The sequence below is a fragment of the Campylobacter concisus genome (assembly GCF_902460575.1).
In the GTDB taxonomy this organism is placed as follows: Bacteria; Campylobacterota; Campylobacteria; order Campylobacterales; family Campylobacteraceae; genus Campylobacter_A; species Campylobacter_A concisus_AW.
Genome location: NZ_CABPUY010000003.1, coordinates 550,767 through 606,070, shown reverse-complemented (window position 1 = coordinate 606,070; position 55,304 = coordinate 550,767). Strand labels below are relative to the sequence as shown.

Sequence of the window (55,304 nt, the reverse complement as noted above, 5' to 3'; positions counted from 1 at the left end):
ACTTCCTTGCAAGCTTTCTCATTATCTTTGATAGTATCTACACACTCTTTTAGTGTGCTCTTGTCATCTTTAAAGCCAAACATATTTTTTATCTTGTTAAAGATAGAGCTTGCTATCTTTCCTACAAAGCCATTTGGATCAAGTAGTCTTGCTATCCACCTTACACCTTTTAGTATTGCCTTAGCTATAAAACTGACAAATCTTAAAGATATAGTGACTAAACTAGCAAATGCACCACCAAAGCCAGGGGCGTTGAAAGTATATAGCTCTTTTACATCTTTGGTATATAAAAAGGCAAATGACTGCGCTAGATGGCCGCCTAGTGAGTGACCTGATAATACAAGGTTAGAAACTTCACTCTTATCGCCTGAATTTGCCTTATGCTCTTTTATAGCACCATACATATCGCTCTTTAGTATAGCCATTGAGGCTATCTGATTTAGTCCTGCACCCAAAAGGGCTATCATACCATCGGTAAATACTAGGTCTTTAAATCCTAGCTCAGTTCCTCTAAAGCCTATGATGTAGTTTTTAAATTTACTATCATAAAAAACAGTCGAGCTAAAGCCAGTGATAGATGTATTTTTGATGTGATGGACTAGTTCATAGCGATTGACAAAGGCTTTTGTGCGGAGGGAAATTTGGTGAAAATTTTCTTTATTTACAAAGATATATGGTGGTTTGTCGTCGGGCGTAGCGATAAAACTTTGAACTTCGTTATCTATGGATTTTACTTTTGGCTCACTTTGCTCATTTACTTTTGGTTTGGTTATTACCATATCTTGATTAAAACGAGCTTCTATGGTTAAGGCGTAGGCGGTTGGCTCGCCAGCTTCTTTAATAATATTGTCGTTTTCATCTTTCTGATCTGATTTTAAAACATCACCCTTAACAACACCATCTGCATATCTCCAAACAGGCTTTTCTATCTCTTGTTTTTTATATGAATTTACAATGTTTTCAGGGGCGTTTTCTTTGCCACGCTTACTATAAAGATCATCTAGCCCGTTTTTCTCATTCTCGCTTACCCAATGAAGCATTGCGTAGCTTGCATCTGCTATATCTGCATAGTCTTTAAATTTGATTATTTGTTCTTTTGTTGAAATTTGGCTCATTCTCTACTCTTTGTTTATTTTTCTAAATCTTCTATATAAAATTTATTTCCACCTTTTACATATCTAGTCTCTTTTCTCGATAAAGAAAAACCCCTACCTTCATCACCATAAAGACCGTATTTGGTTACTTCGAAATCATAACCAACCGATATGCTTATATATTTAGGTTGTTCATTGTCATCTATATATAGGTATAGTGGCAACACAGTGGCATATTCATATCCTTTTTGTCCGACTACCTCTTTTATCTTATTTTCATAAAATTTATCTATGTTTGGTAGTGTTTTTTTAGTTTGTCTTTCATAGTCTATCCAACTAACATAATATTGTTTGCCATTAGAGAGGGTTCGTGGAAATTTTTCATTAATAGGCTTTGGATCAACAGCATAAAGACCATCACCCAAATCTCTACCTTTCATTTTTTTACTTAGCTCTTTTCTTTCAGCTTCTCTTTTTTTTATCTCATCATAGAATTTCTTATTAAATATATAAACCCCGCCATATTTACTAGCTAAATTTTCTAGTTCAGAGTTGCTTATCTTATTGCTTGCTTGATTTGCAGAGCAGGCTATTAAAAATATGCTTGTTAGTAGTAGAAGTATAATGCCTATAAATTTCATTCTATATCCTTTTTGTTTGGTTTATCATTTAGATCATCTAATCCATTTCTTTCATTCTCACTTACCCAGTGGAGCATTGCATAGCTTGCGTCAGCTATATCTGCATAGTCTTTAAATTTGATTATTTGTTCTTTGGTTGAAATTTGGCTCATTTTTATTTCACTTTTTCAAATTTGTTGTTATTAAGGATAAATTTATTTCCACCCTTTGCAGTATGTATTTCGCCTTTTGATAAAGAAAAGCCTCTACCCTCATCACCAAATAAGCCATACTTTTTGACTTTGTAGTTATATGTTACCGTCATTTCAATGGGTACTATACTATTGTTATCATCTATATAAAAAGACCAAACATTAATATCTGGTGTAAATTTATAATAATTCTCTTGTCCTATATAGTCTATTATCTTATTGATATATGAATTTGATAAATTTACAGCCTTTTGATAAGTGTTAATTGTATGGTATGGTTTGCCGTTTGAAAGAATTTGCGGTAATTTTTTATCCATTATAGCAAGGTCATCTCTTTTAAAATTTCTTTTATTATTCTTAAAAAAATTATCCATATATAAACTTCTTTCTTTTTCTCTTTTCTCTATCTCTTCAACAAATTTTTGATTAAACACATAAACCCCACCATATTTACTAGCTAAATTTTCTAGTTCAGAGTTGTTTATCTTGTTGTTTGCTTGATTTGCAGAGCAAGCTATTAAAAATATGCTTGTTAGTAGTAGAAGTATAATGCCTATAAATTTCATCCTATATCCTTTTTGTTTAGTTTATCATTTAGATCATCAAGTCCATTTTTCTCATTCTCACTTACCCAGTGAAGCATTGCGTAACTTGCATCTGCTATATCAGCGTAGTCTTTAAATTTAAGTATTTGTTCTTTGGTTGAGATTTCACTCATTATTTTTCCCTAACAAAAGTATTTTTATGGCTATCAAAATAAAATTCACTATTTCCGCCTATATCTTTTATATCTTTTCTAGATAAAGAAAAGCCTCTACCTTCATCTCCAAATAAGCCATATTTAGTATAGCTTTGGTAAAAGTTTACATCTAGTGAGATAACTTTAAGTTTTTCATCATCTATATAAAAATCACTAATCATGATAGATGAACGATTATAAGCAGCTTCACCCATAAAATTTTTTAGCTTAGCAATCACGTCATCAGGTATTACTACCTTTTTGGTATATTCGCTTCTTAGATAGTATCGTTTGCCGTTTGAGAGTGTTTGTGGTAGTTTTTCATCAATGACTTTTGTATTAACAGTATAAAGACCGCCGCCTAAATCTTTACCTTTTGTATTTTTTCTTAACTTTTTTCTTTCGGCTTCTCTCTTTTCTATCTCGTCATAGAATTTCTTATTAAATATATAAACGCCCCCATATTTCTCGCCAAGCTCTTTTATTTCAGAGTTACTTGCGTTGTTGCTTGCTTGATTTGCAGAGCAAGCTATTAAAAATATGCTTGTTAGTAGTAGAAGTATAATGCCTATAAATTTCATCCTATATCCTTTTAGAAAATTTATTTTGCTTATTTTATTGTCTTTGAAATTATAATATTATTAATTTATTATGTTTTATTTGTAGATTGTTAAATTTTTTATTAATTGAGGTTATTTTTATCTATATTGTTAACTAGCTCATTTTTTTCATTCTCACTTACCCAGTGAAGCATTGTATAGCTTGCGTCGGCTATATCTGCATAATCTTTAAATTTAAGTATCTGCTCTTTTGTTGAAATTTGGCTCATTTTTATTTCACTTTTTCAAATTTATTGTTATTAAGGATAAATTTATTGTTACCACTAATATTTTCTAAAGTAGTTTGACTTAAAGAAAATCCTCTACCTTCATCTCCATATAAACCATAATTTTTCTTTTTTACATAGTAATCAACTGTCATTACGATAGGCATTATACTTCCGTCGCTTTCTATGTAAAATTTAATTAAATCTATATATGGTTTATGTTTGTTGTAGTCTTGCATACCAATAAATTCTTTTATTTTATTAATATAAATTTCAGGGACTACTGATTTTTTGCCAGTCTTATTTTCATAATCTGTCCAGCGCGTATAGTATGGCTTGCCATTAGAAAGAACTTGCTGCATTTTAGGATTATTGTAAAACTCAAGCTTTAAAATTTCTCTCATTTTCTTATTTCTCTCATTTTTGTTAGGTATTGTCTTTATTCTTTCTAAAATTTCCTTTCTCTTACTATCTCTTATTTGCTCTTGTTTCTCTATCTCATCAACAAATTTTTGATTAAATATATAAACTCCACCATATTTACTAGCTAAATTCTCTAGTTCAGAGTTACTTATCTTATTGCTTGCTTGATTTGCAGAGCAAGCTATTAAAAATATGCTTGTTAGTAGTAGAAGTATAATGCCTATAAATTTCATCCTATATCCTTTTAGAAATTTTATTTTGCTTATTTTATTGTCGCTATATTTACAATCCCATTAATTATCTCGTGTTTAAATTTTTAATCCTTAAGAAAAAGAATTAATATTAAGAGTAAAATAGGCTCTTTTAGGCGAAATTTCGCAAATGGCGTATCTGACAAATATTGATAAAGAATTTCAATATTTTTACTATCAAAATGAGCCAAATATTGAAAAAACTAAAGCATTTTTTTAAACTTGCTTTTAACTTTTTTGTTATAATATCCCATCAAAAATAAAAGGGATATTTTTTATCCGAATTAAGGTTTTAAATTTGAGAGTATATTTAGACAATAACGCCACAACGATGGTTGATCCAGAAGCTTTTGAACTTATGAAGCCGTTTTTTTGCGAAAAGTACGGCAATCCAAACTCACTTCACAAATTTGGCTCAGAAACCCACCCAGCGCTAAGAACAGCACTAGATCAGCTCTACGCCGGACTAAATGCAAAAGATAGCGATGACATCGTCGTTACCTCATGTGCGACCGAGAGCAACAACTGGGTTGTAAAAGGCATCTACTTCGACAAGATCGCAACTGGCGAGAAAAAACGCATCGTTACAACCGCGGTCGAGCATCCAGCCATTTTGGCAACTTGTAAATTTCTAGAAAAATATGGCGTGGATCTTACGGTTTTAGACGTAAATAGCGACGGCATCGTCACTCCAGACCAGCTAAGAGCCGTCATGGATGAAAACGTCGCGCTTGTCGCCATAATGAGTGCAAACAACGAAACTGGCATGATCTTTCCTATAAAAGAGCTTGCCAAAGTTGCCCACGAATACGGCGCTTTATTTCACACTGACGCGGTTCAGGCAGTCGGCAAGATAAAGATAGATGTTCAAGAGCTTGATGTTGATTTTCTAAGCTTTTCAGCGCATAAATTTCACGGACCAAAGGGCGTTGGAGCGTTATTTATAAAAAATAGCATGCCACTAAGCAGCTTGCTTCACGGTGGCGAGCACATGGGCGGACGCAGAAGCGGCACGCTTGACGTACCAGGCATCGTTGGCATGGGCAAAGCGCTTGAGCTAGCAAATAAATTTATGGATTACGAGCACTCACACGTTCGCCGTTTGCGTGACAAGCTAGAAGATGCGCTACTACAAATTCCTGACGTTAGCGTCGTTGGCAAAAAAGAGCAGCGCGTGCCAAACACCATCCTAGCTTCTATCAAAGGTGTCGAGGGTGAGGCTATGCTTTGGGACCTAAATAGAGCTGGCATAGCAGCATCTACTGGCTCTGCTTGTGCGAGCGAGACGCTAGAGAGCAACCCTATCATGGAAGCTATCGGCGCTGACAAAGAGTTAGCCCACACCGCACTTAGACTCTCACTTTCTAGGTTTAACACCGAAGAGGAGATCGACTATGCGATAGAGCAGATAACAAAGGCCGTAAATAGACTAAGAGGCATATCAAGCACATTTGCATACGCCCCAGAGTGGCATAAGAGTGGATTATAAAATTTAAAGGAAAAACATGGCAAAAAATAACTTAATCGGCGGCTCTATCTGGGATGAATACTCAAAGGTAGTGCAAGATAGGATGAATAATCCTAAATTCATGGGCGAACTCACCGAAGAGGACGCCAAAAAAGCAAACGCAAAACTCATCATCGCTGACTTTGGCGCAGAGAGCTGCGGCGACGCGGTCAGGCTTTACTGGCTCGTTGATGAGAAAACTGACAAGATAATAGACGCTAAATTTAAAAGCTTTGGCTGTGGCACGGCGATAGCTAGCTCTGATACGATGGCTGAGCTTTGCATCGGCAAAACAGTCGATGAAGCGGTTAAGATAACAAATTTAGATGTCGAAAGAGCTATGCGTGACAACCCAGACACCCCAGCTGTGCCACCTCAAAAGATGCACTGCTCGGTTATGGCGTATGACGTTATCAAGGCAGCTGCTGCAAGCTACAAGGGCATAGACCCAGAGCACTTTGAAGATGAGATCATCGTTTGCGAGTGCGCTAGGGTGAGCCTTGGCACGATCAAAGAGGTGATAAGACTAAACGACCTTCACACGGTTGAGGAAATCACGCAATACACCAAAGCAGGCGCATTTTGCAAATCATGCGTTAGACCTGGCGGACACGAGAAAAAAGACTACTATTTGGTTGATATCTTGCGCGATACTAGGGCTGAGATGGAGCAAGAGAGGCTAGAAGCTCAGGCCAACGCTCAAGCAAACAACACCCTAAGCGACGTTAGCTTTGAGAGCATGACGATGGTTGGCCAGCTAAAAGCGATCGAGTCGATCATCGATAAAGAGATCCGCCCGATGCTTATGATGGATGGCGGAAATTTAGAGATCATAGACATCAGAAACGATAACGGAGAAAATATCGACGTTTATATCCGCTATCTTGGTGCTTGCTCAGGCTGTTCAAGCGGCTCGACTGGCACGCTTTATGCGATAGAAAATGTCTTACAAGAGAGCCTAAGTCCAAAAATCAGGGTTATGCCTATTTAAATTTATCGAACGGCTTCTTTTGGAGCTGTTCGCCCCCCCCCATGCTAAAATAAATTTACCACCCAGACAATCTGAATTTAACCTTTTAAAAATTTCAAAATTTCACTTCTAGTCTGCGTCAAGTCACCCACAAATTTCTTCTCAAACTGCGAGCGGTTAAAGGTTCTCTGACGCTTAGCAAGCTGGGCTGTGTGCGTGGCGATAAGCGCTTCTAGCTCACTTTTTGAAATTTCACCCTCCAAAAACTGCTTGCACTCTTTTAGACCTATTGATTTTAGGGGTTTTGGCTCGCTTTTATACTTGTCAAATAAAAATTTCGCCTCATCCATCAAGCCCTCATCTAACATATTTTTCGTCCGCTTTGCGATGCGAGCTCTAAGCTCCTCTTTGTCCCACAAAATTTCAAATATCGCAAGCTCTTTTATGACGCTCTCTTTGGTATTTTGCTTTAGCCAGATGCTTGGGGTTTGGCCGCTAAATTTATAAATTTGATACCATTTTTCGAGGCGATAAGAGTCGTTTTGGCTAAATTTACTTGCAAACTCGGGGTCATTTTGTAAAGCTAGCTCGTAAATTTCTTCGTTGCTTAAATTTAGCTCGCATTTTGGCACGTCTGGCGCAAGGCCGCTAAGCATCGCCTTTAGATAAAAGCCGCTGCCTCCTGTGATGATGAGCAAGCACTCTTGCGAGCGCGCAAATTCCTTTGCATTTTTATAAATTTCAAAAAATGCCCCAACGCTAAAATCCTCATCAGGATAAATTTCATCCACCCCAAAGTGCCTCACAGCTGCTAGCTGCCAGGGCTTTGGCTTTGCGCTGGCGATATCTATCTCTTTATAAAGCGCAAGCGAGTCAAGGCTTAAAATGACGCCGCCAAATTCCTTTGCTAGCTCAAAGGCTAGGTCGCTCTTGCCGCTTGCTGTGGTACCAATTAGTGCTAGCTCGCCAAACAAACTTAGCCCTCATAAAGTGAGCTAAATAGCAAAATTTCATCACTTTGCTCGTTACTTTTGCCCTCTTTTAAAAGATCAGCCAAAACGCCTGCAAAGTGCGGTGCAAAGCTTAGTTCGTTTAGCCCGTACGCTTGGTTATAGAGTAAATTCTCATATGTCTCGTCGCGTCCGATCGCTGGTTTGTCGTTTGAGCTAAGAAGCACGAAATTTGCTCTAAAACTAGGCTCTTTTAGCTCGCTTATGCCAAGGTGTCTTTTTAGCTCGTTTAAAAATGCGTTGATCTTCTCTGTTTTAACGAGCGTATCGATCGCGCCCACTTGTAAATTTGTGATGATAGTGACGCCATTTTTGGTTGGATAAATTTTGGCAAACATATCATTTAAAATTATCGGTTTTTTAGGGATCTGACCCTCACTTAGCACAAGATCGATCGTGTAAAATTTAGCCAAAATGGCACTTAAATTTGTCCCAAACTTGCTTGAAAGCTCCAAGCTTCTACTAGCCACGACAAAGCTATCAGCCTCGTACTCGCCAGTCCTGCCAACAGCCTTTTGTACGGTTTGCCCCTGTGTTTTTAGCTCATAAATTTCATCGTTTATAAACTGCGCTCCAAGCTCGTTTAGCTCGCTAACAAGCGCCTTTTTTAGCTCTCCAGCATCGATGCTAGCGTTTTTAGCTAAATTTAGCGCCCCTTTTATGTTTTTATTGATCAGACCAAAATTTGCAAGCTCACTATCCACGCTTAAAATTTCTTGTTCGCTATCAGCGACCCTTGTCTCATCAAGCCTCTTTTTAAAGCTCTCATCCTCGCTAAAGATGAGATAAACGCCGCTCTCATCAAAATTTATCTGCGGATATTTTTCATTTAGCTCTCTTAAAATTTCAAAGCTCTTTTGTCCAAATTTCTTAAACAAAATTCTCATCTTTTTATCGTGAGCCTTTGTTGATTTAAGCGTGAAATTTGCCATCCAGGCTCTAAAGTTTTCATTTAAGCAAAGCGCTATATCAAGCTCGCTTTTTTTGCTAACTAGTCCCAAAAATGAGCTAGATATCGCTCCATCTCTTGCGAGCGCTGGGGTGTTAAATGGGGTTAAAATTCCGCTTTCAAACTCATCTTTTTGGCTACTAATAACTAAAATTTCTTCGCCCTTTTTAGCTAGCTCAAGCGCCGTAAATAACGCACTAAAACCATCTCCGATAATCGCTATTTTACTCATCATAACCCTTCATTTTAAATTACTCTCGCAATGATAATATAAATTTAGATTTAAAGCAAAATGGTGTAAAATCAGACACTTTTTAAAAAGATGGAAATTTATATGATCAAAAAGCTAAAAGATATCGCAGAACTCATCGTTTTTAAGCACTCGGTCTTTGCCCTGCCATTTATCTTTGTGGCGATGATAGTTGCGAGCAAGATAGAAAATGGCTCGGCTTGGTTTGGCTTTAAACTGCTTATCTTAGGCACTATTTGCGCAGTCAGCGCTAGAAATTTCGCCATGGCATTTAACAGATATCAAGACGAGGACATCGACAAGCTAAACCCACGCACCGCAAGCCGTCCAAGCGTGGATGGACGCATAGGCAAGGGCAATATGCAGCTTTTCATCGCAGCAAACGCGATTATCTTTATCATCTGCGCTTATTTTGTAAATTCGCTCGCATTTTGGCTAAGCTTCCCCATACTTGCCGTGCTTGGCGGATACTCGCTGTTTAAGCGATTTAGCGAGCTAGCGCACTTGGTGCTAGGCCTTAGTCTTGGACTTGCCCCCATCGCTGGAGTGGTCGCAGTGAGCGCTGATATACCGCTTTGGAGCGTACTACTTTGCCTTGGTGTGACATTTTGGGTGGCTGGATTTGACCTGCTTTACTCGCTTCAGGATATGAAATTTGACCAAGAAAACAAGCTCTTTAGCATACCAGCCATTTATGGCGACAAGGCGACACTATTTTTATCAGCCATTTTTCACGCTCTAGCTTTTATACTTTGGCTACTTTTTGCTTGGGCGGCTGGGCTTGGAGCGATGGCATTTTTTGGCATTGTGGTAAGCGGCGTGATATTATTTTTCGAGCATAGGATCGTAAGGCGCGACTTTAGCAAGATAGATCGGGCATTTTTCACGCTAAATGGCTACCTGGGAATTTTATTTTTCATCTTTGTTTGGATAAGTGTATTATGAGCGAAGTAAGGCTTTTTAAAGCGCCTCTTAGCATGGTTTATGAGTGCGACAGAAGTGGAGATGAGAAATTTTTAAGAGAATTTAACTCTATCTTGCCAGGCGATGAAGATGCGCTTGGAGCGTGGCTAAAGCGAGCTAAATCACGCGGCGAGACCAAAGAAAGCGACCAAGTATTGCTAACGCTTGTCATCGAGCTTCATAGAAAGATCGATGCGCTTAGTGATTATATAAAAAATGAGCACAAGCAATACTTGCCACTAAAAGAGAGCGCAGATATCGACGAGATCGGCTTTACACACATAAAAATAAGCGAAGATAAATTTACAAAAGATGAAATTTACTACGCAAGGATCACGATGCCTATCTTTCCAAAGAGAAATTTGAGCCTTTATCTAAGGGCGCAGGATGAGAGGCTAGCAAAAATAGAGAACATGCACGAAGAGGACGAGGCCGACTGGAACGCTTACGTGACGGCTAGAGAACGTGTGATGATAAGAGAGCTTAGAGCGAATTCGTAAAGGAAAAATATGGAAATTTACATTTTTTTAGGTTTTGGCATTGTTTTAGCGATAATAATAGCTTTGATATTTATAAAAGATAGCGAGACAAATAAGAAATTTACAAGATATGAGCGTGCCATAGAGAGCGCCATACAAGAAAACTATAATCTCAAAAAACAGCTGGCCGCACTAGCAAGCTTTAAGCCTGATGACGACGAGCAGCTAAAAGATGTAAAAGATGAGCTAAAAGAGCAGATAAACGAGCAGATAAATGAAAAAATCGTGCCGATAATCCGCGCTATAAAGAGCATCGAGCGAGTGATCGATGACTTTGCAAACGAACAAAAAGATAGGATGTTTAACCTTGAGGAGCGAACAAGAGATATCAATAAAATCGCCCCGAGTGTTATAAACGAAGAAGAGCAGATCCTAAAGATGTTTAAAGATGGCAAAAGTGCAGCCATGATCGCTAAAGATCTTCACGTGGGTATGGGGCGAGTTGAATTTGTGCTTAAATTTCATAAATTAGCCTAAATTTGGGCTAATTTTAAAAGACAAAACTACTCTTAAACTACAAAAATTAGCTTAAATTTTTATTTAAATTTAAATCTTTTAACATATAATTGAAAATTAAAAAAGCTCTAACCAAGCTTAAAAAAGGTGCTTTATGCTAATAGATAAATATGGTCGGGTTGTTGATTATTTGAGAATTTCTGTGACGCAGCGTTGCAATTTTAGATGTAGATATTGCATGCCTACGACGCCATTTAGTTGGACGCCAAAAGAAAATTTACTGACATTTGAAGAGCTATTTTTATTTGTTAAAGTAGCTATTGATGAGGGTGTGAAAAAGATTAGGATCACAGGCGGCGAGCCACTCGTGCGCAAGGATCTGGACGTCTTTATAAAGATGATAAGCGATTACAAGCCAGACATCGATCTAGCGCTTACGACAAATGGCTTTATGCTGCCACACTTTGCCAAAAGGCTAAAAGACGCTGGTCTAAAGCGCATAAATATGTCACTTGATACGCTAAATGAGCAAAAGGCTAAATTTATCGCTCAAAAGAGCGTCTTACACGAGGTTTTAGCTGGCTTTGAAGCAGCACTTGATGCTGGACTAAAGGTTAAGATAAACACAGTCGCACTAAAAGGCTTTAACGACGATGAGCTAGTAAATTTGCTTGAGTTTGCTAAATTTAGAAACTCTCAGATCAGATTTATCGAGTATATGGAAAATTCACACGCCAAAGAGGATCTAAAAGGGCTAAAAAGCGATGAAATTTTAAAGATCATCTCGCAAAAATATAACATCACAAAAGATGAAAAGTTGCCAAACGCGCCTGCGTCTATTTATAGGCTTGATGACGGCTATAAATTTGGCATCATCGACCCTCACAAACACGACTTTTGCGAGAGTTGCAACCGCATTAGGCTAAGTGCTGAGGGGCTTTTGATACCTTGCCTTTACTTTGAAGATGCGCTAAGTATCAAAAAAGCAGTTGCAAATGGCGACATCGTCGCAGCAAGCGAAATTTTAAGACAAGTGCTTGCCAACAAGCCAAAAGAGAACAAATGGGCGCTAGGAGCTGAAAACGAAACCTCTTCAAGAGCCTTTTACCAAACTGGTGGTTGATGAGCAAAGAGCTAGAATTAGTTGAGGCATTTTTAAGTATCCAAGGCGAGGGCGCTTATCAGGGCAGGCTCGCTGTCTTTTTACGCTTTTTGGGCTGCAACCTAAACTGCTCTGGCTTTGGCGTAAAGACAATATCTTTAAAGACAGGTGAAGAGCTTTTGGGCTGTGATAGCATAAGAGCCGTTTTTAAGGGACATTTTCACCACAGAAGATATAGCGCAGATGAAATTTTAAGCATAGTTGATAGCTTTAGCAAAGGCTTAGAACAAAAGCCGATCATCGTTTTAACAGGCGGCGAGCCACTCATCTGGCATCAAAATGAAAATTTCATAAATTTGGTAAGAAATTTGCTTATAAATTACGAGGTGCATTTTGAGACAAATGGCACGATCTTGGTTGATTTTAATAAATTTGAAATTTATAAAAACTGCCATTTTGCACTTGGTGTAAAGCTAGCAAATAGCGGAGTTAGCGAGCAAAAACGCATAAATTTAGATGCTATTTTAGCTATAAAAAATAACGCAAAAAGTAGCTTTTTAAAATTTGTCCTCTCGCGCTTTGACAAAAGCGAGCTGGAGGAAATTTTAGATATAAAAAATAGAGCAAATTTACCAGTTTGGTGCATGGCGATGGGCGCAAATGAGAACGAGCTAGGTAAAAATGCTCTAAAAACAGCGCAATTTGCCATAAAGTATGGATTTAACTACTCAGAGCGTATCCACATCAGGCTTTGGGGCGACAAAGAGGGTGTTTGATGATTATTAGAAAACTTTTTAGATTTGAAAATGCGCATATCGTGAGATTTTGTAGCTCAAAGCGCTGCAGGACGAGCATCCACGGACACAGCTACGTAGCAGAAATTTTACTTAGCTCAAATTTTCTTGATAACGCTGGCATGGTCTATGACTTTGGGCTGATGAAGCAAAACATAAAAACGATCATCGATAGCTTTGACCACGCTACGACCATATATTCAGGCGATAGTGATGAATACAAAAACGACCTTAAAAAGCACTCTGCAAGGTGGATCGAGATCCCGCTAAATCCCAGCGCAGAGCAGTTTTGCCGCATATTTTTTGTAATGATCGAGAGACTGCTTGAGCTTAGCGTGATGAGTAATGGCGAGCGCGATGTGAAGCTTCATAGCGTCATCGTCCATGAGACCGACACTGGTTATGCGCAGTGCTTTAAAGAGGACGCGATAAACCCGCAAATGGGCGAGATAAGGCTTAGTGATATCAAATTTTCAGAGGCTGTTATGGACGAATGGGAAGATAAAAATTTGCTTGAAAAGATGATAAATAAGATAAAAATAGAAAATCCAAAGGACGTTTAATGAAAAAATTTATAACCTCTTTTTTGCTTATAGCTGGCGTATTTTTGGGATGTGGAGATAAAGAAGAGGCCAAAAGTGACGTTAGTGAGCCAGTCCCTAGTGATGTTACGATAGCTCAGCCTGATGCAAATGTAACTATCGACGAGCAGCTGCCACCTGAGCCAGTCGTCGAAGAAAACGAGCCTCCTAAAGAGAAGAAATGAACGAACACTTAGGCTCACTCTACGCTTATACTTTGCCATTTCACGTGATATTTTTTTATGCGCTACTTGCTTTAGCGGCGCTTTATCTAGCGCTTACTCAGTTTGGAGTGAGGAGTAAAAACTACGTGCTTCGCATAAGGTATTTTTTGCCTATTTATCATATGCTGCTTAGCTTTTTGGTGCTAACTGGGCTTATTTTGTGGGCATATTATAGTTACGAGCCAAAATTTAACGCCATAAAAATGCTTCTTATTTTAATAGCCTTAATCGCACTTAGCGCCGTTGGATACAAAAGGCTAAAGAGATACGCCGTTGCTGGCGAGCTAGAGAAATTTAAAAAATTTGCCCTTATTAAAGGCATTTGCGACATTATTTTGATCATCATAGCAGGGATTTAGATGAAATTTTTATATGATAAAAACGCTGGCGAAGAGCGCCTAAAAATAGTAAATGAGGCATTTTTGCACCTAAAAGCTAGAAGGGTTGAAGCAGGTGAGCGCATAAGTGTTAGAAATTTATGCGATGGCAAAGAGTATATCTACGAGATAGATGAGATAGAGCGCAGAAGTGCAAATTTAAGCCTTGTCTTTGCTAGCCTAAACTGCGAGCATAAATTTGACTTTACCATCGCTTGGGCGGTCGTTGATCCAAAGACTATCGAAAAGGCGCTGCCATTTTTAAATGAGCTTGGCGTTGGCAAGATCGCCTTTGTCTATACTAAATTTTCTCAGGCAAATTTCAAGATCGACCTTGAAAAACTAAACTACATAAACGCACTTTCATGTGAGCAGTGCGGGAGAACGTCGCTAATGGAGTTTGAAATTTACAAAAATTTAGACGAGCTAATGAACGTTTATAAAAATGTCTCGGCTATAAATTTTGGCGGTAAAAATTTAAATGAAAAAAGAGATGATGAGATATTAATAATTGGCCCAGAGGGCGGATTTAGCGAGGATGAGACGGCTAAATTTAAAAATATCTACGGCCTAAATACAAAAAATATCTTAAGATCACAGACCGCAGTCATATCTGTGGCGGCAAAATTTCTTGCCTGATTTATTTGATTTTTAGATTAGTTTTTATATAATCAGCAACTTTTAAGGTAACAAATAGCCCAAAATAATAAAGGAAAGATGATGAAAAAAGAGATCCATCCAGAGTATGTAGATTGCACCGTAACTTGCGCGTGTGGCAACACTTTTAAGACAAAGTCAAACAAAAGCGAGATCAGAATTGACATTTGCGACAAGTGCCACCCATTTTTCACAGGTAGCGAAAAGATAGTTGATAGCGCTGGCCGTGTTGAGAAATTTAAGAAAAAATACGCTCAAAAATAAGCCTTGCTCTACTTTGTTCCTACTCCAATAGGAAATTTAGAAGATATCTCGCTTCGCGCGATCAAAATTTTGCGTGAATGCGAGATAGCTATCTGCGAAGATACAAGAGTTTGCAAAAGCCTTGTAAATCTGCTAAACGAACGCTTTGACGCAAATATAAATATCTCAAATTTTATCCCGCTTCACACCCACAACGAAGATGAATTTTTTGCAAATTTAAGTGATGAAATTTGGAGCAAAAATATAGCTTATATGAGCGATGCTGGCATGCCAGGCATAAGCGATCCAGGCGTTAGCCTAGTAAGATACGCTCAAAAAAATGATATCAAATACGAAATTTTAAGCGGAGCAAACGCTGCACTTTTAAGCGTAGTCGCGAGCGGACTTTGCGATAAAGAGTTTGTTTTTTTAGGCTTTTTACCAAATACTGGCAGAGATAGGGCCTTAGCTATTCAAAATGCTCTAAGCTTAGCCTATCCAGCCGTCATCTACGAAAGCCCAAAACGCATCTTAAATTTGATAGAAAACATCGCAAATCTAGAGCCAGAGAGAGAAATTTTTGCCATAAAAGAGGCCACTAAAAAATTTGAGACTAAATTTAAAGGTACAGCCAAAAATTTAGCCCAAATTTTAGAAAAAGCAAATTTAAACGGCGAGTGGGCAGTAGTCATCTCAAAAAGTGCAAATGCGTCCACTCAAAATATCACAAAAGATGAGATCACCTCGCTTGATATAGCCCCAAAAGCAAAGGCAAAACTGCTTAGCAAAATAACTGGTGAAGACGTCAAAAAGATCTACGACGAGCTCATAAAAGCATAAATTTAAAAGCTCAAATTTTGCTAAAAAGTTTCAAAAATTCACTCAAATTTAGAAGCAAAATAAGTTAAATTTTACTTGACTTTAGCTACCATAAGCAACCATGATAATATACGGAAAACAGCTATTTTTACATATTTTGAACAAGCGCCCACAGATCCTAGAAGAGATCTATCTCTCAAAAGAGTGTGATAAAAAACTCTTCTCTAAAATTTGTGGCACTGGCAAGAAGATCATCCGCGTGGATAATCAAAAAGCTCAGTCGATGGCACATGGCGGCAACCATCAAGGCTTTTTAGCAAGCGTTAGCGAGTTTGAGTTTTCAGACATTAGCGAGCTAAAAAAGCTAAATTTCATCGCCGTGCTTTATGGCATAAGTGACGTCGGAAATATCGGCGCCATCGCTAGAAGTGCCTATGCTCTAGGCTGCGAAGGACTTGTCATCGTTACAAAAAGTGTAAATATGCAAGGCGTTTTAAGGTCAAGTAGCGGTGCTGCTTACGAGATACCAATAGCGATCTTTGAAGACGGACTTAGCCTGCTAAACGAGCTAAAACAGTGTGGTTTTAAGCTCTACGCGACGGCAAGCAACGGCAAAAATATAAAAGAGATGAAATTTGCTGGCAAAAGGGCTTTGGTGATGGGCTCAGAGGGCGAAGGCATACCGCAAAAAGCTCTAGCAAAGTGCGATGAGTGCGTCGGTATCAAGCTAAAAGACGGCTGGGACTCCCTAAATGTAAGTGCAGCTTTTGCGATAATTTGTGATAGGATGATAGATGAATGAACTAGAAAATTTAAAAGAGATAGGCATAAAGGAAATTTCGCGTAAAACGCACATTGAACCCACTTTTTTACAATATATTTTTGACAAAAATTTTGAAAAATTATCACGCTTAAACATGAGAGGCTACGCCAAAATTTTACAGCGTGAGTATGGAGTCGATCTTAGCGAACTTCTCGCTGAATACGACGCTTTCATGCAAGAAAATATGCCTGATGAGAGCAAAAAAACAAAAGTAAGCCCAAAAATTTCTTCTTACACGCCTGAAGATGTCTCTATCCAAAGGCAAAGTAGCGGTGGTGGGGCTGGATTTTTCTTCTGGATCATCATTTTAGCTATCATCGCTGGCGGCGCTTACTACTTTGACGCTTACAAATACGTCCAAAATTTCATAGCAAGCTTAAATGAAGACAACACAAGCGTGAGCTACTCGCAATCTAGTATCGTAAATGAAGTGAAGAAAAATATAATCGACACAAACGTAACGATCTCTCAAAACACTCCAAAGATCGATGCAAACGCTTCAAGCGTGAAAATTTCAGCTCCAGCTGAGCAAAACGTGACTGTAAGTCCTGCTAGCGTTGATCAAAATACCCTAAAACCTAGCATGGCAGCCCAGCCAGCTCCAAAAGTAGAGCAAAACGTGACAAAGCCGCTAAATGAAGCGATCATTACGCCAAAACAACGCGTTTGGATAGGCATCATCAACCTTGAAAATGGCCAAAAAACATCGAGCGACACAAGCAAAAGTGTAAATATAAATTTAGACCAAAGACAGCTAGTCGTTTGCGGAAATGGCAACATCGAGCTTAAGATCGGCGACAAAGTAACAAAGTATAACCCAAGCCGTCCAGCTAGATTTTTAGTAGAAAATGGCGATATGAAATTTTTAACTTATGACGAGTTTGTCGAGATGAATAAGGGCAAATCTTGGTAAAAAAACTAGCCATATTTCTTCTTTTTAGCGTTTTTTCATACGCTTTTGATCTAAATAGCAGTGCAAATGCACTAAGCAGTGGAAAAGATCTGCAAATTTCTTTAGAAAATTTAGACACTAACGGCTCGCTAAACGTCGGAGAGCTAGTCTCAAGACTAAAGCAAAGCTCGAACTACGATGCTCTCTCATTTAGCTCAAATAGCTTAAATTTAAAATTTATAAGCACGCAAAAAGTCCCCTCAGCACTATTTGTAAAATCGATAAATTTAGCTCTTGAAGATGCAAATATAAGCGTGGCAAGGGTAAATTCTCTAAAAAATGGCAATGAAATTTCTTATGGGATTTTAGCCCTAAAAAGTGGCGGTATAGATCCAAATTTACTAAATTTCACGCTCAGTAAAAGCGGCTTTAAGATCATGGGATTTGATAGAGTTGATGGAAATTTAGCGCTTTATTTGGATGCTAAAAATATGAGCCTTGATGCGTCAAAAGTAAATTTTAATGAAGAGACCCCACTTGTAAAGAGTGGTGGCGTCTATATCGTCGACGTGGCAGGCGCAAGTAGCCTAAATATCATCTCAAACGAGCCAAACAAATGGGTGCCACTTGTTAGAATTTATGATAAAAACTTAAACCAAATCGATCTAAAAAGAGAAAACGAGATAAAAACTAACTACACTATAAATTTAGCTAACGACGCAAAATATGCGCTAATTAGCGACAATAGCGACATAACTAACATTAAAAACGAGATAATTATCAAGCTTATAAAATAGGAGCAAACAGTGTTTGATGAGATAAGATTTAATACAATTGAGCGTTTGCCAAACTACGTTTTTGCCGAAGTAAATGCTATAAAAATGGCAGCACGCAGAGCTGGCGAGGACATCATCGACTTTTCTATGGGCAACCCAGAGGGCAGAACACCGCAACATATCGTCGATAAACTATGCGAAAGCGCGCAAAAAGACAAGACTCACGGCTACTCAGCCAGCGCTGGAATTTATAAGCTCCGCCTTGCCATTTGCAACTGGTATAAGAGAAAATATGGCGTAAATTTAGACCCAGAAACTGAAGCAGTTGCCACCATGGGTAGCAAAGAGGGCTTTGTGCATCTTGCTCAAGCCATAATAAACCCAGGAGATGTGGCTATCGTGCCTGATCCTGTATATCCGATACACACGCAAGCGTTTTTATTTGCTGGCGGAAGTGTCGCAAAGATGCCACTTCACTACAACGATAAATTTGAGCTTGATGAGAATAAATTTTTTGAAAATTTGATCCAGACGATACACGCAAGCTCACCAAAACCAAAATATGTAGTCGTAAATTTCCCTCACAATCCAACAACCGTGACCGTGCAAAAGAGCTTTTACGAGCGCCTTGTAAGCGTTGCAAAGCAAGAGAGATTTTACATCATCTCAGATATCGCCTACGCAGATCTTACATTTGATGGCTACAAAACGCCAAGCATCTTTGAAGTAGAAGGCGCAAAAGACGTCGCAGTCGAGTGCTACACCCTTTCAAAAAGCTACAACATGGCAGGCTGGAGAGTTGGCTTTATGTGCGGAAACAAGAGACTTTGCGCGGCACTTAAAAAGATAAAATCATGGGTTGATTACGGCATGTTTACACCTATCCAGGTCTCAGCCACGGTCGCGCTTGATGGCGATCAAAGCTGCGTTGAAGAGATATGCCAAATTTATGAAAAAAGAAGAGATGTGATGATAGAGGCCTTCACTCAGGCTGGTTGGGAGCTTAAAAAGCCAAGCTCTAGCATGTTTATCTGGGCGAAACTGCCGCCAAAAGTTAGCCACTTAGGCAGCCTTGAGTTTTCAAAACAACTTCTTACAAAGGCATCAGTTGCCGTTAGTCCAGGCATTGGTTTTGGCGAGGGCGGAAACGACTATGTGCGCCTAGCTCTTATCGAAAATGAAAACAGGATAAGGCAAGCAGCAAGAAATATAAAAAAATATTTGAAAGAATTTGAATGAATGTAGCGATATTGGGCGTTGGAACCGTTGGTGAGTCGGTCGCAAAAATTTTACTAAAAAACAAAAAGCTAATCGCAGCAAGATGTGGCGAGGAGATAATGCCAGTCATCGGTGTGGTTAGAAATTTAAACAAAAAAAGAGACGCTGGCATCCCTTTGACTGATGATATAAATAGCGTCATAAACCGCGATGATATCGATGTTTTTGTCGAGCTTATGGGTGGTGTTGAAGAGCCTTTTAGAGTGGTGAGTGAAATTTTAAAACGCAAAAAAGCGGTCGTCACTGCAAACAAAGCGCTTCTTGCCTATCATAGATATGCTTTGCAAAATTTAGCCAAAAACACGCCATTTGGCTTTGAAGCAAGCGTGGCTGGTGGCATACCGATCATTAGAGCCTTAAGAGAAGGGCTTAGTGCCAACCACATCTTAAGTATAAATGGCATACTAAATGGCACGAGCAACTACATTTTAACCTCGATGATGAATAAGGGATCAAATTTCAAAGACGCACTTAAAAAGGCGCAGGAGCTTGGATACGCTGAGGCTGATCCTACTTTTGACGTGGGTGGCTTTGACACAGCTCACAAGCTTCTCATCCTTGCTAGCATCGCTTATGGCGTGCACGGCGATCCAGAAGATATCTTGATAGAAGGGATACAAGGCATCACGCCAGAAGATATATTTTTCGCAAAAGACTTTGAATACTCGATCAAGCTTCTAGCTATCGCCAAAAAGAGCGAGGGCAAGGTCGAGCTACGCGTACATCCAGCGCTTGTGCCACAAAACAAAATGATAGCAAAGGCAAGTGGCGTAACAAATGCGATCAGCGTTGTTGGCGAAGTCGTTGGCGAGACGATGTACTATGGCCCAGGAGCTGGTGGCGACGCAACAGCAAGCGCAGTAATTAGCGATCTTATCGACATCGCAAGAGATAGCAAGTCGCCTATGCTTGGATACAAAGCGCCATTTGAGCTAAACACCTTAGAGCTGCTTGATCGCGACAGGATAAAGACAAAATACTACTTTAGGCTAAAAGTCGAAGACAAAATGGGCGTGCTAGCAAAGATAACAAATTTAATGAGCGAAAACAATCTCTCGATAGATAGCTTACTACAAAAGCCAAAAGATGAGAGCGAGTATGCCGTGCTATTTTTCACGACGCACACGAGCTTAGAGGCTGATGCGAAGCGAACGATAGAGCTTTTAAAAGAGCAAGAGTATATAAAAGAAGAGCCATTTATGATGAGAATCGAGGAGTAGTTTGGGGCTAAAAGAGTATCTCTTTGGCAAGAGCTCTGAAGACAGGGCTTGCGAGTTTTTGCGTAAGCTTGGTTTTGTCATTTTAGAGAGAAATTTTCACTCTAAATTTGGCGAGATCGACATCATCGCACTAAGTAGCGATAAAATTTTGCATTTCATTGAAGTAAAAGCAACTAGCGGAGGATACGAAGCGGAGTATAGGCTAAACAAGGAAAAATATATGAAAATTTTAAAAACAATAAATTTTTATATGATGAAAAATGAGCCAAACAGGGACTATCAGCTTGATCTGCTTGTTGTGAAAAACGAAAGCTTTGAGTTGATAGAAAATATTAGTTTATAATAAAATTTATTATTTAGCTAAAATTTAAATTTGATTTTGTATAATTGCCACATCTTGAAAATAAGGAGAACAAATGGGAAAATACATCGAACTCACAAAAGAAAATTTTGATGTAACAAAAGAAGGCGTTGCTCTAGTAGATTTCTGGGCTCCATGGTGCGGACCTTGCCGTATGCTAGCTCCAGTTATCGAAGAGCTTGCTGAAGACTTCGAGGGCAAAGCGAAAATTTGCAAGGTAAATACTGATGAAGTACAAGATCTTGCAGTTGAGTTCGGCATCAGATCGATCCCAACATTGCTATTTTTCAAAAATGGCGAGCTAGTTGAGCAAATGGTCGGTGCGCAGTCAAAACAAGCCCTAACTGACAAACTAAATTCGCTTCTTTAATGAGCGAAAAAAGAAGAGGAAGTCTGCTTCCTCTTACCTATATATTTGGTTCATTTTTTGGTGCAGCTATGATAGCAGCTGCATTTGCGTATAGCAACTATCGTTTTTCACAATATAAATTTGTTGATTTTGCGAAGCTAGTTTTTTACGAAAAAAGCGAAATTTTCACTCCAAAAGAGCCAAAATACACGCTTTTAATCTTCAGTTCAAATCAATCAAAATTAGACGAAATTTTACCAACCAAAAATGAAACAGTTGTGGCGATCGATATCTTTCAAAAAAGATATGAGTCAAACTCAACACTAAAATATATAAGCTCAGATATAAATACAGTCCTAGAGCTGATGCGAAATTTAAGCATCACGAAGTTACCTAGCAGTGTTGAGATAGTTCATCAAAGGGGCGAAATTTACAAACAAAATTCGTCCATAAATGTTTTAGAATAAAGGAAATTTATGCTTGATTTAGCGATCATCGGAGGCGGTCCAGCAGGACTAAGCGCCGGACTTTACGCCACTAGAGGCGGACTAAAAAATGTTGTAATGTTTGAAAAAGGCGAGCCTGGCGGTCAGATCACCTCTAGCTCAGAGATAGAAAACTACCCAGGCCAAAAAGCCCCTGGCGAGAGCGGCTTTGACTTCATGAGCACTTGGTGGAAGCAGTGTAGCGCATTTGGACTAGTTCATAAGTGGGCAAACGTCGTTGGTGTTAGAAGAAATAACGACGGCAGCTTTGAAATTTTGCTTGAAGGCGGCAAGAGCGAGCAGGCAAAGGCTGTCATCGTAGCGACTGGCTCAACCCCAAGACGTGCTGGCTTTAAAGGCGAGGACGAGTTCTTTGGCAAAGGCGTTAGCACATGCGCGACATGCGATGGCTTCTTTTACAAAAACAAAGAGGTAGCCGTTCTTGGCGGTGGCGACACAGCCGTAGAAGAGGCACTTTATCTAGCAAATATCTGCTCAAAAGTTTACCTTGTGCATAGACGCGACGAGTTTAGAGCAGCGCCAACAACCGTCGAAAAAGCTAGAAAAAATGAGAAGATCGAGTTTATAACAAGTGCGACTGTAAAAGAGGCGCTTGGCGATAAAATGGGCCTAACAAAGATCGTGCTTGATACTAAAAATGGCGAGCGCGTGCTTGATGTGCCGGGCATTTTCACATTTGTCGGACTAAATGTAAATAACGAAATTTTAAAAGATGAAAACGGTAAATTTATCTGCGAAATGGCTGATGGCGGACAGGTCAAGACAAACCTTAAGATGCAAACTAGCCTAAAAGGGCTCTTTGTAGCAGGTGATATCAGAGAGGACGCTCCAAAACAAGTGGTCGTAGCAGCAGGTGATGGCGCAGTGGCTGCACTTAGCGCTATGAGCTACATAGAAAGCTTGCATTAATACTCAAATTTAGCCAAATTTTTGGCTAAATTTCTCTTTTAAAATAAACCATTTTTAGCAAAATTTATATTTTTAAAATGCTTGATTTTTAGGCTAATCAGAACACCTCTTTTAAAAGAAAATAACTCTAAGACAGAGCTTAGCCGCCTTTTTGCACAAAATAGGCAAAAGTGGGTGCGTCTAATACTTATCACAATGATAATTTTTAATTAAATTTTTGCCTCAAATAGCTATTTTCAAAAGCCATTTCGTAATCTCTCTATAATAAATTTTATGTTAAATTTCAACCAAAAATCAAAGGATAAATTTTGGTAAAAATAGGACTTTACGGCGCTAGCGGTAAGATGACTCAAAGCATCATCTCTTGTTTAAAAGATGAGAAAAATGCCATTTTAAGCGTCGCTTTTAGCCAAAAAAATGAGGTTGAAAATTTAAGCAATGAGCTTTTAACAAATGACTTTGCTAAATTTTTTGAAGCGTGCGACGTCATCATCGACTTTAGCCAAAAAGAGGCGACCGTAGCACTGCTAAACTACGCTAGGACCAACCCAAAACCACTAGTTATCGGCACGACTGGGCTAAATGACGACGAGAAAAACTTACTTCATCTAGCATCAGGCACTATGCCAATACTTTATGCAACAAACATGAGTCTAGGCGTAGCAGTGTTAAACCGTATAGCAAGGATAGCTTCAAAAGTTTTAAGAGAATTTGATATCGAGATCGTCGAGCAGCACCACAGACACAAAAAGGACGCTCCAAGCGGTACTGCGATGACCTTGGCTGGCTGCGTGGCAGAGGCAAGGGATCTAAATTTAAAAGATGTTTTAGTAACTGGACGAGCTGGCATGGTGGGCGCAAGAAGCAAAGATGAGATCGCGGTTATGGCGCTTCGTGGAGGCGACGTGGTCGGTCGTCACACGGTTGGCTTTTACAATGACGGCGAATTTATCGAGTTAAACCACACCGCAACTAGCAGAGTGACCTTTTCAAAAGGTGCGATCAAGGCTGCCATCTGGCTAAAAGATCAAAGCAGCGGTCTTTACTCAATAGATGATAGTTTGGGGCTTGATGATTAAATTTAGCCTTGATGACGCGCAGAGCTACAAGCTAGAATTTGGCGATAAATTCTACCTGCCAAAGCGCGAAAAGCGCCAAAATTTAAGAGCTGACGAGTTTGATTTGAGATGATGAAATTTAGTTTTAGCGTATTTGGATTGTTATAAATGGTGCAAATAACGAAGAATGTGCCAAATTTTGGATAACACGCCACTTACAAAAAGTGTTTAGGCGTTAAAAGTGAGATCAAATTTAACTGTAAAGATGAAATTTAAAAAGATGAAAAGAGGATAAAAGATGTGTGCGATAGTTGGTATCATAAATTCTAAAGATGCGGCGAAAACGGCGTATTATGCGCTATTTTCTATGCAACACCGCGGCCAAGAGGCAAGTGGCATCAGCGTCTGTAACGACGGAGAAATTTCCACTCACAAGGGCAACGGCCTAGTCACTGATGTCTTTAACGAGGAGATCTTGAGCTCACTAAAGGGCGACATGGCGATCGGTCACAACCGCTACGCGACAGCTGGCAAAAACTCAGGCCGCGACGCCCAGCCAATAGCCGCCAACTACGCCCTAGGTCAAATCTCGATCGTTCACAACGGAAATTTGGTCAATAAAGACGAGGTTAGAGACGAGCTCATCAAAGATGGCGCGATATTTCAGACAAATATGGACACCGAAAACATCATCCACCTCATCGCAAGAAACCACGACGAACACTTGCAAGATCGCATCATCGCAGCACTTGACAAGATAAAAGGTGCTTACTGCTTGCTCGTGCAGTCACGCCACAAGACTTTTGCCATCAGAGACCGCTGGGGTGTTAGGCCGCTAAGCCTTGGCAGGCTAAAGGACGGCGGATATATCGTAGCTAGCGAGACTTGCGCGTTTGACCTTGTGGGAGCAACATTTATAAGAGATGTTAGACCTGGCGAGATGATAGTTTTTGAGCACGGCAAGAGCGAGTTTCAAAGCTTGCAAATTTTCGAGCCAGAGCCTAGAGTTTGCGCCTTTGAGTACATCTACTTTGCGCGCCCAGATAGCGTTATAGAGGGCAAAAGCGTCTATGAAGTGAGAAAAAAGATGGGCGAGGTGCTTGCTAGAAAGAGCAAGATAAAGGCTGACTTTGTAGTGCCAGTGCCAGATAGTGGCGTGCCAGCAGCGCTTGGATACGCAAACGAGAGCAAAATTCCATTTGAGCTAGCGATAACTAGAAACCACTATGTTGGCAGAACATTCATCGAGCCAAGTCAAGAGATGAGAAATTTAAAGGTAAAGCTAAAACTAAATCCAATGTCGAGCGTGCTAGCTGGTAAAAGCATCGTAGTGATCGATGACAGCATCGTTCGTGGCACCACTTCAAAAAAGGTAGTCGATCTCTTAAGGCACGCAGGGGCGAAAGAAATTCACTTCAGAGTTGCGTGCCCTGAGCTCAAGTATCCTGAGCGATACGGCATCGACACACCAAGCTTTGAGGAGCTAATAAGCGCCAAAAAAAGCGTCGAAGAGGTCAGAGAGTACATCGGAGCCGATAGCCTAGAGTTTTTGAGCATTGATGAGCTTAAAGAGAGTATCGGCAATGAGAGAAAATACTCGCTTGTAAGCTTTGATGGTGATTATTTCATAAAATGAGAAATTTAGTAGTTTTGCTGCTAGCAATACTCTTTTTTGTGGGCTGCTCGCAAAAGACGCCTAGCAAAAAGGATGAAATTTCCATCATAGTAAGCTACTTTGAGATAAACGGCAAAAAACAGCAACTACTCATAAAAAACATGCCAAATTTGGCTGAACTAAATGCCAGCGTGCCATTTTTTGGTATGGTAAATTTTCTTGATCAAAATAAAACTACAAGTGCTTATTCTCTCATAAATGGCGTTATAAACGTCATTGAAGCGGATAGTGCCTCTATAAATTTAAACAAGACTAATGACGTTTTTGCTCTTAAAAAAGCTAGTGAGATAAAATTTTATGAGATAAGACCTGACGTGGTTGAGAGTGTTAAATTTAGATCACCAAATGGCGTTTGCGATGAGTTTTTGGCTCAAAAGCCAGTTTTTGTAAATGCGGCCACAAACTACTACTTAAGAGATGATAGCTTTTTTGCAAGCTTAATTGATGCAAAATTTGTTTATAAAAAGGGGGCAAAGATCCTAAAAAAGGAGTTTGCTTATAGTATATCTGAGCCAAAAATCCTAGAAGAAGCCAAAGAATTTACACAAAAATCAAACCAGCTTTTCTTAAACGATATGCAAAAGCTTGGCAGACTGCTTGACATACTCTGCACTTTTTAGCAGACACTTACACACTAAATTTAGACCTTTTCACAAGTCAGCACCCTTTTAAAATTTATTTTAAGTACGGGGGGGGGTAGAATGCCTTTTTAAATCAAAAAGGAGATATCAAGATGAAAAAGCAAATTTTAGCTTCAGTATTAGTTGGCGCTTTGGCTGTAAGTAGTGCTTCAGCTTGGAGTTTGTTTGGCGACGATAGAGAAAAGCCAAATTATGATTATAGTGGGGAGAAAGAATTTATTCAGAAAAATACTAAAGAAATTGGCGGTGACAATGCTAAATACTGGTGCTTTGATAAAGGCAATGATCTAGGTTGTCTTTCGCTAGAAAAATTAGAAGCTTTAGAGAGTAAAGACCTTAAAAAAGTTGTAAAATTCTACGAAAAAACCATTCCAGAATACTGCTACGATAAAAAATTTGCTCCAGCATGCAATATACCAGCTATTGATTTAATTAAATATAAAATAGTTTATTTTTCAAAAAGAAGTGATGATTACACAAAAATAGAAAATCAAGAATTTGATTATGCAAAAGCCCTTTCTGAGTCAAAAGCAGACGTAAAAATGCTTGAATATGGCTGCAATGAACTAAAAAGTGCCTATATATGTAGAGATCTACGCGATATGTATAAATATTTAGGCGACAGAGAAAAGACAAAAGAGTATAACGACAAAATGAAAAATGGTGATGAGAAGTGGAATTCGGTTCTTTATGATTATAAGCACATGCGATATATCCACGGTGGTTATTCAAGCTGGTTGCTTTTAGAAAAAATAAAGTAATTAAATAAAGTATTTTCACTCGCTTTAGCTGACTTGTAATTTTAGTAAATTTCACTGCATTTCAAGTCAGCCACTTTAAATTTAAAGCTAAATTTAGCCCCCTGCTCTTTTAAATTTATCCTAAAGCATCTCTATAAACGCCTCGAGCCTTGTCTTGATCTGCCCAGCATCGCTTGTAGAAAAGTCCGTCTCAAGCGCCATATAGGGCGTATCTATGTCGTTGCACGCCCTTTTTATATTAGCGGTTTCTACGTTGTAGGTGTGACAGGCTTGCAGCACAACGTCGATCACGCCGTCCGCCTTATACTCTTTTATCATCTCTTGCAGCACATTTTCTCTATCTTTATTTGGCGACATGATCGAGCAAGGTATCGCCATGTAGCGCTTTGCTATGGCGCTAATTGGATCGTCGTTTTCATCGACAAGGTTGCTAAAGTTTTTAGTTCCAGTGCAGTTTTCGTAAGCCACCACAACGCCGCCTGCCTCTTCTATGGCTGGGACTATCTTGTCATAGACCCCGCCACTTGGACAGCCTGTGATGATGATGCGTTTGGCATCTTTATGCACGGGTGAAATTTTATCTCTAACGCATTCTTTTAGCTTATTTACGATGATCTCAAGGTCGCTTATCTGCTCCTTTTTATCAAATATAAAGCCATTTCCATATAGCAGTGCGTGCAGCTCTTTGCCGTTCATCGGTGGTGGCGTTAGCTTCATGAAATTTTGAATTTCTCCCATTAGCTCACGCTCTTTGTTAAATAGCCTGATAGAGTTTCTAAGCTCCTCATCGCTCACGCTCACGCCAAATTTAGCCTCCAGACGTCTTTTTAGCTCCCTGACCTCATCTTGCCAAAGCTCCAGGCTCTTTTGGCTCTTGAAATGCGGCAAATGCATGACGTGCACATCTTTAAATTCACCCATTAGCTCATACATCTTTTTCTTGCCGTCGCACGTCGTCTCGCCGATAACGATATCAGAGTTTCGCACAAATGGGCACTTGTTCGCTTTTGCAAAACCGTAGCTTGCCTTTATGAGCGGACAGAGGTTTTTAGGTAGGTACTTTTCGCCCTCAACGACCGCGTTATCGCCAGTTGCGCAGACACTCACGCTATAAGCGTTTGCCGCGTGGATGACCTCTCTTGGTGTGTAGGTACAAAAGATAGCCGCGATCTTTTGGCCGCTATTTTTGACTGCTTCGACGTTTTGGGCTAAATTTTTCTTAGCGCCATCATAGGTAGCGAAAATTTCGCTCAAACTCATACTCTCATTTATCGCCATTTTCTCTCCTTAAATTTCTTATCCCTGCAAGGCTAGCGCCTATCGCACCGCAGTAGATCGCATCTTCGTGCGTGCTGACGCTAGCTTGCAAGCACACTTCTAAATTTTCTCTCACATACTCGCTCTTACTAAAGCCGCCGCTTAAAAAATAGCTCGTATTTGCCTGTTTTTTGACCAAATTTGAAATTTTATTTATAGCTGAGACGATCACCGCTTTTGCGATATTTTCTCGTGAGACGTTTTGAGCGATGAGGCTTATGATCTCAGACTCTGCAAAGACCGTGCACATCGAGCTTATGGCGATATCTTTGTCGCTATTTCTAGCAAGGCTTGTAAGCTCATCAAATCTAACTCCAAGGCGGTTTGACATAATTTCAAGAAATTTACCAGTGCCGGCTGAGCATTTATCATTCATCGTAAAGTCCGTCACTGAGCCATTTTCAAGCTTGATAGCCTTCGTATCTTGTCCTCCCACGTCTATAACGGTGCAGTCGCTTTTGCAAAAGTAGTGCGCCCCAAGCGCGTGACAGGTGATCTCTGTAAGTGTTTTATCAGCGTATGGCACCGAGACTCTGCCATATCCAGTCGCTGTAAAATATATCTCGCCAAGGTTTAAGCCTAAAACTCGCTCTTTTATAAGCATGGCCGTATCTGCGCTGCTCCAGCCAGTTGGGAGTAAAAATAGCTCCTTTATCTCGCCGCTACTTGCCTCTATGACGGCAACCTTTGCAGAAGTTGAGCCCATATCAATACCGATTGAGTGCATTTTGTATCCAAAAAAGGTCTTTCTAAAACTTAGAACTGGCGTGATTTTACTCACTTTAAGACAAATTTGTCAATAAATAAGACTCAAAAATTTATAGCCTTTTCACCTTTTAAAATTTATAATTTACCCACACTTTACAAAGGGGATGAAATTTGAAAAATTTGACAAACGAGCAGAGATTTTTCTCAAATGCCGACCTTGCAAGGCTCTTTTTCCCTATCGCCATAGAGCAGTTTTTGGAGTATAGCCTAGGCCTTGCAAACTCGCTAATGGCAGCAAGCGTTAGCGAAAGTGCGGTGAGTGCGGTGAGTCTTGTGGAGTTTGTCATGGCGCTATTTATTAGTATATTTACCGCCATAGCCACTGGTGGCTCGGTGGTCGCTAGCCAGTATCTAGGCAGCAAACAAAGTGGCAACGCCAGAAATACCGCCGATCAGCTAGTTTGGTTTAGTCTAATTTTTGCCATCTTTATAGCCTTTGCCATCATAGTTTTAAAAGATCTTATCTTAGACAAAGTCTTTGGCGATATCGGCGAGCAAGTAAGGAGCGATGCTAGCCACTATCTCGTTTTCTCCGCCATTTCAGCGCCATTTCTGGCAGTCTATGCAGCAGCTGCAGCGATCTTTCGCACGATGTCAAACGCAAAGCTACCTATGTATATCATGGCGGCTGCAAATTTGCTAAATGTTCTGCTTACTGCCATTAGCATCTACACATTTCACACAGGGGTTCTTGGCATTGCCATTAGCACGCTCATAGCAAGAGCGCTCGCTTGCTTTGTCATCGTCTATCTGCTACTTGATATAAAGCTAAAACTTCACATAAGAAAGAGCCTTGTCTATAAATTTGACTACGAGATCATCAAGAAAATTTTAAATATCGGCGTGCCTTATGGCTTTGAAAATTCGATGTTTTACGTGGGTCGTATCATCGTTTTGAGCCTTGTTTCGCTCTTTGGCACGGCAAGCATCGCTGCAAATGCCGTGGGCGGGACGATCGTGATGTTTCAGGTGCTCCCTGGCATGGCGATAGGCACAGGTCTAAGCGTCGTCGTGGCTAGATGCATCGGTGCAAATGACTTTAATCAGGCTAAATTTTACGTGAGAAAATCGATGCTAAGCATCTACATCGTGCAGCTTTTTAGCACGGCTGTAGTTTTACTACTTCTTGAGCCGCTACTTCACGTTTATAATATCTCCCCAGAGGCCATAAATTTAACAAGGCAGATCGTCTGGTATCACGGCATCGCGATGTGCCTCATCTGGCCACTTACCTACACCTATCCGACCGTTTTTCGAGCTGCTGGGGACGCAAAATATCCGATGATAGTAAATTTAGCCTGCATGTTTGCCTGCAGGATCGTGCTAGCTTATATATTTGCGCTCACGTTTGATCTTGGCATGATAGGCACTTGGTTTGCGATGTTTGCCGACTGGGCGGTAAAGGCGGTGCTCTTTGTGCGCAGATATGCAAATGGCACGTGGATGAAATTTCGAGCCATTTAAAAAAAAGTAGTAATATACACACGATTTTATCATAAAGGATATATATGAAAAATGTTTTAAAATTTAGTGCAGCTCTAGTGATCGCAGCGCTTTTTGCAGGGTGTGCAAGCGAGAGCTCAAGAGTGGTCGAAACTCCAAAAGTAGCAAGCTACGGCTCAGTTTATAACGGCAAAAAGGTCTCAGTTTCTATTGGCCGCTTTAATAACCAATCAGCCTATCAAAACGGCGCCTTTAGCGACGGCGAGGATAGACTTGGCAACCAAGCTCAAAGCATCTTGATCACAAATTTACAGCAAAGCGGTAGATTTTCAGTGCTTGAGAGATCAAATATGTCAGTCCTCAAACAAGAGAGCGAGCTAAGCAAAGAGGCTCAAAATTTAAAAGGCTCAAGATACGTCATAACTGGCGATGTGACCGAATTTGGCCGCAAGACAACAGGCGATCACCAGCTATTTGGCATACTTGGCAAAGGTAAGCAACAAACTGCCTACTCAAAGGTAAATTTAAACGTTGTCGATACCAAAACGGCAGAGGTTGTATATTCAGTTAGTGGCGCCGGCGAATACACCCTCTCAAACAGAGAGATCATCGGCTTTGGCGGCACTGCAGGATACGACTCTACGCTAAATGGCAAGGTGTTAAGCCTAGCGATAGTTGAAGCTGTAAATAACCTAGTAAATGGCATAGAAAGCGGAGCATGGCAAGTAAAATAAAGCTTGCCTGCCTTGGCGCTCTTGCACTCTTAGTTGCAGGGTGCAGCAATGCAAGTGGCCCAAGGTCGCTTTACTACTGGGATGGCACATATAGCAGCTCGCTATATAGCTATCTAAATGAAGATGGCGACGCAACTGAGCAAATTTCACGCTTAGAAAATTTAGTGCAAACCTCAACCCAAAGGGGCTACAAGGTTGCGCCAGGACTTTATGCGCACCTTGGACTTTTATACTTAAATAACGGAAATTTAGGCGCTGCAAATGCAAATTTTGATAAAGAGGTGCAAAATTTCCCAGAGTCAAAAGAATTTATAAATTTCATCAAAGGCTCTAAAAATTTAACCCCAAAAAAGCAGAGCAAAAAAGAAGGAGCGAAAGATGAAAAATAGCCTGAAATTTATAGCTGTGACGCTTCTTGCGCTGTTTTTTGCGGGTTGTTCTTTCAAAGAGCCTGAGCCATACGACTACTCAGCCTTTTTGCAAAAAAAGCCACGCTCCATCCTAGTGCTCATGCCAACAAACGATAGCACCGAGGTTGCTGGCTCAGCAGCAGTGCTAGCTAACGCAGTAGGACCACTTAGCGAGGCTGGATACTATGTATTTCCAGTGGCTCTTGTAAATGATACATTTAAGCAAAATGGCATAACCGAACCAAGCGAGATCGCCGCCGTGCCACTAAACAAGCTTGATAAAATTTTTCACGCCGATAGCGTGCTTTACATCAACATAAAAGACTATGGCACAAGCTACGTCGTGGTCTCAAGTTCCACAAAAGTAGTGCTTGAAGCAAAGCTAGTCGATATAAAAAGTGGCGCGACACTCTGGCAGGGCGAGGCAGCAGCCGCAGAGGATAGCGGGAGCGGGCAAAACAGCCTGCTTGGCATGCTAGTCTCAGCCGTCATCACGCAGGTGGCAAACACCATCTCGGATAGATCATACGACCTAGCAGTAAGAGCTGATGCCTATCTCTTTTCTAGAAACTGCCGCGACTGCATACTTTATGGGCCTTATTCGCCGCACTACGGCAAAGACGCCCAGCTACATAAAGATAGATAAATTTAATGTCCAGCCATCAACTTGGAGTGCTTCTTACGCTAGTTGGTGGCGTACTTTGGGGATTTAGCGGAGTTTGCGGGCAGTATCTATTCTTGCAAGGCATTAGCGCTGATTTTTTAGTGCCTTATAGACTCTTGCTAGCTGGCGCTTTTATCGTGCTCTACTACGCTTTTAAGGCTCCAAAGGCCGTTTTTGCGCCAGTTACTGACGTAAAACTGATGGCTGAGCTTTTTATATACGCTCTGCTTGGGCTAATGATGACGCAGTATGCCTACTTTTACTCTATCGAGCTCTCAAACGCCGCAGTTGCGACCGTCATTCAATACACCGCTCCAGTCCTCATCCTAGCCGTCATCTGCCTAAAAGAGAGGCGAGCGCCAAGACCACTTGAAATTTTGGCACTACTTTGCGCGATGCTTGGGGTCTTTTTTCTTGCTACTCATGCGCAAATTTCAGCCCTTGTCATCTCGCCAGAAGCGCTATTTTGGTGCTTAGTAAGCGCTGTTTGCGTCTGCGTTTATAACCTAGCTCCCGCAAGGCTAAACGCCAAATACTCAGTCGCGCTCACGCTTGGCTGGGGCATGGTGATAGGTGGCGTGGTGCTTTGCCTTTATATGAGAGTGTGGGAGTTTGCAGGGCTTAGTGGCACGGCGCAGTGGCTGGCATTTCTCGCCGTTATCACGCTTGGCACGATATTTGCATTTAGCTTTTATATGACTGGAGTTAAGCTCATAGGCGCCTCAAAGGCCAGCATGATAGCCTGCATAGAGCCACTAAGCGCGGCATTTTTTGGCTACTTTTGGCTTGGGACGAAGTTCGTCTTTTGGGACTTTTTAGGCTTTGCTCTCATCATATCATGCATATTTTTACTTTCAAAGAAGAAAGATGATATACCTAGCGCAAACTGACACGACAGCTGGCTTTTTAAGCAAAGACTACAAAGAGATAAACCACGCTAAAATGCGAAGCGAGGGCAAACCTTGCCTCATCACGACGGCTAAATTTAGCGTTTTACGTGAGCTTGCTAGAGCGCCAAAAAAGTATAAAAATTTCATCCGCCACTCAAGAAAAACGACATTTTTATATCCAAATTTAAAGGCGATCAGGGTCGTAAAAGAGTGCGAGCATGAGAAATTTTTAAGCAAATTTGACTGGCTCTACTCAAGCAGCGCAAACAAAAATGGTATGAAATTTGATGAAACTTGGGCTAGAAGCGTGGCTGATGAAGTTGTTGATGAACGATTTTTTGAAGATAGGCCATCAAAAATTTATAAAATTTCAAAGACAAAACTAAAAAAGATCCGTTAGTTAAATTTGCGCTCTGCACTTTTTAAATTTAGGTGGTTTTGTTGTGGTTTGAGGTGATAAATTGCTAAATTTCATCACTAACAAGAGCGATTTTAAAAGCTAGTTTTTAGACAAGATTTAAATTTAATCTACTAATTAGATAAATTTACAAATCTCCAAACTAAATTTATCCTATCACTTGCTATAAATCTCGCCCCAAACTATCTTTTTTTAAAATTTCAGGTCAGCAACTTTAGCCAAGCACTAACCAATACAAATTTGCGCCAATATCTAAAGTTGCCCACTAAGACCAAATTTAAGTCATTCAGGCTCGCCAACTCACATAAATTTACAAATTTAGAGCGAGAAAGGACTAAATTTCATTAAATTTAGTCTGTTTGTACGGATAAAGTAGCTATTCATCGCAAACAACTACAACTACGCAAGAAAATTCAGTTAAGCCACAAATTTAAAATTTTAGTCACTATCAAAATTTGGATGCAGAGATAGTCAAATAAGCAAATTTAACAGCCCCAAAACCTAAATTTAACCCTTTTGCAAATTCAAAAAAGCAAATTTAATCACCACAGCTAGTTGCGTTTTCACGTGCAAAAATAGTCTTTGTAAAACGCAAACTACTCTATAAATTTCTCGTGACGGTATCAGATCAGACAATTTTACTTATCAAGCATAAATTTATAAATTTGAAGCACCAGAACCAAAAAAACAAAAAGTAGCTTTTATAAATTTACATCAGCCAAAACCCAAATTTGACTAAATTTAGCCCGTCTAACTAGAAAATAGATAAATTTACAAAGCAAATTTCTTGCTAGATATTGAATTTTTAAGATTTAAATTTCACTTGCTAGCCCTTTGGCTGGCACCAAAGGGAATTTGCTAGCAAATTTTGATTATAGTTTTGCTTTTCTTTTGCGCTCTGTTGGGTCTAAATAGCGCTTGCGAACGCGGATATTTATAGGCGTAACCTCGACTAGCTCGTCGTCCTCTATCCACTCAAGCGCACGCTCAAGGCTTAGCTTTCTAGGCGGAACTAGCTTGATCGCATCGTCGCTACCGCTTGCACGCACGTTCGTTAGGTTTTTGCCCTTGATAGGATTTACATCAAGGTCGTTTGGACGGCTGTGCTCGCCGATGATCATGCCCACATAGACTTTTGCCTGCGGATCAAGAAATAGCACGCCACGATCTTGCAAGTTAAATAGCGAATAAGCAAGCGTTACGCCGTTTTCCATAGAAACTAGCGCGCCGTTTGTTCTGTGCTCGACGGTGCCGCTAAGTGGCCTAAACTCCAAAAAGCTGTGGTTCATAACGCCCTCGCCTTTTGTATCAGTCAAAAACTGGCTTCTAAAGCCGATAAGTCCGCGCGCTGGGATCTCAAATTCGATCCTTGTTTGGCCGTCGCCTGTTGGGTTCATAGAGACCATTTCAGCTTTTCTTTTGCCAAGTTTTTCGATGACTGTGCCTGTCGTATCATCAGGCGCGTCGATCACTAAAAGCTCGTATGGTTCGCATTTTACGCCGTTTATCTCCTTTACGATGACCTCAGGTCTGCCAAGTAAAAACTCATAGCCCTCGCGGCGCATATTTTCAGCCAAGATAGTGATCTGAAGCTCGCCACGGCCGCTTACTTTAAATTTGCCCTCGCCGATGTTTTCATACTTCATCGCGATATTTGTCTTCATCTCGTTTGCAAGGCGCTCATCGATCTTGTTTGATGTGACGTGTTTGCCCTCAGTGCCTGCAAGTGGGCCATCATTTACAGAAAATACAACGCTAAGGGTTGGCTCTTCGATATGAAGCGGATCAAGCGGATGAGGGTTGTTTGGATCAACGACGCTATCGCCAACGTCAAGTGCGTCAAAGCCAGCGATCGCTACAATGTCGCCAGTGCCAGCTTCGTTTATATCGATCCTATCAAGTCCCATAAAGCCGATGAGTTTTGAAATTCTACCAGTTGTCTTCGTGCCATCAGCCTTTGCAAGCATAACATTTTGATTTTTAGCTATCTTGCCGTTAAAAATCCTCGCAATGCCGATCTTGCCGACGTAATTATCATAATCAAGCGTGAAAACTTGAAGCTGAAGTGGGTTCTCGTCGCTACCACTTGGAGCTGGTACGTGAGCTAGGATAGTCTCGAAAAGCGGCTGCATATCTTTGTTTTCATCACTTAGTTTTAGCTTTGCGTAGCCATTTTTAGCAGCAGCATAAACTACTGGAAATTCTAGCTGCTCGTCATTTGCGTCAAGTGCGACAAAAAGGTCAAAAATTTCATTTATAACGCGGTCTGGATCGCCAGCTGGTTTATCTATCTTATTTACGACGACGATTGGGCGAAGTCCAAGTGAGAGCGCCTTTTTGACGACAAATTTAGTCTGTGGCATAACACCTTCCTGCGCATCGACAAGTAGTAAAACGCCATCAACCATCTTAAGAACACGCTCTACCTCGCCACCAAAGTCGGCGTGGCCCGGGGTGTCGATGATATTGATCTTTGTATCTTTGTAGCGAATGGCGGTGTTTTTAGAAAGGATCGTGATGCCACGCTCTCTTTCGATGTCGTTGCTATCCATTACACGCTCGCCAAGGTTTTGATGCTCGTTAAATGTTCCTGACTGCTTCAAAAGCTCATCAACCATTGTTGTTTTACCGTGGTCGACGTGCGCGATGACGGCTATATTTCGTATCTTTTCCAAATTTTTCTCCGTTTATTAGTTTGATATTTTTCGCTTTATCAGTTTTTAAATAGGGGCAGATTATAGCCAAATTTTTATAAATTTTAAGCTGATATCAAGAAATTAATTTTTGGAATAGATTTTGCATGTAGGCGTTAAGTTTTTAAATTTAAAGGGATTAAATGCAAGCTTACACAGCGAAAAATAACGTAGATTTGCTAGCTCCTGCGGCTACCAAAAAGCCTGCAGCTGCGAAGAAGTCTCAAAACAACGGCGAGTTTTTGTCGATGGTTTTGGATGCGGCTGCGAGCAAGGCAAATAGCGGTCAAAAGATCACCGAAAAGGATGTCAAAGAGATAGTAAAAACTGTTGATATCCAAAAAGAGACGATAGAGAAGGCGCAAAACGAAAGCGTGGCAAAAATTTCAGCCGCACTTGAAGAAAATTTGGACGAAGATACAAAAAATGAGCTCTATGAAAATGCAAATTTCATGCAGCTTTTACAAGTTTTAGAAATTCTAAATGGCAATGAAAAAGTAAGTAAATTTCCAAATTTCAGCGACAAAATAGCAAATTTCTTAAGTGTGCCCCAAAACGTCGAAGAGCTTAGCAACGTTAAAAGCGTTAGCGATCTTATCGACCTTGCTAAGAAATTTGACCTTGGCCTTGAAAATATAGAAATTTCAAATGAAGATGTGCCAAAACTAAACGATATGTTTAAGAATTTGGGCAAGCAGGAATTTTTCACGCCGATAAAGACTGAGGACAAGCCTTTTTACCTAAAAGAGCTAAAAAACGAGGTCGAGCAAACTATCATCAAAAACGAGCCAAAAGAGGTCGTAAAGCTTGATACTTTGCTAAAAGAGGTTGTGGCAAATCCAGTCAGCGAAGTTAAAAATTTAGTCAAAGAAGAGCCTAAAAAGCTAGATGATAGTGAAGTAAAGCTTGATGATGAGATAGTAGATGTTGAGCCAGAGGAGCAGCCAAAAGAGCCAAAAGTAAAGGTAAATTTACACGAGCAAAAGCCGCAAAAAGCCCCAACTCTTGAGTCGCTACTCTTTCCAGAAAGAGAGCAGATGAGCGAGGCTGAGCCAAGCGAGGAGACCTTTAGCAGTGATAATAAATCAGAGCTAAATCAAATGGTAAAAGATATCGCAAATAGCGCTAAACACCAGCTTCAAACAAAGGCGGAGATAAAAGAGACGCTTAGTAACTTCTCTTCTACGCTAAAAGAGCAGGTGCAAAACTACAAAGCGCCGATCACTCGCTTTAACATCACGCTTAACCCGCTAAATTTAGGCGAGGTCGAGATCACGATGGTTAATCGCGGCAATAATTTGCATGTAAATTTTAGCTCTACAACAGCTACGATGAACCTCTTTTTACAAAACCAAGCTGAGTTTAAAAACAGCCTTGTAAATATGGGATTTACCGAGCTTGAGATGAATTTCTCAGACCAAAACCAAAGACAAGAAAAAAGAGAACAAGCAAAGAATAAATATAGCTCAAATCAAAGCGATGAGAGCGAAAACGCCCAAGCGGAACAAAGCTTGCTTGAGCTAGTAATACCAAGATATATTTAGGAGAGATTATGGCTTCAGTTTCAGATATAACTACACAAACAACGCAGCAAAAAAACGCCGAGAAAAAGGCTAATTCTAGAATAGACGCGGCAAAAGGCACAGGTACAAACCCAAATTCACAGCTTGATAAAGATGCATTTATGAAGCTACTTTTAACAGAGCTTCAGCATCAAGACCCAACAAGCCCTATGGATACTGAAAAGATGCTCACGCAAACTAGCCAACTAGCATCAGTCGAGATGCAAGAGAACACAAACAAAGCGATGAAAGAGCTAGTAAGTCAGCTAAAGTCAAACGCAAATGCCTACGCTATCTCAGCCCTTGGCAAGATGGTTTCAACTGGCTCAAATGCAGTCACACTAACAGATGAGAAAAAAGATGCAAAATTTGCGCTTTACTTTAAAACAGATCTTGCAAATGGCAAAATCGAGGTCAAAAACGCAAATGGTCAAGTCGTAAGAACAACTGATCTAAACGAGACAAATGCAGGCGTTCATAACCTAGCTTGGGACGGCAAAGACGCATCTGGCAACCAAGTGCCAAATGGCTCATATACCATTTCGGCAACTTACACTGGCAAAGATGGCAAAGAGTATAAAACGCAAGTAGGCAACTACCCAGTCGAGGCGGTGAAATTTGTAGATGGCAAGGCTATGATGAAGGTTGCTGGCGAATACGTTTCTATGGATAAAGTATCTGAATATTACGAGGGCTAAAAGCCATGATGAGAGGTTTTTACAACGGGGTTAGCGGCATCAAGACGCAAAGCTTTGGCATGGATGTTTGGTCAAACAACATCTCAAACATAAACAATGTCGGTTTCAAAGCTTCAATCCCTGAGTTTAAAAATTTAATAAACCAAAACCTAGTCTCAGCAGGAAGTGGCCCAACTAGCGATCAAGTGGGACTTGGAGCTACCAAGCAAACGACTGCACTTGATATGTCAAATGGTAGCTTTCAAAGCACTGATAACAACTTTGACCTTGCCATAGGCGGAGATGGCTTCTTTGGCGTTGTCGATAAAACAGGCAAAAACTACTACACAAGAACAGGCACTTTTGACATAGATGCGGCTGGAAATTTAGTAGATACTAGGGGAAATTTACTCCTTGGCACGCTTGCAAATTTCACTCCAACCACGCCAAGTGCGAGCGCTCTTAAAAAATATGGTCAAACCTCAAGCGCCCCACAAGCTTACACGGTCTCGCAAGAGGAGCTGAGTCTTGGCGATCCTGGCTCGCAAAAGGGCATAACACTGCCTCATTTTTTATTTATGCCAGCTGAGGCTACTACAAACATCAGCCTAAAAGGCAACCTAAACTCAAGCCGCATAACAGATAAAAAAACGACAGCTCTTGAGGCTAGCGAATACGCCTACACGCTTGATAATACAAACAAGACGATCTCACTAAACGGACAGATCCCGCTAAGCACCACATCACTTGGCGCAAAAGCTGGTGACAGCGTGGTCGTAAAAGTAAAAGACGGAGATGGTAAATTTAGCGAGTTTTCAACCACACTTGAGGGTGACGGCACTTGGCAGATAAACGACAAGAGCCTTAAATTTATGGATTTTGCAAATTTAGAGGTAAATGCTGAAGTCACCTCGCTCGTTGAAGTGCCAAACAAAGAGAAATTAACCTCTGACATCTACAACGCAGACGGCACGAAGAGCTTGGTCACTATAAATTTAACCAAGCAGATCCCGCAAACTGGTGACCAGACTATCTGGGACGCGGTGGCAACGATAACTGATGCTAGCGGAGCCGTGCAAAATACAGCGATGGGCTCGCTTACATTTAATGGCAGTGGCAGGCTTGTGGCAAATACACTAACAAGCGTTGGCAGTGTAAATTTAAACTTCGAGGGCGACGGCGATGCGGACGTTTATAATGGCATGACAAGCTCAGCAAACGCTAGAAAAGACTTCAACATAAAAAGAGATGGCTACGCTGAGGGGCTTTTATCAAAATATAGCGTCGATGATCGTGGCAACATCATGGCAAATTTCGACAACACTCGTGCATTTCCAGTGGCAAAAGTAGCCCTTTATCACTTTATAAATGACCAAGGCGTGGCAAAGGTTGGCGACAATCTCTATGAAGCCACAGCCAACTCTGGCGAGCCATTTTTTTACAAAAATAAAGCTGGCGAGACCGTTTATGGAGCGCAAATTTTAGCAAACAAGCTTGAGATGAGTAACGTCGATCTTGGTCAAGCACTAAGCGAGGTGATCGTCACGCAAAAGGCCTACGAAGCGAGCGCAAAAAGTATCACGACAAGTGATGAGATGATACAAACTGCTATCCAGATGAAGAAATAATCCTTAAAGTAAATTTGGGCGAGCGATCGCCCTATTTTTATAACTTTAAATTTACTTTACCCCTTTAAAACCTCCTAAAATACTCACTTTTCTCTAAATATATCAATATAATTTTAAGCATGCTGGTTATAAAATTCATTTAATTTCTTTTTTTAAGGATTGTCAAATGAAAATGCTATTTTTAGCCCCAGTGCTAGCATGTAGTCTTGCCTTTGGTGCTGATGTGATCGCAAAAGATGCAAACATAACACTTGATGGCAAGATGATCGGTAAGATCGAGGTTTTAACGCCAGTTGAAGTCTTAGAAAAAGGCGATAAAACGAGTAAGATCAAGGTTAGTGGTGTAGTGTCGGCAAACTACTTGGCTCAGCTTCAAAGAAGCGTAGAAGATCCTGAAGTCTTTGTAGCTTTTGATGAAGAGAGCGAGGCAAATTTCAAAAAAGTAAAAGACCTTGAAGATGACTACGGAGAGGTTTGGTACCAAGCTGATGGCATTTATGAAGTGCCAAATGACGCACTTGGTGGCAACCAAAAAGAGCTTTACGCAAAGGCAAAGAAAATTTACGAAGAGACCTGCTCAGCATGTCACAGGCTGCATGAGCCAAACAGCTTTACAGCTGCTCAGTGGCCAGCAAATTTATCTGGTATGGTCGATGCGAAATTTGTTGCACTTGATGAAACTGATCTAAATTTAGTGCTTAAATACCTACAACACAATGCCAAAAAAGTAAAATAAATTTTCATAAGGGAGAAAATATGAAAAGGCGAGATTTTATAAAATTTTCTGCACTTGCTGCCACAGCAGCGCAGGCAAACAAGATAGAGGGTGTGACAAAGACCATCTTTGATCAAAGCAAGACCTTTGGCGCAAATAGATTTGGCCTATTTTGGGCAAATACCAACTCAAACCAAATCGTTTCCGTCGATCCATTTGAGGGCGATAAATTTCCAAATACCATGAACAACAGCTTGCCAGACCTCATCCAAAACGAGAGCCGCGTACTCTATCCATACGTGAGAAAGAGCTATTTAAAAGCAAAAGGCGCAGCAAAGAGCGAGCTTCGTGGCAAAGAGGAATTTGTGCGCGTTAGCTGGGAGACTGCCCTTGATCTAGCAGCAAAAGCCTTAAAAGAAAATTTTGACAAATATGGCCCTGAGAGCATCTACGGCGAGTGCTACTGGTGGGGCGGTAGCGGTAAGATCAGCTGGGGTAGGACTGTTGGTCACAGGATGCTAAAAGTGCTTGGCGGATACGTAGAAGAGAGCGGCGACTACTCAACGGGAGCTGGCCTTGTCATCATGCCTCACGTTTTAGGCAACAGCGCCGTTTATGATGCTCCGACAAAGTGGGAGGCTATCGCTAAAAACGCTAAAAATGTTGTGTTTTGGGGCACTGACCCACTTGTAACTGGTCAAATTTCATGGCAGCCACCAACACATGATGGCTATATTGGCATCAAAAAGATAAAAGAGGCAGGCATAAAAACTTATAGCGTTTGCGTCTTTAAAAACGACACCACAAGATACCTTGACTCTGAAGCTATCATCGTTCGTCCAAATACCGACGTAGCAATGATGCTTGGCATGTGCCACTATCTATATGAAAATAAGCTTTACGACGAAGAATTTATCAAAAAATACACAGTTGGCTTTAATAAATTTAAAGACTACCTACTTGGCACAACCGACAAGGTGGTAAAAGATATCAACTGGGCGAGCAAAATTTGCGGCGTAAAAGCCGAAGATATCGCTAAATTTGCAACAGCACTTGCAAAAGAGCCAAGCATCATCATCGCAGGCAGATCGCTTCAAAGACAAGATCACGGCGAGATGAGCTTTTGGGGCATAGTAACACTTAGTGCGATGCTAGGTCAGATAGGCAAAGAGGGTCTTGGATTTGAGTTTAACCTCAACTACGCAAATGGCGCTACAGACAAGATCGCTCCGTCGCTAAAAGGCATCAGCACCAGCATCAGCGAGAAATACGACAACGTAGATGGCGCTCCTTGGAAGAAATTTAAAAACGTCACCATCCCATCTTCAAGATCGATCGAGGCTTTGCAAAACCCTGGCAAAGAGATAGACTATGACGGCTCAAAGATCAAGCTACCACACATGAGAGTGGCTTACATGGCGTCTGGATCGATGTTTACAAGGCATCAAGACGTAAATAACGCTGTAAAAGCGTGGCGTAAATTTGACACCGTAATAACAGCTGAGCCATTTTGGACGAGCACAGCAAAACTAAGCGACATCGTCTTGCCAGTAGCCCTTGAAGTCGAGAGAAATGACATCAACCAAAGCGTGCCTACAAACGAGTACATCGTGGCTTACAAGCCTGTCGTAGAGCCTATGGGCGAGAGCAGGAGCGACTACTGGATCTGCTCACAAATCTGCAAACGCTGGGGCAGAGAAGAGGTCTTTACAGAGGGTAAAGATGAGCTTGGCTGGGCGAAAGAATTTTACGCAGACGCAGCCGAGCAAGCTAAGGGCATAAATGTCAAGATGCCAAGCTTTGATGAGTTTTGGAAAGAGGGATATGTTAGATTTGAGCAAGATGACGAAGCTAGCAGATACTACACAAGGCTTAGCGCATTTAGAGAAAATCCTCACAAAAACCGCCTAGGCACGCCATCTGGCAAAATAGAGCTCTACTCTCCAACTATCGCTAAATTTGGCTACAAAGACTTTGCGCCACACGTTGCTTGGATCGAGCCGTTTGAGTGGCTTGGCAGCGAAAAAGCCAAAAAGTATCCATTTAGCGTCACAACCCCGCACTCAAGATACCGCCTCCACTCACAGCTAAATAACTCAATAATCAGAAACTACGCTGAAGTATGCGCGCGCGAGCCAATGTTAATAAACGTAAATGACGCCAAAGCAAAAGGCATAGCAACTGGCGACGTGGTGAGAGTATTTAACGACAGGGGCGAAATTTTAGTCGGTGCGCTTGTCACTGACATCATCCCAGAGCACGTCATCGCCATCTGCGAGGGTGCGTGGTACGATCCTGAAGTGCTAGGCGAGAAGAGCCTTTGCAAGCATGGCTGCGTCAATGTCCTAACTCGCGACAAAGGCACATCTAGCATCGCTCAAAGCAACTGCGGACACACGATCCTTGCAAATTTGGAAAAATATAAAGGCGAGATCAAGCCGATCACTGCGTTTTCTAAACCAAAAATTTTACAATCTTTGTAGAATTTATATAAATTTAGCCCTCGCTTGGGGGCTAAATTTGATCATTTGCTGTTTTTAATCAAAATCATCTTGTGGCTTAAATTTGACCCATAGTTAGTCTAATCAACCTGCCCTAAGGCGCTAAATATCACTTACCTAAAATAACAACTGGCGCTAGAATTTATCTATGAAACCAAAACGATCGCTACTAAATTTACATTTTCGTAAATTTAGGCACGCTTTATCGCCTAGTTAAAAGATACGAAGCAAAGAAATTTCTATCTTTTCAAAAAAACAAAATGCTATCTAAAGGCGTTTTTAGATCAAGCTGATTGCTGAGTAAATTTCGAAGCAAGTGTAAATTTGACTAAAAATTTGCTAGTAAAATTTAGATTTATGTCTGAAGCGACTAAATTTCGTCGTAAATTTTCATGCTGCTAAGTTTTGTAGTCAAATTTAATAAGAGCACTACTCATAGCTAGCTCTATCGTCGCTAGTTCTCAAAATACTGCTACCAACACAAGACATCTATTTTAACAGCCCAAATTCACAATTCACCCTGTTTTTACTCTTTAAATTTAGCTCAAGATACAAATTTACTAGCAGAATTTGGCTCCAAAAATGTTTAAATTTAGGCGCAAATTTCTATTTATGGTCAAATTTAGCAAGCGCTTATCAACCGCAGCTATCCCCAATTATCACGAGCCATTAGAACATCGCTAGAACATAAACTATAAAAAAGCATCTTTTCTGGTAGCTCAAATTTAGCGCTTTCGTTGCAAATTTGGTCTCTTTTTTAAGTATCGTAGCTTCAAAAATTTAAGCCATAGCAAACAAATTTAGCCATAAATTTCTATCTTATTTGGGTTTGCAGTTAAATTGAGGCATATCAAATATAACCAACTTTACTATTAAATCGATAGGCTTCTACTATTATACGACCTACAAAAGCCGCCTTTACTCAATAAATTTACTACAGGCACTACAATTATTTGAAATCACAACATCTAAATTTTTAAATTTAAACCCAAAATAACTAAATTTAGCCCCTAGAATTTTAAAATTTGCGCTCAAATTTAGCAGTAGAGCCTCGGCTGCAACCAAACTATCGCGGTTGTTATTACACCGCACTAGATTATGCTTGCCAATAGTTCAAATTTGATTTTAAATTTGGCATTTTTACGCCTTAAATATTAAAGGCTTAAACCAAAAATGGCTAAATTTAGAGGTTATTTTATCTTATTGGGATTTATAGTTGCGCCTCCCAACATAAGCTATCCCACCCAAAGGCATTACTGCAGTTGCCACAACATTTTCGCATATATTCACACAACGTTCATGCGGGTCTTACAGTCCAATGACAACTTTCTCGCCTAGTAGTAAATTTAACTTTGATATGAAATTACTAGAAAAGATAAAAATTGCCAAATTTAGCCATAAATTTTTCTTATCAAGATTTGCATTTGTGCCCTATATAAGTCATCTCGTGCCCATTGTCGTGCTACACTCTTACGATAGATAATGCCTACTTAATGGCTCATATCAATCATACTGCCATATAAATTTTGTTTTAAATATCAAAGACACTGGATTAATAAATAAATTTACCGCTTTCATAGCCATTTTCACATTTTACGGCGCAGGACAAAATGGCTCTTTAAGATGACATATTTGCTTTACTAGCATCACTAAACTCGCAAATAGCACCATTACAGGCGCTAAAAAGCCATTTAAAACAAGATATTTGCTTTGATTTATCCCACAAAAAACACAAATAGCGCTGCTACCAAAAAAACAAACCATCTATCCAGTCACCATTTTACAAGCCAACCATCACATTTATATCAACAGATCTTTCTATCCCGCACTGATCGATCTTGTTTAACCCAAAAGTGCGTTATCAAACTCGTCAAAAATGGCTCAAAATAGCTCATCAAGCCCGACCTTCGCGCGTTTCCAAATAGCACGGAAATGGTAGTCTAAACACTACCCACACTTGCCCTATGCTTCTTATTATCTCTTTATTTCTAATGGTGCAAATTTAAGAATTTGATCTATAAATTTTATAAATTTAATGCGGATCATTTGATAAATGAAAATTTCTACTAAATTTTGAATAAGAAAATTTGATAAATTCAAATGAAAATCGAGTTTCTGAAAGTTTTAAAATGGAGTTTAAAAAAAGATGGTGCGGATGAGAGGACTTGAACCTCCACGCCGTGGGGCACCAGATCCTAAGTCTGGCGTGTCTGCCAATTTCACCACATCCGCACAACAATAATAAGTGGTACGCCCATCAGGATTCGAACCTGAGGCCTACGGCTTAGAAGGCCGTTGCTCTATCCAGCTGAGCTATGAGCGCATAAAGTCTTTCAAGTGGCGCGCCCGATAGGAGTCGAACCCATAACCTACAGATCCGAAGTCTGTCGCTCTATCCAATTGAGCTACGAGCGCCCAAAATGGGGTGAGTGATGGGAATCGAACCCACGACCCTCAGGACCACAATCTGATGCTCTAACCGACTGAGCTACACTCACCATTTAACATGGTCGGGGTGAAAGGATTCGAACCTTCGGCCCTCTGGTCCCAAACCAGATGCGCTAACCAGACTGCGCTACACCCCGCCTGAGTCGTGTTTGTAAGTTTATGCCACTACCTCATTAAAAAGTCGCATTGTATCTAAAAATGTTATTGTTGTCAAGAAAAAATTAGTTTTGGACTTTATTTTTATAAATTTTCAAGAATTAAGTGTAAATTTCAGACTTTAAAGCTTTTTGAAAAATATCTAGCTAAAAGACAATGCGAGCAGCACTAAAGCTGATATGAGCTGGCAATGCTCCTTGTGCTGGCTTTATCATGGTCTGACTAAAGCGCTTAAATTCTGGAGCTTCCCAAAGCTTTTTACATAAGCCTTGCTCGCTGATATCTACTCCCAAGCAGCTTTGGTCTGCAACAAAGAATTTTAATGAAATACACCTTTCATTTTTGGCAAAAAAGCCAAGATCACCAGAGCTATCCACAACCCCAGCATTTGTCATCTCTTTAAATTTAACTTTATTGTTTGTAGTATCAAGGGCTAGTTTGCCTTGTGATATATAGTAGGCATTTATCTCTTCTATAGCAGTTCTAATCTCCGCCATAGTCTTTACTAAGACCGCATCATCTCTTGTAGCGCTGATCCTTGGGATAGCGACCGCGGCTAATACTCCAATGACAACTATAATGAGAATTAGTTCGATCATAGTAAAAGCTTTTTTCATTACTTCATCCTTGAATTTGAAGTTGCGAGATTATAGCTAGAATTTTTATAAATGAAAAATAAATTTTTAAGAAAAGTTTAAAGAGAGATGGCAAGGAATTTCTCCTTGCCAAAAAAGCTAACGAGCTTAAATTATTCGTATTTTACGCCCATGCCACCAAATTTAAGTGTATTTGTTGTTTTATTATTGCTGGTGCTTACAATTAATTTTTTTATATTTTGTAATCCCGGCAAATCCCATACTTGCTTACATAAGCCAGTTATACCGGGGGTTGCAGTGATCTCATCCGTATTTGTTGTACCTATTGCACCTATTGTTAAACATGCATCGGCTTTGGCTTTAACTGGGTTTGAAACGTTTGTCATAGCTGATATGTCAGTTGGCGTACCAGTTGTTACAGTAAATTTACCTTGCGATGTATAGTATGAGCCTAGATCAGAAACAAGCGTTTGAATGTTTGTAGCAACTTTAGCTATCTCTGCATCGTCCCTTGTTGCAGCTAGTCTTGGTATAGCGACTGCGGCTAATATGCCTAAAATAACGATCACGAAGATCAACTCGATCATTGTAAAACCTTTTTTCATGGTTCCTCCTTGAAATTTGTATAATTTTTCGCGGATTATACAACATTTTTTTCAAAAGGCAAATAAAAACTAAATTTTTTACAATTTAGCCGATTTGGTAGTTATGAAAAAGAATTCCGCTATAATGACGCTCAAGAATATGGAGATTTTATGAAAAAAGTTTTATTTTGGATGGTAGTATCTTTTTGTATTTTGAGCGCAAATTCATCATTTGAGCCAGTGCTTTCATCAAAATATGACGAAAAACAAGCCTACATCGGCAAAAAGCTCTTTTTTGACAAAAGACTAAGCACCACCGAAAACTACTCATGCGAAACTTGCCACAACTTATACTGGAATTTAAGCGGTACAAACTCATCTTACACCAGCCAAAAGGGCGTCATAAACCCACCTAGCGTGCTAAATTCGGCTTTAAATTTTCTATTTTTTACTGATGGCAGAGTAAGAAGCTTAAAAGATCAGGTAAAAGAGTCGATAAATTCTAGAAATGAGCTAAATTCAAACAAAGATGAGATAGTAAAAAAAGTAAAAAGCATAGGCGAGTATGGGATTTTGTTTAATGATGCATATAGTGATGGTATAAACTATGAAAATATAGTAGGTGCTTTGGCAGAATTTGAAAAGGCTATTTTAAGTATAGATTCGCCATTTGATGAGTATCTAGCTGGCAATGACGACTCCATAAACGCTGAGGCAAAAAAGGGCTTTGAGCTCTTTAATAAAGTAGGCTGTGTGGCATGCCATAATGGTAGAAATTTAGGTGGGAATTTGATGCAAAACGTGGGCTTAAAGGATGCTAGTGAGAGCAGGCGCCTTATGCGTGTGCCTTCGCTTAGAAATGTAACAAGAACAGCTCCATATCTAATCAGTGGCGAAATGAGCGATCTAAAAGAGGTCATAGGCTTTGTGAGCTATCATCAGCTGATCCACACACTAAGTAGCGAAGAGCTGGAGCAAATTTATAAATTTTTGCTAACACTAAATGGACGCAGACCTAGGATACTAAATGAATAAAAGACAAGCAAATATCATCTTAATCGTCCTAGCGATCGTCTTTTTCTTTAGCTCAGCTTACATCTATATGGCAAATAAAGCAGTTACTGCTGTTAGTAAATTTAACGATACGATCTTAAGTCTTATCTTACTAGATAATGAGCTAAGCTTCACCCTAGAGAACAACGTACTTCGCTTAAACTACGACGATGTAAATAAAAATTTAAGAAGTTTTGATCAAAATTTAACCAAGCTTGATGAGCTAAATGCCATCATACAGGTCTTTTACCAAGAGAAAAATGCCAAAACTTTAAAGCTCATAAACGACGACTTTTTAAAAAAACAAAGGCTTGTAGATAGGTCAAACTACGCTAGCTCGTCAATGGCTGCTTATATCTTATCAGGTGAGTTTGAAATAGCATCAGAGAAGAAGCTAGATGCGCTTAATGTGATATTTCACGCGATAAAAAGCTCAGCCATAATTAGCCCCGAAACGCTAAATCAAACAAAAGAGCAGATACTAAAGTATAAAGATATCTACAAAAATGACGCAAAAGCGATCTTGGTGCTAAATAAGGCAACTTACGCTCTTGAATTTGCAAAAAACCTAAGCGCCATAGCTAAAGACTCTGTTGATCTAAAACTTGGACAAGAGCTAAGAAAATTTAGAGATGATACCCTAGCCTCTTACAGCATAATGATACGAAATATAGTGATAATGCAAGTGCTTTGTCTTATCAGCTTCGTGCTATTTTGCGCACTGACCTTTTACCAAGCAAGGGTACTAACTAAACAGCTAAAGCAGATAAAACTACTAAAAACGACAGTGGATGCAGGACACAGCTCGATAGTCTTTTGCGACAATGACAATAAAATTTTATATGTAAATAAAACCTTTGAGTCAAAAACTGGCTATAAACTAAAAGATGTTGTCGGCAAAAGTCCTAAAATTTTAAAATCAAACATGCACCCAGAGAGCTTTTACGCTGAGATAAGAAATGCTATAAATAAGCACATCTCATGGGAGAGCGACGAGCTCATAAGCAGGACAAAAAGTGGCAAGCTGCTTTATGAGAAGGTGCGTTTTGCGCCATTTTTCTTTGAGGGTAAGCTAGAGGGCTACATGGCTATAAAGCTTGATAGGACAAAAGAGCTTAGCATGCTTAAAGAGCTAACTCAAAAAAATGAGCAGATAAAAATTCAATCCTCAATCGACAAGCTAACTGGCTTTGGCAACTACTTCGCTTTGACTGAGATGATAGAGGCGAAAAAAGATGGAATTTTGATCAGCATAAGCATCAAAAACTATAAGATGCTAAGATTTTTCTACCAAAACAAGGTCATCGAAGCCATGCTAAAAGCGGTGGCAAATACGCTAAAACTCTGCGTTGATACCTACTCTATAAATGCTGAGCTATTTAGGTTTCAAGATGATGCGTTTTACATCTGGTATCAAGGTGATGACATCGTTAGAGATATCGGCTTTATAAAAGAGTATTTTAACTTTAGCAGGATGAATATCGAGATAGACGGTAAATTTGAAAACCTACCTGGCATCAAGATAACTCTTGGCGTCTCTTTGTCAAATGACACACCGCAAACAAACCGCCTAATGCAGTCAATCCTAGCCAATCAACAAGCAAGCGATAGCGGCAACGAGATCTACTACTACCTAGAAAACGATGCGATCGAGATGAGATACTATAAAAACCAACTCATAACCGAACTCATCGAATACGCCCTAGAAAACGACAAGGTGATAGTTGAGTGTCAGGGAATTTTTAACGTGCATAAAAATGAGACAGAGGCAAAATACTACGAAGTTTTGGTGCGTATAGTCGATCAAAACGGCAAGATCCGCTACCCAGGCGAGTTTTTAGAGATCGCGATGAAAACGCAACTTTATCTTCAGATAACAAAAAAAGTGATCGCCCTAGCCTTTGATCTAGTTAAAAAATATCCAGACTATACATTTTCTATCAACCTTTCAAGCTCGGATCTAACTGATCCTGGTGTGAGAGAAATTTTAGACGAAAAGCTAGAGAGCTGCCCAGATCCAAGTAGAGTTTGCTTTGAGATGCTAGAGAGCGAAGAGCTTAGCGACTACGGCATGGCAAATGAATTTATAAAAAGAGCTAAGAAATATGGATGTAAAATCTCAATCGATGACTTTGGCTCTGGCTACTCTAACTACTACCGAATTTTAGAGCTTGATATCGATAACATCAAGATAGATGGCTCGATCATCAAAAAGCTACCAACTGATGAAAACGCAAGGGTTTTGGTTGAGACTATCGTGAGCTTTGCTAGAAGACAAGGCTATAAGATAGTGGCTGAGTTTGTGAGCAATGAAGAAATTTTAGAATATATAAAGAAATTTGGAATTTCGTATGCACAGGGATTTTTACTAGGCAAGCCACATCAGATGTAAATTTAACTGCTTTTTGCTTTTATACTCGCGCGAAACCTCTTTTTTAAATTTTGCTAGACGTGAAATTTGATCTCTTTTTACAAAACGAAAATTTAAGAATTTATTTTTAGAAAGCTTGAAATTTGGATTAACTAGATTTTAAAGCTTATGTGGATAAGATTTTGTCTTTTAGAAGTGGTGACCCATACGAGACTCGAACTCGTGTTACCGCCGTGAAAGGGCGATGTCCTAACCGCTAGACGAATGGGCCACGGTCGGTTATGAAGTTGGGATTATATTACTTTTTAACTTAAATTTACATAAAAGGACAAATCGTTGAAGAAATTTCCACTTGTTTTATTATCTGCTCTCATTTTTTCAGGCTGTGTTGCGACTAAAACACCGCAAAGCTCACAAGCCTTTCAGGTCACTTTATTTTCTCCGATGATAAAGATAAATGATGTTGGATTTTTTCACATTTATAAAAATGATCTAAATTTACAAATTTATAGCTCTGGCATAAATACCGCAAATATCAATATAAAGGACAAAATTTGCGTAAATAGCGCTTGTTTTAAAAAGACTGAATTTAACGAGAAATTTTTTCTAGCGCCGCATTATGAGAGCCTTTTTGAAGAGATTTTACAAAGGCAAAAAATTTATGATGGCAAAGGTCTAAGCACCACAGAGTGCGGCTTTAGACAAGATCTAAGTTCTTATTTTATAAAATACGAAGTTTGCGATAACTACGTCAAATTTATCGATAGTAAAAATAAAATAAAAGTGATAATAAAAGAGTTAAAATGAGATACATTGGAGCTCACGTAAGTGCGGCTGGAGGCGTCTTTAACGCACCGATAAATGCTGCAAAAATAGGAGCAAATGCCTTTGCGCTTTTTACAAAAAACCAGCGCCAGTGGAGCGCAAAAGAGCTAAGCGAGGGCGAAATAGAGCAGTTTAAAGCAAATTTAAAAGCCTCTGGCATAAGCGCTGATCACGTCTTGCCACACGCAAGCTACCTCATAAATTTAGGCCATCCAGAAAAAGAGGCAAGAGCTAAATCCCTTGAAGCCTTTATAGACGAGATAGAGCGAGCTAGCAAGCTTGGGCTAAAGCTTTTAAATTTTCACCCAGGCTCACACCTAAAGCAAATAAGCCAAAATGAGTGCCTAGACAACATCGCTAGATGCATAAACGAAGCGCTAAAACGCACGAGTGGCGTAAAACTAGTCATTGAAAACACAGCCGCACAAGGCTCAAATTTAGGCTTTGATTTTGCACAGCTGGCATATTTGATCGAGCGAGCAGACGATGAGAGCAGAGTTGGCGTTTGCATCGATACTTGCCACGCATTTGCCGCTGGGTACGATCTAAGAAGCAAAGAGGCTTACGCTAAGACGATGGGCGAATTTGATGCGATCATCGGCTATAAATTTCTATCTGGCATGCACCTAAATGACGCTAAATTTGGACTTGGCTCAAAAAAAGACAGACACGAGAGCCTTGGCAAGGGCGAGCTTGGGCTTGGCGCTTTTGAAAATATAATAAATGATGATAAAATAGGCGAAATTCCCTTGATTTTAGAGACGATTGACGAGAGTATTTGGGAAGATGAGATCAAAATTTTAAGAAACCTAGAAAAGGAAAAGCTATGAAAAGAGTGCTTTTAAGCATTGTTGCGACGTGTTCTTTATTAAATGCTGGGGGTTATAAGGTCCCTGAGCAAAGTGCTGATTCTTTAGGGCTTGCTGCTAGTAACGTAGCCTTTAGTTTTGGGGCTGATGCGGCTTATTTTAACCCTGCAAATATGATGTTTTTAGACGGGCTTCACCATTTTGAAAGCACGCTTGGTTGGTTTCATATAAATTCCATCGACTTTAAAAGCGATGGTGGCAAGAGCTACAGCTCAGAGAAATTTGACTCACTAGCTGGCACATTTAGCTTTGTAACGCCAGAAATTTATGAAAACTGGAGATTTGGACTAGCTCTTGCTGTGCCCGCTGCTGTTGGCATCTCGTGGGAGGATCCAGAGACTGCTTTTACTGGCAAGAGGTTTAAACTACAAGTTGTCGAGCTAAATCCAACCGTGGCTTACCGCATAAATGACAAACTTGCCATTGCTCTGGGAGCTAGAGGCGTTTATAGCAAGGGCAAGATAGCAAGTGACTTTGGACGTTTTGGCTACAGAGAGATACAAGGCGATGGGATAAACTACGGCTACAACGTAGCTCTTACATATAGACCTATCGAGGATCTAAGCTTTGCGGTGACTTACCGCTCGAAGGTAAATTTAGAGCTTAAAGGTAGTGCTGACGCTGATTTTAACGGACAGCTCGCACCTATAAGTTATCATGGCAAGACAAAAGTTGAGATCCCTTTGCCTGCTCAGCTAGTGCTTGCAACTGGATATAAATTTAGCGACTTTACCCTTTTGCTAGCTTTCGAGAGGACTTACTGGTCTAAATTTAAAGATTATGACTTTGAATATGACGACAAGACGGCTATTCATTCACACCACCCTGCTTTTAAAATGTTTATGGACGATCCAGTCGTTAAAAACGCAAAGGATACAAACACATATAGGATAGGTCTTGCTTACGATGTAAATGAGAAGCTTAGGCTAATGGCTGGCTTTTCATACGATGAGGATATCACTAGCAACGAACACACTGGCCTAGAGCTTCCAAACACCACCTCTCAGGCATATTCGTTTGGGGCAAACTATAAATTTACGCCAAATTTAGAGCTAGGACTAGGCTATCTCTATCAGCACCGAGACAAAAAACGTGCGACAGATATAAAAACTGGCACCGGCTCAATGTCTGGCGAATTTGACGCAAGTAGCGTCCAGATAGCTGCAATGACATTTAAATACTCTTTCTAGGGCTAAAAATGCAATACTCTTATAATAATTTTTATGAAATTTTGACCAAAGTAGCAAAGCAGAGTCCAAACCAGATAGCGATCTTTGATGAAAAAGAGAAGCTAAAATACCACGAGCTAAAGCAAAACGTCGATAAAGTGGCGGCTTACTTGCAGCTTTGTGGAGTAAATTTTGGCGACAAAGTGGCTATGGCGGTGGCAAATTCGAAAGAATTTATCATCTCGTACCTTGCTATCACCGCTATCGGCGCGGTCGCAGTGCCGATGAATACCTTTTTAAAGACAAATGAGTTTGAGTATATCTTAAACGACTGCGGCGCAAGGGTGCTCTTTGCCTCTAGCTCGCTTGCAAAGGAGCTAATCGCACTTAGTGAGCTTGAAATTTTAAGAAAGATCATCTGGATCGGTCAAACGCCAAAAAAACTTCAAAGTGCCTCAAAAGACGACTATGTAAGCGTTGATGAGGAGTATGGCGAGAGTGCATATCTATCTTCAACTCCACAAATTTCAAAAGAGGATATGAGCAAGGGCTATGAAAATAACGGCGTTGTAAAAAATATAAATTTCAGCGAAGCGCTAAATCACAAATACACCCTAAGCATCACAAAATACCCTAAAATAGACGATCTCATGCACATCATCTACACCTCAGGCACTACAGGCAAGCCAAAGGGTGCTATGATAAGCTATAAAAATATCTTCTCAAATGTCATCGGCGCTCATGAGCGTTTCAAGGTTAAAAAAAGCGATAGATTTATCGTATTTTTGCCGATGTTTCATAGCTTCACGCTCACAGCAATGGTGCTTTTACCGATATATGCAGGCGCTTCGATGGTGCTTGTAAGATCGGTCTTTCCATTTTCAAATGTGCTAAAACAGACGCTGCTTAAAAGAGTTACTGTATTTTTGGGTATCCCAGCCATATATACAGCCATCGGCAAGGCAAAAATTCCTTGGTATTTTAGATGGTTTAACCGCATAAGGCTATTTGTAAGTGGCGCTGCTCCGCTTGCTAAGCAAACGATTGATGATTTTAGAGTGAAATTCCCACGTGCAACGCTAGTTGAAGGATACGGCCTTAGTGAATGCTCGCCAGTCGTAGCGGCAAATTTATTTGATAAGCAAAAGCTTCTAAGCGTGGGTCCTGCGCTAAATGGCTATGAGGTCAAGATCGTAGATGATGAGATGATGGAGCTACCAGTCGGGCAGATCGGCGAGATCATCGTAAAAGGTGACTGCGTCATGCAAGGCTACTACGGCATGCCAGGCGTGACTGATGAGACCATCATAAATGGCTGGCTAAAGACTGGAGACCTTGGTAAGATCGATGAAGAGGGCTTTATCTACATCGTTGATCGCAAAAAAGACCTCATCATATCAAAGGGCATAAACATCTATCCACGCGAGATCGAAGAGGTCATCTATAAGCTTGAAGCCGTCGAAGCTGCAGCAGTCATCGGCGTAAAAGACGTGCATGCAGATGAAGAGGTCGTGGCCTTTGTGCAGGTAAAAGAGGGTATGGATCTGGACGAAAAGACGGTTAGAGAGCATCTAAAGAAAAATTTAGCAAATTTCAAAATTCCAAAAAGCATCTACTTTGCCGAGGAGCTGCCTAGAAATGCCACTGGCAAGGTGCTAAAACGCGTGCTAAAAGAGCAGATAAAGGATAAAATTTAGTGAAGTATTTGCTTGATTTTCTAAACCAAGACCTCAAAAAAAGTAAAATTTACGAGCTTATAAAGTGTGGCGATGAAGAGGGAGAAATTTTAAAATATCTAAGCAAAGCCTACGTGCAAGGAACGGCTAGCATGAGCGTTTATGAGCTACTTGGAGCTGTTTTTGGCACGCAAAATGAAAAGCAGCTTTTGTATCTAAAATTTATAAAAAATTTGCTAGATAGTGGCTGGATAGTGCAAAACTACGGCCTCTTTAAAATGC

General features: G+C 40.2%; 59 protein-coding genes and 6 tRNA genes (1 of these 65 only partly in view). 44 read left to right on the top strand and 21 right to left on the bottom strand.

All coding sequences use genetic code 11. The annotated features are described in order from the left end of the window. From F3G76_RS10550 to F3G76_RS09480, 8 genes are all read right to left on the bottom strand, one after another. Positions 1 to 1,115, bottom strand: a 1,115-nt coding sequence (locus F3G76_RS10550) for an alpha/beta hydrolase family protein (protein WP_508610223.1), incomplete at its 3' end; no start/stop codon positions are given. A gap of 14 nt (positions 1,116 to 1,129) precedes the next feature. Continuing rightward, positions 1,130 to 1,735 (bottom strand): tRNA 2-selenouridine synthase, encoded by a 606-nt coding sequence (locus F3G76_RS09510; protein ID WP_149706562.1) that lies wholly within the window; start codon positions 1,733 to 1,735, stop codon positions 1,130 to 1,132. Beyond that, complete coding sequence (locus tag F3G76_RS09505; RefSeq protein ID WP_149706561.1) at positions 1,732 to 1,887, bottom strand: diadenosine tetraphosphate hydrolase; 156 nt, start codon at positions 1,885 to 1,887, stop codon at positions 1,732 to 1,734. The genes F3G76_RS09510 and F3G76_RS09505 overlap by 4 nt, the downstream gene beginning before the upstream one ends. A 2-nt stretch (positions 1,888 to 1,889) precedes the next feature. Next, positions 1,890 to 2,492, bottom strand: coding sequence for a tRNA 2-selenouridine synthase (locus F3G76_RS09500; protein WP_149706560.1), 603 nt, complete (start codon positions 2,490 to 2,492; stop codon positions 1,890 to 1,892). Further along, entirely contained in the window at positions 2,489 to 2,644 is a 156-nt protein-coding gene (locus tag F3G76_RS09495) for a diadenosine tetraphosphate hydrolase (protein ID WP_149706559.1), read from the bottom strand. The genes F3G76_RS09500 and F3G76_RS09495 overlap by 4 nt, the downstream gene beginning before the upstream one ends. Continuing rightward, on the bottom strand, positions 2,644 to 3,246 hold the full coding sequence (locus F3G76_RS09490; RefSeq protein ID WP_149706558.1) for a tRNA 2-selenouridine synthase: 603 nt from the start codon (positions 3,244 to 3,246) through the stop codon (positions 2,644 to 2,646). Before F3G76_RS09490 ends, F3G76_RS09495 begins: the two co-directional genes overlap by 1 nt. Positions 3,247 to 3,347: 101 nt before the next feature. Then, positions 3,348 to 3,494: a diadenosine tetraphosphate hydrolase gene (locus tag F3G76_RS09485; RefSeq protein WP_149706557.1), complete on the bottom strand. Its 147-nt coding sequence runs from the start codon at positions 3,492 to 3,494 to the stop codon at positions 3,348 to 3,350. Positions 3,495 to 3,496: 2 nt separating this feature from the next. Continuing rightward, positions 3,497 to 4,147 (bottom strand): tRNA 2-selenouridine synthase, encoded by a 651-nt coding sequence (locus F3G76_RS09480; RefSeq protein ID WP_149706556.1) that lies wholly within the window; start codon positions 4,145 to 4,147, stop codon positions 3,497 to 3,499. Positions 4,148 to 4,463: 316 nt separating this feature from the next. Between F3G76_RS09480 and F3G76_RS09475 the strand changes: the two genes are divergently transcribed. Next, positions 4,464 to 5,654, top strand: coding sequence for a NifS family cysteine desulfurase (locus F3G76_RS09475; RefSeq protein ID WP_149706555.1), 1,191 nt, complete (start codon positions 4,464 to 4,466; stop codon positions 5,652 to 5,654). A gap of 16 nt (positions 5,655 to 5,670) precedes the next feature. Beyond that, a complete protein-coding gene (locus tag F3G76_RS09470) occupies positions 5,671 to 6,663 on the top strand; it encodes an iron-sulfur cluster assembly scaffold protein NifU (protein WP_004318029.1) in 993 nt (330 codons plus the stop codon). A 77-nt stretch (positions 6,664 to 6,740) separates the two neighbouring features. On the opposite strand, the gene miaA is transcribed toward F3G76_RS09470, so the two are convergent. Together miaA and F3G76_RS09460 are read right to left on the bottom strand one after the other, a co-directional pair. Then, positions 6,741 to 7,616, bottom strand: coding sequence for a tRNA (adenosine(37)-N6)-dimethylallyltransferase MiaA (gene miaA / locus F3G76_RS09465; RefSeq protein ID WP_149706554.1), 876 nt, complete (start codon positions 7,614 to 7,616; stop codon positions 6,741 to 6,743). 2 nt (positions 7,617 to 7,618) lie between these two features. After that, positions 7,619 to 8,833: an FAD-dependent oxidoreductase gene (locus tag F3G76_RS09460; protein ID WP_149706553.1), complete on the bottom strand. Its 1,215-nt coding sequence runs from the start codon at positions 8,831 to 8,833 to the stop codon at positions 7,619 to 7,621. Between the two features lie 102 nt (positions 8,834 to 8,935). Here F3G76_RS09460 and mqnP point away from each other — a divergent pair, with 102 nt between their 5' ends. The 24 genes from mqnP (at position 8,936) to F3G76_RS09340 (ending at position 26,855) form a co-directional block, all read left to right on the top strand. After that, entirely contained in the window at positions 8,936 to 9,796 is an 861-nt protein-coding gene (mqnP, locus tag F3G76_RS09455) for a menaquinone biosynthesis prenyltransferase MqnP (RefSeq protein WP_411160715.1), read from the top strand. After that, the gene (locus F3G76_RS09450) at positions 9,793 to 10,314 is read left to right on the top strand and encodes a hypothetical protein (RefSeq protein WP_149706551.1); all 522 of its coding nucleotides are present in this window, start codon (positions 9,793 to 9,795) and stop codon (positions 10,312 to 10,314) included. The genes mqnP and F3G76_RS09450 overlap by 4 nt, the downstream gene beginning before the upstream one ends. Before the next feature lie 9 nt (positions 10,315 to 10,323). Next, the gene (locus F3G76_RS09445; RefSeq protein WP_004318037.1) at positions 10,324 to 10,830 is read left to right on the top strand and encodes a DUF6115 domain-containing protein; all 507 of its coding nucleotides are present in this window, start codon (positions 10,324 to 10,326) and stop codon (positions 10,828 to 10,830) included. Positions 10,831 to 10,963: 133 nt separating this feature from the next. Next, entirely contained in the window at positions 10,964 to 11,932 is a 969-nt protein-coding gene (moaA, locus tag F3G76_RS09440) for a GTP 3',8-cyclase MoaA (protein ID WP_103650050.1), read from the top strand. Then, positions 11,932 to 12,687 carry a 7-carboxy-7-deazaguanine synthase QueE gene (locus tag F3G76_RS09435; protein ID WP_149706550.1) on the top strand — a complete coding sequence of 252 codons (756 nt, stop codon included), beginning with the start codon at positions 11,932 to 11,934 and terminating at the stop codon, positions 12,685 to 12,687. Before moaA ends, F3G76_RS09435 begins: the two co-directional genes overlap by 1 nt. Continuing rightward, the gene (locus tag F3G76_RS09430) at positions 12,687 to 13,268 is read left to right on the top strand and encodes a 6-pyruvoyl trahydropterin synthase family protein (RefSeq protein ID WP_149706549.1); all 582 of its coding nucleotides are present in this window, start codon (positions 12,687 to 12,689) and stop codon (positions 13,266 to 13,268) included. The genes F3G76_RS09435 and F3G76_RS09430 overlap by 1 nt, the downstream gene beginning before the upstream one ends. After that, on the top strand, positions 13,268 to 13,471 hold the full coding sequence (locus tag F3G76_RS09425) for a hypothetical protein (RefSeq protein ID WP_009295012.1): 204 nt from the start codon (positions 13,268 to 13,270) through the stop codon (positions 13,469 to 13,471). Before F3G76_RS09430 ends, F3G76_RS09425 begins: the two co-directional genes overlap by 1 nt. Then, positions 13,468 to 13,869: a hypothetical protein gene (locus tag F3G76_RS09420; protein ID WP_149706548.1), complete on the top strand. Its 402-nt coding sequence runs from the start codon at positions 13,468 to 13,470 to the stop codon at positions 13,867 to 13,869. The genes F3G76_RS09425 and F3G76_RS09420 overlap by 4 nt, the downstream gene beginning before the upstream one ends. After that, entirely contained in the window at positions 13,870 to 14,526 is a 657-nt protein-coding gene (locus F3G76_RS09415) for a 16S rRNA (uracil(1498)-N(3))-methyltransferase (RefSeq protein WP_103615777.1), read from the top strand. 81 nt (positions 14,527 to 14,607) lie between these two features. Further along, complete coding sequence (gene rpmE, locus F3G76_RS09410) at positions 14,608 to 14,808, top strand: 50S ribosomal protein L31 (protein ID WP_009295018.1); 201 nt, start codon at positions 14,608 to 14,610, stop codon at positions 14,806 to 14,808. 3 nt (positions 14,809 to 14,811) lie between these two features. After that, entirely contained in the window at positions 14,812 to 15,627 is an 816-nt protein-coding gene (gene rsmI, locus F3G76_RS09405) for a 16S rRNA (cytidine(1402)-2'-O)-methyltransferase (protein WP_149706547.1), read from the top strand. Positions 15,628 to 15,727: 100 nt separating this feature from the next. Beyond that, positions 15,728 to 16,408, top strand: coding sequence for a 23S rRNA (guanosine(2251)-2'-O)-methyltransferase RlmB (gene rlmB / locus F3G76_RS09400; protein WP_103642254.1), 681 nt, complete (start codon positions 15,728 to 15,730; stop codon positions 16,406 to 16,408). Next, entirely contained in the window at positions 16,401 to 17,342 is a 942-nt protein-coding gene (locus tag F3G76_RS09395; protein ID WP_103614399.1) for a phosphatidylglycerophosphate synthase, read from the top strand. The genes rlmB and F3G76_RS09395 overlap by 8 nt, the downstream gene beginning before the upstream one ends. After that, positions 17,336 to 18,118: a hypothetical protein gene (locus F3G76_RS09390; protein WP_149706546.1), complete on the top strand. Its 783-nt coding sequence runs from the start codon at positions 17,336 to 17,338 to the stop codon at positions 18,116 to 18,118. The genes F3G76_RS09395 and F3G76_RS09390 overlap by 7 nt, the downstream gene beginning before the upstream one ends. Positions 18,119 to 18,127: 9 nt before the next feature. After that, on the top strand, positions 18,128 to 19,336 hold the full coding sequence (locus F3G76_RS09385; RefSeq protein WP_149706545.1) for an LL-diaminopimelate aminotransferase: 1,209 nt from the start codon (positions 18,128 to 18,130) through the stop codon (positions 19,334 to 19,336). Continuing rightward, entirely contained in the window at positions 19,333 to 20,595 is a 1,263-nt protein-coding gene (locus F3G76_RS09380; RefSeq protein ID WP_149706544.1) for a homoserine dehydrogenase, read from the top strand. Before F3G76_RS09385 ends, F3G76_RS09380 begins: the two co-directional genes overlap by 4 nt. Before the next feature lies 1 nt (position 20,596). Then, the gene (locus tag F3G76_RS09375) at positions 20,597 to 20,938 is read left to right on the top strand and encodes a YraN family protein (protein WP_149706543.1); all 342 of its coding nucleotides are present in this window, start codon (positions 20,597 to 20,599) and stop codon (positions 20,936 to 20,938) included. A gap of 73 nt (positions 20,939 to 21,011) precedes the next feature. Then, positions 21,012 to 21,326 (top strand): thioredoxin, encoded by a 315-nt coding sequence (gene trxA, locus F3G76_RS09370; RefSeq protein ID WP_021092602.1) that lies wholly within the window; start codon positions 21,012 to 21,014, stop codon positions 21,324 to 21,326. Next, the gene (locus tag F3G76_RS09365; protein WP_004318021.1) at positions 21,326 to 21,772 is read left to right on the top strand and encodes a hypothetical protein; all 447 of its coding nucleotides are present in this window, start codon (positions 21,326 to 21,328) and stop codon (positions 21,770 to 21,772) included. The genes trxA and F3G76_RS09365 overlap by 1 nt, the downstream gene beginning before the upstream one ends. A 9-nt stretch (positions 21,773 to 21,781) precedes the next feature. Continuing rightward, the gene (locus tag F3G76_RS09360) at positions 21,782 to 22,720 is read left to right on the top strand and encodes an NAD(P)/FAD-dependent oxidoreductase (RefSeq protein ID WP_149706542.1); all 939 of its coding nucleotides are present in this window, start codon (positions 21,782 to 21,784) and stop codon (positions 22,718 to 22,720) included. Positions 22,721 to 23,028: 308 nt separating this feature from the next. Further along, positions 23,029 to 23,799 (top strand): 4-hydroxy-tetrahydrodipicolinate reductase, encoded by a 771-nt coding sequence (gene dapB, locus F3G76_RS09355; protein ID WP_149706541.1) that lies wholly within the window; start codon positions 23,029 to 23,031, stop codon positions 23,797 to 23,799. A gap of 277 nt (positions 23,800 to 24,076) precedes the next feature. Further along, positions 24,077 to 25,414: an amidophosphoribosyltransferase gene (gene purF, locus F3G76_RS09350; protein ID WP_149706540.1), complete on the top strand. Its 1,338-nt coding sequence runs from the start codon at positions 24,077 to 24,079 to the stop codon at positions 25,412 to 25,414. Further along, positions 25,411 to 26,073 carry a DUF8095 domain-containing protein gene (locus F3G76_RS09345; RefSeq protein ID WP_149706539.1) on the top strand — a complete coding sequence of 221 codons (663 nt, stop codon included), beginning with the start codon at positions 25,411 to 25,413 and terminating at the stop codon, positions 26,071 to 26,073. The genes purF and F3G76_RS09345 overlap by 4 nt, the downstream gene beginning before the upstream one ends. Before the next feature lie 113 nt (positions 26,074 to 26,186). Then, the gene (locus F3G76_RS09340) at positions 26,187 to 26,855 is read left to right on the top strand and encodes a hypothetical protein (RefSeq protein WP_149706538.1); all 669 of its coding nucleotides are present in this window, start codon (positions 26,187 to 26,189) and stop codon (positions 26,853 to 26,855) included. Between the two features lie 120 nt (positions 26,856 to 26,975). Here F3G76_RS09340 and F3G76_RS09335 read toward each other — a convergent pair whose 3' ends face one another. Next, complete coding sequence (locus F3G76_RS09335) at positions 26,976 to 28,133, bottom strand: double-cubane-cluster-containing anaerobic reductase (protein WP_149706537.1); 1,158 nt, start codon at positions 28,131 to 28,133, stop codon at positions 26,976 to 26,978. After that, on the bottom strand, positions 28,120 to 28,899 hold the full coding sequence (locus F3G76_RS09330; RefSeq protein ID WP_149706536.1) for an acyl-CoA dehydratase activase: 780 nt from the start codon (positions 28,897 to 28,899) through the stop codon (positions 28,120 to 28,122). Before F3G76_RS09330 ends, F3G76_RS09335 begins: the two co-directional genes overlap by 14 nt. Before the next feature lie 152 nt (positions 28,900 to 29,051). Here F3G76_RS09330 and F3G76_RS09325 point away from each other — a divergent pair, with 152 nt between their 5' ends. The 6 genes from F3G76_RS09325 to F3G76_RS09300 are packed head-to-tail and all read left to right on the top strand — an operon-like array spanning position 29,052 to position 33,481. Next, positions 29,052 to 30,404, top strand: a complete 1,353-nt coding sequence (locus tag F3G76_RS09325; RefSeq protein ID WP_149706535.1) for an MATE family efflux transporter — start codon at positions 29,052 to 29,054, stop codon at positions 30,402 to 30,404. A 44-nt stretch (positions 30,405 to 30,448) separates the two neighbouring features. Then, positions 30,449 to 31,117, top strand: coding sequence for a CsgG/HfaB family protein (locus F3G76_RS09320; protein WP_009295049.1), 669 nt, complete (start codon positions 30,449 to 30,451; stop codon positions 31,115 to 31,117). Next, on the top strand, positions 31,102 to 31,506 hold the full coding sequence (locus F3G76_RS09315) for a DUF4810 domain-containing protein (protein WP_149706534.1): 405 nt from the start codon (positions 31,102 to 31,104) through the stop codon (positions 31,504 to 31,506). The genes F3G76_RS09320 and F3G76_RS09315 overlap by 16 nt, the downstream gene beginning before the upstream one ends. After that, positions 31,496 to 32,173 (top strand): DUF799 domain-containing protein, encoded by a 678-nt coding sequence (locus F3G76_RS09310; protein ID WP_149706533.1) that lies wholly within the window; start codon positions 31,496 to 31,498, stop codon positions 32,171 to 32,173. Before F3G76_RS09315 ends, F3G76_RS09310 begins: the two co-directional genes overlap by 11 nt. A gap of 5 nt (positions 32,174 to 32,178) precedes the next feature. Next, positions 32,179 to 33,081, top strand: coding sequence for a DMT family transporter (locus F3G76_RS09305; RefSeq protein WP_149706532.1), 903 nt, complete (start codon positions 32,179 to 32,181; stop codon positions 33,079 to 33,081). Next, positions 33,059 to 33,481, top strand: a complete 423-nt coding sequence (locus tag F3G76_RS09300) for a Sua5 YciO YrdC YwlC family protein (protein WP_107945425.1) — start codon at positions 33,059 to 33,061, stop codon at positions 33,479 to 33,481. Before F3G76_RS09305 ends, F3G76_RS09300 begins: the two co-directional genes overlap by 23 nt. 890 nt (positions 33,482 to 34,371) lie before the next feature. On the opposite strand, the gene typA is transcribed toward F3G76_RS09300, so the two are convergent. Continuing rightward, positions 34,372 to 36,174 carry a translational GTPase TypA gene (gene typA / locus F3G76_RS09295; protein ID WP_004317297.1) on the bottom strand — a complete coding sequence of 601 codons (1,803 nt, stop codon included), beginning with the start codon at positions 36,172 to 36,174 and terminating at the stop codon, positions 34,372 to 34,374. A 161-nt stretch (positions 36,175 to 36,335) separates the two neighbouring features. Between typA and fliK the strand changes: the two genes are divergently transcribed. The 5 genes from fliK (at position 36,336) to F3G76_RS09270 (ending at position 43,257) form a co-directional block, all read left to right on the top strand. Then, positions 36,336 to 37,736, top strand: coding sequence for a flagellar hook-length control protein FliK (fliK, locus tag F3G76_RS09290; protein WP_149706531.1), 1,401 nt, complete (start codon positions 36,336 to 36,338; stop codon positions 37,734 to 37,736). 8 nt (positions 37,737 to 37,744) lie between these two features. Then, complete coding sequence (locus F3G76_RS09285) at positions 37,745 to 38,452, top strand: flagellar basal body rod modification protein (protein WP_107945423.1); 708 nt, start codon at positions 37,745 to 37,747, stop codon at positions 38,450 to 38,452. 5 nt (positions 38,453 to 38,457) lie between these two features. After that, complete coding sequence (locus F3G76_RS09280) at positions 38,458 to 40,059, top strand: flagellar hook-basal body complex protein (RefSeq protein WP_149706530.1); 1,602 nt, start codon at positions 38,458 to 38,460, stop codon at positions 40,057 to 40,059. A gap of 166 nt (positions 40,060 to 40,225) precedes the next feature. After that, positions 40,226 to 40,795 (top strand): hypothetical protein, encoded by a 570-nt coding sequence (locus F3G76_RS09275; RefSeq protein ID WP_149706529.1) that lies wholly within the window; start codon positions 40,226 to 40,228, stop codon positions 40,793 to 40,795. 20 nt (positions 40,796 to 40,815) lie between these two features. Beyond that, positions 40,816 to 43,257, top strand: a complete 2,442-nt coding sequence (locus tag F3G76_RS09270) for a molybdopterin-dependent oxidoreductase (RefSeq protein ID WP_149706528.1) — start codon at positions 40,816 to 40,818, stop codon at positions 43,255 to 43,257. 2,165 nt (positions 43,258 to 45,422) lie between these two features. Here F3G76_RS09270 and F3G76_RS09265 read toward each other — a convergent pair. The 7 genes from F3G76_RS09265 to F3G76_RS09235 form a co-directional block, all read right to left on the bottom strand. Further along, positions 45,423 to 45,507: transfer RNA gene (locus tag F3G76_RS09265), tRNA-Leu, on the bottom strand. Between the two features lie 14 nt (positions 45,508 to 45,521). Next, a tRNA-Arg gene (locus F3G76_RS09260) sits at positions 45,522 to 45,598 on the bottom strand. Between the two features lie 15 nt (positions 45,599 to 45,613). Then, a tRNA-Arg gene (locus F3G76_RS09255) sits at positions 45,614 to 45,690 on the bottom strand. 6 nt (positions 45,691 to 45,696) lie between these two features. Beyond that, positions 45,697 to 45,773: transfer RNA gene (locus F3G76_RS09250), tRNA-His, on the bottom strand. A 9-nt stretch (positions 45,774 to 45,782) separates the two neighbouring features. After that, a tRNA-Pro gene (locus F3G76_RS09245) sits at positions 45,783 to 45,860 on the bottom strand. Between the two features lie 165 nt (positions 45,861 to 46,025). Continuing rightward, positions 46,026 to 46,496 (bottom strand): hypothetical protein, encoded by a 471-nt coding sequence (locus F3G76_RS09240; RefSeq protein WP_021087022.1) that lies wholly within the window; start codon positions 46,494 to 46,496, stop codon positions 46,026 to 46,028. Positions 46,497 to 46,627: 131 nt separating this feature from the next. Then, positions 46,628 to 47,080, bottom strand: coding sequence for a type II secretion system protein (locus tag F3G76_RS09235; protein WP_149706527.1), 453 nt, complete (start codon positions 47,078 to 47,080; stop codon positions 46,628 to 46,630). Positions 47,081 to 47,230: 150 nt separating this feature from the next. On the opposite strand from F3G76_RS09235, the gene F3G76_RS09230 reads away from it, so the two are divergent. Then, positions 47,231 to 48,094, top strand: a complete 864-nt coding sequence (locus tag F3G76_RS09230; protein ID WP_149706526.1) for a cytochrome-c peroxidase — start codon at positions 47,231 to 47,233, stop codon at positions 48,092 to 48,094. Beyond that, a complete protein-coding gene (locus F3G76_RS09225; protein ID WP_149706525.1) occupies positions 48,087 to 50,504 on the top strand; it encodes a bifunctional diguanylate cyclase/phosphodiesterase in 2,418 nt (805 codons plus the stop codon). The genes F3G76_RS09230 and F3G76_RS09225 overlap by 8 nt, the downstream gene beginning before the upstream one ends. A 175-nt stretch (positions 50,505 to 50,679) precedes the next feature. Here F3G76_RS09225 and F3G76_RS09220 read toward each other — a convergent pair. Then, positions 50,680 to 50,754, bottom strand: a tRNA-Glu gene (locus F3G76_RS09220). A gap of 65 nt (positions 50,755 to 50,819) precedes the next feature. Between F3G76_RS09220 and F3G76_RS09215 the strand changes: the two genes are divergently transcribed. The 5 genes in view from F3G76_RS09215 to F3G76_RS09195 are tightly spaced (at most 8 nt apart) and all read left to right on the top strand, a layout consistent with a single transcriptional unit that may run on beyond the window. Continuing rightward, on the top strand, positions 50,820 to 51,290 hold the full coding sequence (locus F3G76_RS09215) for a hypothetical protein (RefSeq protein ID WP_149706524.1): 471 nt from the start codon (positions 50,820 to 50,822) through the stop codon (positions 51,288 to 51,290). Further along, the gene (gene nfo / locus F3G76_RS09210) at positions 51,287 to 52,138 is read left to right on the top strand and encodes a deoxyribonuclease IV (protein ID WP_149706523.1); all 852 of its coding nucleotides are present in this window, start codon (positions 51,287 to 51,289) and stop codon (positions 52,136 to 52,138) included. Before F3G76_RS09215 ends, nfo begins: the two co-directional genes overlap by 4 nt. After that, the gene (locus F3G76_RS09205) at positions 52,135 to 53,367 is read left to right on the top strand and encodes an OmpP1/FadL family transporter (RefSeq protein WP_149706522.1); all 1,233 of its coding nucleotides are present in this window, start codon (positions 52,135 to 52,137) and stop codon (positions 53,365 to 53,367) included. The genes nfo and F3G76_RS09205 overlap by 4 nt, the downstream gene beginning before the upstream one ends. Positions 53,368 to 53,375: 8 nt before the next feature. Then, on the top strand, positions 53,376 to 55,043 hold the full coding sequence (locus tag F3G76_RS09200) for a fatty acid--CoA ligase (RefSeq protein ID WP_149706521.1): 1,668 nt from the start codon (positions 53,376 to 53,378) through the stop codon (positions 55,041 to 55,043). Next, positions 55,043 to 55,304 carry the 5' end (the start) of an ATP-binding protein gene (locus tag F3G76_RS09195; RefSeq protein ID WP_149706520.1) on the top strand. 1,472 nt of this gene lie beyond the right edge of the window, so the window shows 262 of its 1,734 coding nt (coding positions 1-262); it begins with the start codon at positions 55,043 to 55,045; its stop codon lies beyond the right edge, outside the window. The genes F3G76_RS09200 and F3G76_RS09195 overlap by 1 nt, the downstream gene beginning before the upstream one ends.

What these genes read in the sequence shown, in the direction of transcription:
- F3G76_RS09510 (WP_149706562.1), bottom strand. Translation starts at nt 1,735, where the DNA reads ATGAAATTTATAGGCATTATACTTCTACTACTAACAAGCATATTTTTA.
- F3G76_RS09505 (WP_149706561.1), bottom strand. Translation starts at nt 1,887, where the DNA reads ATGAGCCAAATTTCAACCAAAGAACAAATAATCAAATTTAAAGACTAT.
- F3G76_RS09500 (WP_149706560.1), bottom strand. Translation starts at nt 2,492, where the DNA reads ATGAAATTTATAGGCATTATACTTCTACTACTAACAAGCATATTTTTA.
- F3G76_RS09495 (WP_149706559.1), bottom strand. Translation starts at nt 2,644, where the DNA reads ATGAGTGAAATCTCAACCAAAGAACAAATACTTAAATTTAAAGACTAC.
- F3G76_RS09490 (WP_149706558.1), bottom strand. Translation starts at nt 3,246, where the DNA reads ATGAAATTTATAGGCATTATACTTCTACTACTAACAAGCATATTTTTA.
- F3G76_RS09485 (WP_149706557.1), bottom strand. Translation starts at nt 3,494, where the DNA reads ATGAGCCAAATTTCAACAAAAGAGCAGATACTTAAATTTAAAGATTAT.
- F3G76_RS09480 (WP_149706556.1), bottom strand. Translation starts at nt 4,147, where the DNA reads ATGAAATTTATAGGCATTATACTTCTACTACTAACAAGCATATTTTTA.
- F3G76_RS09470 (WP_004318029.1), top strand. Translation starts at nt 5,671, where the DNA reads ATGGCAAAAAATAACTTAATCGGCGGCTCTATCTGGGATGAATACTCA.
- F3G76_RS09460 (WP_149706553.1), bottom strand. Translation starts at nt 8,833, where the DNA reads ATGAGTAAAATAGCGATTATCGGAGATGGTTTTAGTGCGTTATTTACG.
- mqnP (WP_411160715.1), top strand. Translation starts at nt 8,936, where the DNA reads ATGATCAAAAAGCTAAAAGATATCGCAGAACTCATCGTTTTTAAGCAC.
- F3G76_RS09450 (WP_149706551.1), top strand. Translation starts at nt 9,793, where the DNA reads ATGAGCGAAGTAAGGCTTTTTAAAGCGCCTCTTAGCATGGTTTATGAG.
- F3G76_RS09445 (WP_004318037.1), top strand. Translation starts at nt 10,324, where the DNA reads ATGGAAATTTACATTTTTTTAGGTTTTGGCATTGTTTTAGCGATAATA.
- moaA (WP_103650050.1), top strand. Translation starts at nt 10,964, where the DNA reads ATGCTAATAGATAAATATGGTCGGGTTGTTGATTATTTGAGAATTTCT.
- F3G76_RS09435 (WP_149706550.1), top strand. Translation starts at nt 11,932, where the DNA reads ATGAGCAAAGAGCTAGAATTAGTTGAGGCATTTTTAAGTATCCAAGGC.
- F3G76_RS09430 (WP_149706549.1), top strand. Translation starts at nt 12,687, where the DNA reads ATGATTATTAGAAAACTTTTTAGATTTGAAAATGCGCATATCGTGAGA.
- F3G76_RS09425 (WP_009295012.1), top strand. Translation starts at nt 13,268, where the DNA reads ATGAAAAAATTTATAACCTCTTTTTTGCTTATAGCTGGCGTATTTTTG.
- F3G76_RS09420 (WP_149706548.1), top strand. Translation starts at nt 13,468, where the DNA reads ATGAACGAACACTTAGGCTCACTCTACGCTTATACTTTGCCATTTCAC.
- F3G76_RS09415 (WP_103615777.1), top strand. Translation starts at nt 13,870, where the DNA reads ATGAAATTTTTATATGATAAAAACGCTGGCGAAGAGCGCCTAAAAATA.
- rpmE (WP_009295018.1), top strand. Translation starts at nt 14,608, where the DNA reads ATGAAAAAAGAGATCCATCCAGAGTATGTAGATTGCACCGTAACTTGC.
- rlmB (WP_103642254.1), top strand. Translation starts at nt 15,728, where the DNA reads ATGATAATATACGGAAAACAGCTATTTTTACATATTTTGAACAAGCGC.
- F3G76_RS09395 (WP_103614399.1), top strand. Translation starts at nt 16,401, where the DNA reads ATGAATGAACTAGAAAATTTAAAAGAGATAGGCATAAAGGAAATTTCG.
- F3G76_RS09380 (WP_149706544.1), top strand. Translation starts at nt 19,333, where the DNA reads ATGAATGTAGCGATATTGGGCGTTGGAACCGTTGGTGAGTCGGTCGCA.
- trxA (WP_021092602.1), top strand. Translation starts at nt 21,012, where the DNA reads ATGGGAAAATACATCGAACTCACAAAAGAAAATTTTGATGTAACAAAA.
- F3G76_RS09365 (WP_004318021.1), top strand. Translation starts at nt 21,326, where the DNA reads ATGAGCGAAAAAAGAAGAGGAAGTCTGCTTCCTCTTACCTATATATTT.
- F3G76_RS09360 (WP_149706542.1), top strand. Translation starts at nt 21,782, where the DNA reads ATGCTTGATTTAGCGATCATCGGAGGCGGTCCAGCAGGACTAAGCGCC.
- purF (WP_149706540.1), top strand. Translation starts at nt 24,077, where the DNA reads ATGTGTGCGATAGTTGGTATCATAAATTCTAAAGATGCGGCGAAAACG.
- F3G76_RS09345 (WP_149706539.1), top strand. Translation starts at nt 25,411, where the DNA reads ATGAGAAATTTAGTAGTTTTGCTGCTAGCAATACTCTTTTTTGTGGGC.
- F3G76_RS09340 (WP_149706538.1), top strand. Translation starts at nt 26,187, where the DNA reads ATGAAAAAGCAAATTTTAGCTTCAGTATTAGTTGGCGCTTTGGCTGTA.
- F3G76_RS09335 (WP_149706537.1), bottom strand. Translation starts at nt 28,133, where the DNA reads ATGGCGATAAATGAGAGTATGAGTTTGAGCGAAATTTTCGCTACCTAT.
- F3G76_RS09330 (WP_149706536.1), bottom strand. Translation starts at nt 28,899, where the DNA reads ATGCACTCAATCGGTATTGATATGGGCTCAACTTCTGCAAAGGTTGCC.
- F3G76_RS09320 (WP_009295049.1), top strand. Translation starts at nt 30,449, where the DNA reads ATGAAAAATGTTTTAAAATTTAGTGCAGCTCTAGTGATCGCAGCGCTT.
- F3G76_RS09315 (WP_149706534.1), top strand. Translation starts at nt 31,102, where the DNA reads ATGGCAAGTAAAATAAAGCTTGCCTGCCTTGGCGCTCTTGCACTCTTA.
- F3G76_RS09310 (WP_149706533.1), top strand. Translation starts at nt 31,496, where the DNA reads ATGAAAAATAGCCTGAAATTTATAGCTGTGACGCTTCTTGCGCTGTTT.
- F3G76_RS09305 (WP_149706532.1), top strand. Translation starts at nt 32,179, where the DNA reads ATGTCCAGCCATCAACTTGGAGTGCTTCTTACGCTAGTTGGTGGCGTA.
- F3G76_RS09300 (WP_107945425.1), top strand. Translation starts at nt 33,059, where the DNA reads ATGATATACCTAGCGCAAACTGACACGACAGCTGGCTTTTTAAGCAAA.
- fliK (WP_149706531.1), top strand. Translation starts at nt 36,336, where the DNA reads ATGCAAGCTTACACAGCGAAAAATAACGTAGATTTGCTAGCTCCTGCG.
- F3G76_RS09285 (WP_107945423.1), top strand. Translation starts at nt 37,745, where the DNA reads ATGGCTTCAGTTTCAGATATAACTACACAAACAACGCAGCAAAAAAAC.
- F3G76_RS09280 (WP_149706530.1), top strand. Translation starts at nt 38,458, where the DNA reads ATGATGAGAGGTTTTTACAACGGGGTTAGCGGCATCAAGACGCAAAGC.
- F3G76_RS09275 (WP_149706529.1), top strand. Translation starts at nt 40,226, where the DNA reads ATGAAAATGCTATTTTTAGCCCCAGTGCTAGCATGTAGTCTTGCCTTT.
- F3G76_RS09270 (WP_149706528.1), top strand. Translation starts at nt 40,816, where the DNA reads ATGAAAAGGCGAGATTTTATAAAATTTTCTGCACTTGCTGCCACAGCA.
- F3G76_RS09240 (WP_021087022.1), bottom strand. Translation starts at nt 46,496, where the DNA reads ATGAAAAAAGCTTTTACTATGATCGAACTAATTCTCATTATAGTTGTC.
- F3G76_RS09235 (WP_149706527.1), bottom strand. Translation starts at nt 47,080, where the DNA reads ATGAAAAAAGGTTTTACAATGATCGAGTTGATCTTCGTGATCGTTATT.
- F3G76_RS09230 (WP_149706526.1), top strand. Translation starts at nt 47,231, where the DNA reads ATGAAAAAAGTTTTATTTTGGATGGTAGTATCTTTTTGTATTTTGAGC.
- F3G76_RS09225 (WP_149706525.1), top strand. Translation starts at nt 48,087, where the DNA reads ATGAATAAAAGACAAGCAAATATCATCTTAATCGTCCTAGCGATCGTC.
- nfo (WP_149706523.1), top strand. Translation starts at nt 51,287, where the DNA reads ATGAGATACATTGGAGCTCACGTAAGTGCGGCTGGAGGCGTCTTTAAC.
- F3G76_RS09205 (WP_149706522.1), top strand. Translation starts at nt 52,135, where the DNA reads ATGAAAAGAGTGCTTTTAAGCATTGTTGCGACGTGTTCTTTATTAAAT.
- F3G76_RS09200 (WP_149706521.1), top strand. Translation starts at nt 53,376, where the DNA reads ATGCAATACTCTTATAATAATTTTTATGAAATTTTGACCAAAGTAGCA.